General features: G+C 65.3%; 51 protein-coding genes and 1 pseudogene (2 of these 52 running past the window's edge). 29 read left to right on the forward strand and 23 right to left on the reverse strand.

The annotated features are described in order from the left end of the window. On the forward strand, positions 1 to 222 hold the 3' portion of the coding sequence (gene ddfA / locus HYG81_RS24570; RefSeq protein ID WP_180842288.1) for a DdfA family disk-determining factor. 24 nt of this gene lie to the left of the window's left edge; the window shows 222 of its 246 coding nt (coding positions 25-246); the start codon falls outside the window, past its left edge; the stop codon is at positions 220 to 222. Positions 223 to 307: 85 nt separating this feature from the next. Here the strand turns inward: ddfA and HYG81_RS24575 are convergent, their stop codons facing one another. Continuing rightward, positions 308 to 1666 carry a hypothetical protein gene (locus HYG81_RS24575; RefSeq protein WP_180842289.1) on the reverse strand — a complete coding sequence of 453 codons (1359 nt, stop codon included), beginning with the start codon at positions 1664 to 1666 and terminating at the stop codon, positions 308 to 310. Positions 1667 to 1830: 164 nt separating this feature from the next. Between HYG81_RS24575 and HYG81_RS24580 the strand changes: the two genes are divergently transcribed. The 3 genes from HYG81_RS24580 to HYG81_RS24590 all read left to right on the forward strand — a co-directional run bounded on the left by HYG81_RS24580 (position 1831) and on the right by HYG81_RS24590 (position 6252). Then, on the forward strand, positions 1831 to 4662 hold the full coding sequence (locus HYG81_RS24580; RefSeq protein ID WP_180842290.1) for an ATP-dependent helicase: 2832 nt from the start codon (positions 1831 to 1833) through the stop codon (positions 4660 to 4662). Between the two features lie 180 nt (positions 4663 to 4842). After that, positions 4843 to 5697, forward strand: a complete 855-nt coding sequence (locus HYG81_RS24585; protein ID WP_180842291.1) for an alpha/beta fold hydrolase — start codon at positions 4843 to 4845, stop codon at positions 5695 to 5697. Positions 5698 to 5727: 30 nt separating this feature from the next. Further along, positions 5728 to 6252 (forward strand): Lrp/AsnC family transcriptional regulator, encoded by a 525-nt coding sequence (locus HYG81_RS24590; protein WP_180842292.1) that lies wholly within the window; start codon positions 5728 to 5730, stop codon positions 6250 to 6252. A 36-nt stretch (positions 6253 to 6288) separates the two neighbouring features. Here the strand turns inward: HYG81_RS24590 and HYG81_RS24595 are convergent, their stop codons facing one another. From HYG81_RS24595 to HYG81_RS24615, 5 genes are all read right to left on the reverse strand, one after another. Further along, entirely contained in the window at positions 6289 to 6729 is a 441-nt protein-coding gene (locus tag HYG81_RS24595; protein WP_180842293.1) for a PaaI family thioesterase, read from the reverse strand. A 1-nt stretch (position 6730) separates the two neighbouring features. Beyond that, positions 6731 to 8683: a 3-hydroxyacyl-CoA dehydrogenase/enoyl-CoA hydratase family protein gene (locus HYG81_RS24600; RefSeq protein WP_180842294.1), complete on the reverse strand. Its 1953-nt coding sequence runs from the start codon at positions 8681 to 8683 to the stop codon at positions 6731 to 6733. A 627-nt stretch (positions 8684 to 9310) separates the two neighbouring features. Next, positions 9311 to 10420 carry a phosphotransferase family protein gene (locus tag HYG81_RS24605; RefSeq protein WP_180842295.1) on the reverse strand — a complete coding sequence of 370 codons (1110 nt, stop codon included), beginning with the start codon at positions 10418 to 10420 and terminating at the stop codon, positions 9311 to 9313. 195 nt (positions 10421 to 10615) lie between these two features. Then, the gene (locus HYG81_RS24610; RefSeq protein ID WP_180842296.1) at positions 10616 to 11347 is read right to left on the reverse strand and encodes an HAD family hydrolase; all 732 of its coding nucleotides are present in this window, start codon (positions 11345 to 11347) and stop codon (positions 10616 to 10618) included. After that, positions 11344 to 12549 (reverse strand): lactate 2-monooxygenase, encoded by a 1206-nt coding sequence (locus tag HYG81_RS24615; RefSeq protein ID WP_226376037.1) that lies wholly within the window; start codon positions 12547 to 12549, stop codon positions 11344 to 11346. The genes HYG81_RS24610 and HYG81_RS24615 overlap by 4 nt, the downstream gene beginning before the upstream one ends. Before the next feature lie 173 nt (positions 12550 to 12722). Here HYG81_RS24615 and HYG81_RS24620 point away from each other — a divergent pair, with 173 nt between their 5' ends. Further along, complete coding sequence (locus HYG81_RS24620) at positions 12723 to 13499, forward strand: SDR family NAD(P)-dependent oxidoreductase (protein WP_180842297.1); 777 nt, start codon at positions 12723 to 12725, stop codon at positions 13497 to 13499. A 106-nt stretch (positions 13500 to 13605) separates the two neighbouring features. On the opposite strand, the gene HYG81_RS24625 is transcribed toward HYG81_RS24620, so the two are convergent. Continuing rightward, complete coding sequence (locus HYG81_RS24625) at positions 13606 to 14763, reverse strand: MFS transporter (protein WP_180842298.1); 1158 nt, start codon at positions 14761 to 14763, stop codon at positions 13606 to 13608. A 177-nt stretch (positions 14764 to 14940) separates the two neighbouring features. On the opposite strand from HYG81_RS24625, the gene HYG81_RS24630 reads away from it, so the two are divergent. Then, a complete protein-coding gene (locus HYG81_RS24630; RefSeq protein WP_180842299.1) occupies positions 14941 to 15942 on the forward strand; it encodes a TIGR04024 family LLM class F420-dependent oxidoreductase in 1002 nt (333 codons plus the stop codon). Positions 15943 to 16223: 281 nt separating this feature from the next. Then, positions 16224 to 17225, forward strand: a complete 1002-nt coding sequence (locus tag HYG81_RS24635; protein ID WP_180842300.1) for an AIR synthase family protein — start codon at positions 16224 to 16226, stop codon at positions 17223 to 17225. Here HYG81_RS24635 and HYG81_RS24640 read toward each other — a convergent pair. Then, the gene (locus tag HYG81_RS24640; protein WP_180842301.1) at positions 17189 to 18355 is read right to left on the reverse strand and encodes an ion channel; all 1167 of its coding nucleotides are present in this window, start codon (positions 18353 to 18355) and stop codon (positions 17189 to 17191) included. The two genes, HYG81_RS24635 and HYG81_RS24640, sit on opposite strands and share 37 nt — an antisense overlap. Positions 18356 to 18479: 124 nt before the next feature. On the opposite strand from HYG81_RS24640, the gene HYG81_RS24645 reads away from it, so the two are divergent. Next, entirely contained in the window at positions 18480 to 18677 is a 198-nt protein-coding gene (locus HYG81_RS24645; protein WP_180842302.1) for a hypothetical protein, read from the forward strand. Between the two features lie 79 nt (positions 18678 to 18756). Here HYG81_RS24645 and HYG81_RS24650 read toward each other — a convergent pair whose 3' ends face one another. The 3 genes from HYG81_RS24650 to HYG81_RS24660 form a co-directional block, all read right to left on the reverse strand. Next, on the reverse strand, positions 18757 to 19926 hold the full coding sequence (locus tag HYG81_RS24650) for a zinc-dependent alcohol dehydrogenase (protein WP_180842303.1): 1170 nt from the start codon (positions 19924 to 19926) through the stop codon (positions 18757 to 18759). 177 nt (positions 19927 to 20103) lie between these two features. Continuing rightward, a complete protein-coding gene (locus tag HYG81_RS24655; protein ID WP_180842304.1) occupies positions 20104 to 20949 on the reverse strand; it encodes a phosphatase PAP2 family protein in 846 nt (281 codons plus the stop codon). Positions 20950 to 21076: 127 nt separating this feature from the next. Further along, on the reverse strand, positions 21077 to 23824 hold the full coding sequence (locus HYG81_RS24660; protein ID WP_180842305.1) for an AAA domain-containing protein: 2748 nt from the start codon (positions 23822 to 23824) through the stop codon (positions 21077 to 21079). Between the two features lie 219 nt (positions 23825 to 24043). On the opposite strand from HYG81_RS24660, the gene HYG81_RS24665 reads away from it, so the two are divergent. Further along, positions 24044 to 24619, forward strand: a complete 576-nt coding sequence (locus tag HYG81_RS24665) for an SPW repeat domain-containing protein (RefSeq protein ID WP_180842306.1) — start codon at positions 24044 to 24046, stop codon at positions 24617 to 24619. Here the strand turns inward: HYG81_RS24665 and HYG81_RS24670 are convergent. Further along, on the reverse strand, positions 24616 to 24870 hold the full coding sequence (locus HYG81_RS24670; RefSeq protein ID WP_180842307.1) for a hypothetical protein: 255 nt from the start codon (positions 24868 to 24870) through the stop codon (positions 24616 to 24618). The two genes, HYG81_RS24665 and HYG81_RS24670, sit on opposite strands and share 4 nt — an antisense overlap. Before the next feature lie 146 nt (positions 24871 to 25016). Between HYG81_RS24670 and HYG81_RS24675 the strand changes: the two are divergent. The 3 genes and pseudogenes from HYG81_RS24675 (at position 25017) to HYG81_RS24685 (ending at position 26288) form a co-directional block, all read left to right on the forward strand. Beyond that, positions 25017 to 25569 (forward strand): annotated as a pseudogene (locus tag HYG81_RS24675) (hypothetical protein). Positions 25570 to 25659: 90 nt separating this feature from the next. Continuing rightward, positions 25660 to 26067 (forward strand): nuclear transport factor 2 family protein, encoded by a 408-nt coding sequence (locus HYG81_RS24680; RefSeq protein ID WP_180842308.1) that lies wholly within the window; start codon positions 25660 to 25662, stop codon positions 26065 to 26067. Continuing rightward, positions 26064 to 26288, forward strand: a complete 225-nt coding sequence (locus HYG81_RS24685) for a hypothetical protein (protein ID WP_180842309.1) — start codon at positions 26064 to 26066, stop codon at positions 26286 to 26288. Before HYG81_RS24680 ends, HYG81_RS24685 begins: the two co-directional genes overlap by 4 nt. Positions 26289 to 26600: 312 nt before the next feature. On the opposite strand, the gene HYG81_RS24690 is transcribed toward HYG81_RS24685, so the two are convergent. Both HYG81_RS24690 and HYG81_RS24695 read right to left on the reverse strand, forming a co-directional pair. After that, positions 26601 to 27557, reverse strand: a complete 957-nt coding sequence (locus HYG81_RS24690) for a zinc-dependent metalloprotease (RefSeq protein WP_180842310.1) — start codon at positions 27555 to 27557, stop codon at positions 26601 to 26603. Positions 27558 to 27684: 127 nt separating this feature from the next. Next, the gene (locus tag HYG81_RS24695) at positions 27685 to 27993 is read right to left on the reverse strand and encodes a hypothetical protein (protein WP_180842311.1); all 309 of its coding nucleotides are present in this window, start codon (positions 27991 to 27993) and stop codon (positions 27685 to 27687) included. Between the two features lie 320 nt (positions 27994 to 28313). Here HYG81_RS24695 and HYG81_RS24700 point away from each other — a divergent pair, with 320 nt between their 5' ends. The 5 genes from HYG81_RS24700 to HYG81_RS24720 all read left to right on the forward strand — a co-directional run bounded on the left by HYG81_RS24700 (position 28314) and on the right by HYG81_RS24720 (position 31490). Then, positions 28314 to 28541: an LSM domain-containing protein gene (locus HYG81_RS24700; RefSeq protein WP_180842312.1), complete on the forward strand. Its 228-nt coding sequence runs from the start codon at positions 28314 to 28316 to the stop codon at positions 28539 to 28541. Then, on the forward strand, positions 28538 to 28714 hold the full coding sequence (locus HYG81_RS24705; protein WP_098725890.1) for a 50S ribosomal protein L37e: 177 nt from the start codon (positions 28538 to 28540) through the stop codon (positions 28712 to 28714). The genes HYG81_RS24700 and HYG81_RS24705 overlap by 4 nt, the downstream gene beginning before the upstream one ends. A gap of 239 nt (positions 28715 to 28953) precedes the next feature. Then, positions 28954 to 30144, forward strand: a complete 1191-nt coding sequence (locus tag HYG81_RS24710) for a threonine synthase (RefSeq protein WP_180842313.1) — start codon at positions 28954 to 28956, stop codon at positions 30142 to 30144. A gap of 221 nt (positions 30145 to 30365) precedes the next feature. Continuing rightward, positions 30366 to 30539, forward strand: coding sequence for a hypothetical protein (locus tag HYG81_RS24715; protein ID WP_180842314.1), 174 nt, complete (start codon positions 30366 to 30368; stop codon positions 30537 to 30539). A gap of 249 nt (positions 30540 to 30788) precedes the next feature. Continuing rightward, positions 30789 to 31490 (forward strand): phosphoglycerol geranylgeranyltransferase, encoded by a 702-nt coding sequence (locus tag HYG81_RS24720; protein WP_180842315.1) that lies wholly within the window; start codon positions 30789 to 30791, stop codon positions 31488 to 31490. A gap of 91 nt (positions 31491 to 31581) precedes the next feature. On the opposite strand, the gene HYG81_RS24725 is transcribed toward HYG81_RS24720, so the two are convergent. Beyond that, positions 31582 to 32358, reverse strand: coding sequence for an SIR2 family NAD-dependent protein deacylase (locus HYG81_RS24725; protein ID WP_180842316.1), 777 nt, complete (start codon positions 32356 to 32358; stop codon positions 31582 to 31584). A 183-nt stretch (positions 32359 to 32541) separates the two neighbouring features. Between HYG81_RS24725 and HYG81_RS24730 the strand changes: the two genes are divergently transcribed. The 6 genes from HYG81_RS24730 (at position 32542) to HYG81_RS24755 (ending at position 41509) form a co-directional block, all read left to right on the forward strand. Beyond that, positions 32542 to 33222, forward strand: a complete 681-nt coding sequence (locus HYG81_RS24730) for a class I SAM-dependent methyltransferase (RefSeq protein ID WP_180842317.1) — start codon at positions 32542 to 32544, stop codon at positions 33220 to 33222. A gap of 153 nt (positions 33223 to 33375) precedes the next feature. Then, positions 33376 to 34680, forward strand: a complete 1305-nt coding sequence (aspS, locus tag HYG81_RS24735) for an aspartate--tRNA(Asn) ligase (RefSeq protein ID WP_180842318.1) — start codon at positions 33376 to 33378, stop codon at positions 34678 to 34680. 396 nt (positions 34681 to 35076) lie between these two features. After that, on the forward strand, positions 35077 to 35904 hold the full coding sequence (locus HYG81_RS24740; RefSeq protein ID WP_180842319.1) for a pantoate kinase: 828 nt from the start codon (positions 35077 to 35079) through the stop codon (positions 35902 to 35904). A 406-nt stretch (positions 35905 to 36310) separates the two neighbouring features. Then, positions 36311 to 37525, forward strand: a complete 1215-nt coding sequence (locus HYG81_RS24745) for an HTTM domain-containing protein (RefSeq protein WP_340674433.1) — start codon at positions 36311 to 36313, stop codon at positions 37523 to 37525. A 258-nt stretch (positions 37526 to 37783) separates the two neighbouring features. Beyond that, positions 37784 to 40690: a DUF1508 domain-containing protein gene (locus HYG81_RS24750; protein ID WP_180842320.1), complete on the forward strand. Its 2907-nt coding sequence runs from the start codon at positions 37784 to 37786 to the stop codon at positions 40688 to 40690. Positions 40691 to 40861: 171 nt separating this feature from the next. Next, complete coding sequence (locus HYG81_RS24755; RefSeq protein WP_180842321.1) at positions 40862 to 41509, forward strand: helix-turn-helix domain-containing protein; 648 nt, start codon at positions 40862 to 40864, stop codon at positions 41507 to 41509. A gap of 23 nt (positions 41510 to 41532) precedes the next feature. On the opposite strand, the gene HYG81_RS24760 is transcribed toward HYG81_RS24755, so the two are convergent. Further along, on the reverse strand, positions 41533 to 42228 hold the full coding sequence (locus HYG81_RS24760; protein WP_180842322.1) for a class I SAM-dependent methyltransferase: 696 nt from the start codon (positions 42226 to 42228) through the stop codon (positions 41533 to 41535). 221 nt (positions 42229 to 42449) lie between these two features. Between HYG81_RS24760 and HYG81_RS24765 the strand changes: the two genes are divergently transcribed. Next, positions 42450 to 43229 carry a 4-phosphopantoate--beta-alanine ligase gene (locus HYG81_RS24765; protein ID WP_180842323.1) on the forward strand — a complete coding sequence of 260 codons (780 nt, stop codon included), beginning with the start codon at positions 42450 to 42452 and terminating at the stop codon, positions 43227 to 43229. A gap of 30 nt (positions 43230 to 43259) precedes the next feature. On the opposite strand, the gene HYG81_RS24770 is transcribed toward HYG81_RS24765, so the two are convergent. Continuing rightward, positions 43260 to 43913, reverse strand: coding sequence for a hypothetical protein (locus HYG81_RS24770; RefSeq protein ID WP_180842324.1), 654 nt, complete (start codon positions 43911 to 43913; stop codon positions 43260 to 43262). 304 nt (positions 43914 to 44217) lie between these two features. Between HYG81_RS24770 and HYG81_RS24775 the strand changes: the two genes are divergently transcribed. The 4 genes from HYG81_RS24775 (at position 44218) to HYG81_RS24790 (ending at position 47519) form a co-directional block, all read left to right on the forward strand. Next, the gene (locus HYG81_RS24775) at positions 44218 to 44505 is read left to right on the forward strand and encodes a HalOD1 output domain-containing protein (protein ID WP_180842325.1); all 288 of its coding nucleotides are present in this window, start codon (positions 44218 to 44220) and stop codon (positions 44503 to 44505) included. Between the two features lie 126 nt (positions 44506 to 44631). Continuing rightward, entirely contained in the window at positions 44632 to 45612 is a 981-nt protein-coding gene (locus tag HYG81_RS24780; protein WP_180842326.1) for a tyrosine--tRNA ligase, read from the forward strand. Positions 45613 to 45823: 211 nt separating this feature from the next. Next, positions 45824 to 46492, forward strand: coding sequence for a DUF305 domain-containing protein (locus HYG81_RS24785; RefSeq protein WP_180842327.1), 669 nt, complete (start codon positions 45824 to 45826; stop codon positions 46490 to 46492). 88 nt (positions 46493 to 46580) lie between these two features. Then, the gene (locus HYG81_RS24790; RefSeq protein ID WP_180842328.1) at positions 46581 to 47519 is read left to right on the forward strand and encodes a biotin--[acetyl-CoA-carboxylase] ligase; all 939 of its coding nucleotides are present in this window, start codon (positions 46581 to 46583) and stop codon (positions 47517 to 47519) included. 122 nt (positions 47520 to 47641) lie between these two features. Here the strand turns inward: HYG81_RS24790 and HYG81_RS24795 are convergent, their stop codons facing one another. From HYG81_RS24795 to HYG81_RS24815, 5 genes are all read right to left on the reverse strand, one after another. Further along, positions 47642 to 48022, reverse strand: coding sequence for a DUF7268 family protein (locus HYG81_RS24795; RefSeq protein WP_180842329.1), 381 nt, complete (start codon positions 48020 to 48022; stop codon positions 47642 to 47644). Beyond that, positions 48009 to 48926: an ABC transporter permease gene (locus tag HYG81_RS24800; RefSeq protein ID WP_180842330.1), complete on the reverse strand. Its 918-nt coding sequence runs from the start codon at positions 48924 to 48926 to the stop codon at positions 48009 to 48011. The genes HYG81_RS24795 and HYG81_RS24800 overlap by 14 nt, the downstream gene beginning before the upstream one ends. After that, positions 48923 to 49936, reverse strand: a complete 1014-nt coding sequence (locus HYG81_RS24805; RefSeq protein ID WP_180842331.1) for an ABC transporter permease — start codon at positions 49934 to 49936, stop codon at positions 48923 to 48925. The genes HYG81_RS24800 and HYG81_RS24805 overlap by 4 nt, the downstream gene beginning before the upstream one ends. A gap of 50 nt (positions 49937 to 49986) precedes the next feature. After that, entirely contained in the window at positions 49987 to 51627 is a 1641-nt protein-coding gene (locus HYG81_RS24810) for an ABC transporter substrate-binding protein (protein ID WP_180842332.1), read from the reverse strand. 127 nt (positions 51628 to 51754) lie between these two features. Beyond that, positions 51755 to 54745, reverse strand: a complete 2991-nt coding sequence (locus HYG81_RS24815) for a dipeptide ABC transporter ATP-binding protein (protein WP_180842333.1) — start codon at positions 54743 to 54745, stop codon at positions 51755 to 51757. Positions 54746 to 54826: 81 nt separating this feature from the next. On the opposite strand from HYG81_RS24815, the gene HYG81_RS24820 reads away from it, so the two are divergent. Then, positions 54827 to 55318, forward strand: coding sequence for a DUF7529 family protein (locus HYG81_RS24820; RefSeq protein ID WP_180842334.1), 492 nt, complete (start codon positions 54827 to 54829; stop codon positions 55316 to 55318). Positions 55319 to 55499: 181 nt separating this feature from the next. Here HYG81_RS24820 and HYG81_RS24825 read toward each other — a convergent pair whose 3' ends face one another. Further along, positions 55500 to 55953: the 3' portion of a universal stress protein gene (locus HYG81_RS24825; RefSeq protein ID WP_180842978.1), read on the reverse strand. Its footprint extends 23 nt past the window's final position; 454 of the gene's 477 nt are visible here — the last part of the coding sequence; its start codon lies off the right edge, out of view; it ends in the stop codon at positions 55500 to 55502.

Raw genomic sequence — 55953 nt, forward strand, 5'->3', positions numbered from 1 at the left:
ATCAAGGTCGTTCAGGGGGTGGCGGCACACGAGGGGATCGATCCGACGGAGCTCGAGCCGCCGCTGCACGCGGTCATCGATACGGACGCGCTCGATACACTGTTTCGCCCGGTCGAAAACGCAACCGAGGCCACCGCGGCGGTCGAGTTCTCGTACCGAGGCAATCACGTGCGCGTCGATAGCGCCGGACACGTCGATGTGACGGCGGGCGACACCGACTGAAGCGGTCCCGCCGGGGCCAGTCCGGAACGATAGTCCGCGAATTCGGAACCCAACCGGCGAAATCCGTCGAACGTCGCGTCTCGAGTCAGCCGCCCACGGTGACGGACGTCGTCGACGGCGTAAACATGTGCTCGTCGAGATAGCTCCAGTCGTCGAAGTCGTTGGGACCGGTTCCCGAGGAGAAGCCGTAATAGTCCCGCGGCGCGTTGTAGTTCATAGCGCTCCTGTAGCTCCGGAAGCTGTACGTGGCGGTGTCGATCCCCTCGAAGTCGGTGTTCGACAGCCCGAGCGAGTGGCCCAGTTCGTGCATCACGGTCGTCCCGGTGTGGTCGCGGCCCCGCTGTGATTCGACCATCATCGTTCCGAGCCCGGCCTTGCCGATAATGTTCCCCCGCGCCGTATCGCCGGCGACGTTCTCGACGATGGCCAGGTAGTGATACCCCTCGCCCGCCCGGTCGAAGTACTCCGACCGGTAGCCGGTCAGGTCACCCACGTCGGTCGACGACTCCCACGGGATCACATCGCTATCGATCACGTGCAGGGCCGCGCCGGACGATCCGTCGGGGTTCCCGAGCGGCGCGGTGTCGAACTCGTCGACGATCCGCTCGAGCTCGGCGCGCTCGAGGTCGAGTCCCTCCATCCGGTCGACTTCGACGTAAATGTCGGTTCGGAGCGGGTCGGCGTCGGGATAGCGGTCCTTCTGGTGGACCTCCGCGCCGTCCGAGAGCCCGTCGTCGTCCGTATCCGACGCGGTCGGATCGGTTTCGTGCGCGTGGACTTCCGGGCCGTCGTCGAGGCCGTCACCGTCGGTGTCCGCCTCGAGCGGGTCGGTCTCGTAGTCATCGATCTCCGGGGCGTCCGCGAGCCCGTCGTCGTCCGTGTCTGCCTCGAGCGGGTTCGTCTCGTACGTCTCGAGTTCGTCGGGATCGGACAGCCCATCGTCGTCGGAATCGGCCGCCAACGGGTTCGTCCCGTGCTGGCTGACCTCCGTTCCATCGTCGAGGCCGTCGCCGTCCGTGTCCGTCTCGAGCGGGTCGGTTCCGTGCTCGCGAATCTCCGAGCCGTCCGCAAGGCCGTCACCGTCGGTGTCCGCCTCGAGCGGGTCGGTCTCGTGGTCGCGGATCTCTGTCACATCGTCGAGTCCGTCGCCGTCCGTATCCCCCTCGAGCGGGTCTGTACCGTGGTCGTGCACCTCCGGCCCGTCCGCAATCCCATCACCGTCCGTATCGGCAGTGGTGGGATCGGTCCCGCGTTGTTTTTCCGCGCCGTCGTCGAGGCCGTCACCGTCGGTGTCGTCGTCGAACGGGCCGGTCCCGTCGCGAAATTCCACCAGAACCGGCTCCCCATCGCCGTCGGGATCGACGACCGTCGCTCCGGCGACGACCCCGGTCGTCAGCAGCCCGACGAGAAGAACGAGAACAGTGAGCAGCCGAGAAGATCGCATTTCCTGAACGTCTCGAACGGAAGAATAACTAGATTGTGGCTATCCGCGAGCGGAACCGATCCGAGTCGCTGTCGATTCGAGACCGGTGGGACGCAAACTGCCGGCCGCTTCACTTTCACCGTGCTGTCCAAACCCTCTTACACGCCGGCCCCCGAACGACGGTAATGGACGGGAACGAGCGCCTCGAGTTGCCGGTCGCCGACGACGCCCTCCCCTTCGATCCGGCCGCCGCGACGATCGAGGACGCCGACGTCTTCGACCTCCTCGAGCCGGCGGTTCAGGAGTGGTGGCTCGCTGAGTTCGGCGAGTTCGTTCCGGCGAACGAGGGCTTCTTCACGCCGCCGCAGCGGGGCGCGATCCCGAAGATCCACGAGGGGACGAACACCCTGGTCTGTGCGCCGACTGGCAGCGGCAAGACCCAGGCCAGCTTCTGTGCGATCATCAACGAACTGTTCAAACGCGACAGGGCGGACGGGCTCGAAAACTCGGTCTACTGCCTCTACGTCTCGCCGCTCAAATCCCTCGCGAACGACATTCACCGCAATCTCGAGGTCCCGCTCGAGGGCATCGAGGAAATCGTCGCCGAGCGCAACGGAGACGGAGCGATGGGCGAGATTCGCCACGCCATCCGCCACGGCGACACCTCCTCGAGCGATCGACAGAAGATGCTCGAGGAGACGCCCCACATTCTCAACACGACCCCCGAGACCCTCGCGATCCTCCTCAATTCGCCCAAGTTCCGCGAGAAACTCCGCACCGTCGAGTACGTCATCGTCGACGAGATCCACTCGCTGGCGGCGGGCAAGCGAGGGACGCACCTCTCGGTGAGCCTCGAGCGACTCGAGGCGATGGCCGGGAGCGATATCACCAGGATCGGCTGTTCGGCGACGATCGAGCCGCTGGATCGCGTGGCGGAGTTTCTGGTCGGATGCGAGCGACGAGACGTCTCGGGCGAACCGAGCGGCGATCATCGGGAGCCGCCAGCGGGCGAGGAACCCGGCTGGCAGCCCCGCGACTACGAGATCGTCGACGCTCGCTTCGCCCGCGAGTTCGATATGCAACTCGAGTGCCCGACGGACGACCTGATCAACACGCCCCGGCAGGTCGTTCAGGACCGATTCTATCGGATGCTCCACGATCACGTGCAGGACCACACGAACACGCTCATCTTCACCAACACGCGCTCGGGCGCGGAACGGGTCCTCCACAACCTCCGGGAGCGCTTCGACGCCTACGACGAGGAGAACTCGGGGTGTCACCACGGGAGCCTCTCGAAGGAGGTCCGACAAGACATCGAGGGACGACTGAAAGACGGCGACCTCGACGTGGTCACCACCTCGACGAGTCTCGAGCTGGGGATCGACATGCCCCACGTCGACCTGGTCGTCCAGGTCGGCTCGCCGAAGTCCGTCGCCGCCTTGCTCCAGCGGGTCGGGCGAGCGGGCCACCGCGTCGGTCAGACCGTTACCGGCCGGGTGATCGCCCTCGATCGGGACGAACTGATCGAGTGTGCGGTCATGCTCAAGACGGCCGCGGAGGGGTTCGTCGACTCCGTGTCGATCCCCGAGAACGCCCAGGACGTGGCCGCCCAGCACGTCTACGGGATGGCGATCGCCGAGATCAGACCCGAGTCCGAACTGAAGGCGATCCTCCGACGGGCGTACCCCTACCGCAACTACTCCGAAGCCGAGTACGAGTCGCTCATGCGCTACCTGACGGCGGAATATGCCGGCCTCGAGGACCGCAACGTCTACGCGAAGGTCTGGCGCGACGAGAACGATCCGCCCGGGGGCGAACACCACCACGAGGAGCATCCGGTCGGCGAGGTGCTGATCGGCAAGCGCGGCCGACTGGCGCGGGTCATCTACATGACCAACATCGGGACGATTCCCGACTCCTTTACCTGCGACGTCAAGACGCGCGCGAGCGACGAGTGGGTCGGCCAGCTGGACGAGTCCTATCTCGACACCCTCGAGAAGGGCGACGTCTTCGTGCTGGGCGGCGATCACTTCGAGTACAGCTATCGGCGCGGATCGAAGGTCTACGTCGACCGCACGAGCGCGCGGCCGACCGTCCCCTCGTGGTACTCCGAACGGCTGCCGCTCTCCTACGATCTGGGCTGCGAGATCCTCGACTTTCAGGGCGAACTCCTCGCACACTACGAGGACGGCGGTCCCCCGCGGGTCCGCGCGTGGCTCCGCGAGTTCCCCCTCGACGACGACAGCGTCCGCGCGGTCGCCCGCCTGTTCGAGTACCAGTGTCGCTACACCGGCGCGGCGAGCGTGAGCACGCCCGACCGGCTCGCGATCGAGGTCGTCCGGGACCGCGAGGAGTACGAACGCCACTACTACGTCCACTCGAATTACGGCCGCAAGGTCAACGACGGGCTCTCGCGCCTGTTCGCGTACCGCTGTGCGCAGGAGGCGACGGCCAACGTCCGCGTGGCGGTCGCGGACAACGGCTTCGTCCTCTCGATGCCGCTCAACCGCAAAGTCGACATCGAGGGCGTCATCGACGACCTCGAGCCAGCCGACGTCCGCGCGGATCTCCGGGCGTCCTTGGCGGGAACCGACCTGCTCCAGCGCTACTTCCGCATCAACGCGACGCGGTCGCTGATGATCCTCAAGCGCTACAAGGGCTACGAGAAGTCCGCGAGCGAGCAGCAGGTCTCCAGCGAGATGTTACTCGGGTTCGCCGAAGAATTAGAGGAGTTCGCCGTGATCGAGGAGACCTACCGCGAAATCCTCGAGGACAAGCTCAATGTCGCGGAGATCGAGGGAATCGTCGGCGCGATCGACGCGGGCGAACTCGCGGTCTCCCGGCAGCTTCTCGATTCGCCGACGCCGCGGGCGTTCGGCCTCGCGACGCTGTCGGCCAGCGACGTCGTCCTCGCCGAGGACGAGAGCGCCGCGCTCCAGTCGTTTCACGACCGCGTGCTCGAGGAGATCGGTGAGGAGTCGCTGGCGGGGCTGTCGACGGGGCCGGAGGGCGAGTAACGGAGACTGCGTTACCAACGGTAGCTCTCCCCCAAACTGACTTTATGTTGGAAAGTGAACTGGCGGTGTATCACGATGATGTGCCAGATAATCCCACGGGATGAGGGTAACAGTCAGCTCTGCATGCCCGACTGCGTGATCCGTCTTCCACCAAGTAGCCGTCCGAACGGAGGCCGATAGATGGTCGATCACGAACGCTGGAGCGACGAGCAGTCGACGACGACGGTCTCGGTCGATGGTCACGATCTCGAGGTGGCCTACCACGAGGCGGGCCCCGACGAGAGCGAGGAGCCGCCGGTCGTCTTCGTCCACGGCATCCCGACCTGGTCGTACCTCTGGCGCGATATCGTGCCCGCGGTCGCCGAGGACCGACGGACCATCGCGCTCGACATGGTCGGCTACGGCAACTCCGCGATGAGCGACGACTTCGACCGCTCGATTCGCGCCCAGGAGGAGCTGCTCGAGGTCCTCCTCGAAGATTTCGCTATCGATCGAATCGCGCTCGTCGCCCACGATATCGGCGGTGGCGTCGCCCTTCGCTTTGCCGCACACAATCCCGAGAGGGTCGACCGGCTCGTCCTCTCGAACGCCGTCTGTTACGACTCGTGGCCGGTCGAATTCGTCTCGACTCTGGGACTGCCGTCGACGGCCGAGCTCGAGCGCGAGGAACTCGAGGGACGACTCGAGTCGGCGTTCGTCGAGGGAGCCTACGGCGAGGCGGATCCCGAGTTCGTCGCGGGAATGAAAGCGCCGTGGCTGACCGACGAGGGCCACGTCTCGCTGGTTCGCGACGCCGTCGCGACGAACACGAACCACACGACGGAGATCGACTACGGCGCGATCACCGCCGAGACGCTACTGCTGTGGGGCGAAGATGACGTCATGCAGCCCTACGCTTACGCCGAACGACTGGCCGAAGAAATCGCGGAGACGGAACTCGCGCCGCTATCGGCGGCCTACCACTGGGTTCCCGAGGATCGGTCGGACGCCTACGCCGACCGCCTCCGCGAATTCCTGACAGGAGCGGAAGTGTAACAATATGCCAGCGACGACAGTCACGCACGTATGAGTGGCGACCCACCGAACTGGGAGTTCAAGGATCGCGATATCGCGATCCTCTGTGAACTCTCGAACGATCCGCAGTTGTCTTCGCGTGAACTCACGCAGGTACTCGAGGACGAGTACGATATCGACGTCTCCCACGTCACCGTCAGCGAGTCGATCCGACGGATGCGCGACGAGGGCGTCTTCCGCGAAGCGATCATTCCCAACGAGGAGTACTACATCTTCGCGCTGTTCGAGTTCAAGTTCAATCCGGAGAACTTCGCCGACAGCTGGCGCGACGCGATGGAGTACATCAAGGCGGACAAGCACACCCTGTTTTTCTTCCTCTCGGACGGGGAGTACCAGTGGAAGACGGTAATGATGTTCCGCGGCCGCGAGGAGGTCTCCCGGTGGATCCACGACTGTTACTCGGAACACGGGGACGTCATCGCGAACATTCGCAACTCGGCGGTCCACAACGTCCTCAAGTTCCAGACCGATCCGCGGATCTACGAGGACCTCCGAGACGAACAGGACGAGCAGTGATGCCGCCGCTCGGCCGCTCTTTCCGCGGGAATCCCGCTACTCCCGAAATAGCCGATAGGTCGTCCGACCGACCGCGGCCTCGCCGTCCGCGCCCTCGACGGTGACGTCGGTGACGCCGGTCGAGCCGCCGACTCGAAGGACGTCCGCTGTGGCCCGCAAGTCGCCGGTCGCCGGTCGCAGATACGAGACGTTGAGGTCGGTCGTCGTCATTCGTGCCTCGGCCGGATCCTCGAACGTGCTCCGCAGCGCGAACGCGCTCGCGGTGTCGATCAGCGTCGCGACGATGCCGCCGTGGACCGGGTCGTAGCCGTCGTTGCCGATGGGATTTTCGAAGTCTTCGTTCCGCTCGATCGCGAGGACCGCCTCTCCGTCTTCGAGGTGTTCGACCTGCAGATCGAGCCACGACAGGTAGCCGTGGCGCTGGACGAACGACTCCCACTCCGGCCAACCCGACGCGTCCGTCGGCCCACCAGTCATGTTACTTGCCCTCGAATTCGGGGTCGCGATCTTCCGCGAAGGCCGCGGTACCCTCGAGCACGTCGTCCGTACTGATCAGGAGGCCGAAGCCCTGGCTCTCCATGGCGAGCGCGGCGTCGAGGCTGGCGTCTTGGCCCTCGTTCATCACCTTCTTGGCGACCTTGAGGCCGATCGGCGGGCCGTTGCGCAGGTCGTCGACGAACTCCTCGATGGTGTCGTCGAACTCCTCGCGCTCGACCGAGCGGTTGATCAGTCCCCACTCTTCAGCGCGGTCGGCATCGATGTGGTTGCCGCGGAAGACCAGTTCCTTCGCGCGGGTCTCCCCGAGGATGCGGGTCAGCCGCTGCGTGCCGCCGCCGCCGGGGATCAGACCGAGGCCGATCTCGGGCGCCCCGAAGGAAGAGCGCTCGGTCGCGATCCGCAGATCGCAGGCCAGCGCGAGCTCGAGGCCGCCGCCGAGACAGAAGCCGTCGATTTTCGCGAGGACGGGTCGCGGGAAGTCGTTGACCGTCTCGAAGGCGGGCGTAACGTCCATCAGATCGGTCGGCTCCGCGTCGCCGAAGCCGGAGATGTCCGCGCCGGCGCTGAACGCGCGGTCGCCCGCGCCCTCGAGTGTCACACACCGGACCTCGTCGGTCTCGACCGCGGTGAGCAGGTCGTCGATTTCTGCCAGCAGGTCGTTCGAGAGCGCGTTCATCCGGGACGGTCGGTCGAGTTCGATCGCCAGGACGCCGTCCTCGAGGTCGTAGTTCAGGTCGTGGTAGGGGCCGAGTTCGTCGTCGCTGTAGTCGTAGAAGCCAGCGCCGGCCTCCTCGCCCGTTTTACCCTCCGCGACGAGTTGCTCGAGGAACGGATGGGGCTCGAAGCGGTCCTCGCCCGTCTCCGCGTAGAGGGTCTCGAGCTTCTCGAGGACGGTATCGAGCCCGATCTTGTCGGCTCGGCGGCAGATGCCCTCGGGGAAGCCCAGTCCGAGCTGGACGCCAGTGTCGACTTCCTCGGGTTTTGCGACGTCCTCGCCGACGAGGAAGGCCGCACGGTTGATCATGCGGGCCTCGACGCGGAGCCAATCGAAGTCGCCCGCGTCCTCGGGCTCGTAGTCCGCGCCATCGCCGCCCTCGTAGTCGTAGAAGCCCTTGCCGGTCTTCTGGCCGAGCTCCTCGGCCTCGACCTTCTCCTCCGTGATCGGTGGAATCGGGCTATCGCCCTCCTTGCGGACGTGGTAGCCGACGTCGATGCCGGTGAGGTCGGCGAGTTCGAACGGTCCCATCGGGTAGCCCCGCTCGTGAACCATCGTCGCGTCGGCCTCGCGGATCGTCGCCTCGTCGTTCGAGACCATGAACGCGGGTTCGCCGCCGAAGGGACCGACGATGGTGTTGACGACGAAGCCGCGGACGTCCTTGCGGACGTAAATCGGCGTCTTGCCGATCGACTCGATCCACTCGTAGCCCGCTTCGGCGGCCTCGTCGCTGGTGTCTTCGCCGTAGATGACTTCGACGAGGTCCATCTTCACCGGCGGGTTGAAGAAGTGCAGGCCGAGCACGCGCTCGGGCGTGTCGACGGCCGCCGCGATGTCCGAGATCGGCAGGCTCGAGGTGTTCGTCGCCAGCAGCGTCTCTTCGCTGGTGTACTCCTCGAGATCCGAGAAGATGTCGTGTTTCAGGTCGAGATCCTCGGGCGCGGCCTCGATGACGAGGTCGGCGTCGCTGACGGCTTCTTCGAGATCCGTCGTCGTCTCGATTCGCGAGAGGACGTCATCGGCCGATTCGTCGATCAGCTCCTTCTCCTCGAGTTTCTGGAGGCTCCACTCGATCGATTCGTAGCCGTCCTCGACGAACTCGTCTTTGATGTCGCGCATCGTGACGTCGTAGCCGGCCATGGCCGTTACTTCCGTAATGCCGTGTCCCATGTTTCCCGCGCCCAGCACGGCGACGCGGTCGATGCTGTCGAGTGACATGGCCGTGTTGTCTCTCGGAGCCGTCTTAATACCACCGAACGGAATTAGCAATGTTAAGCCAGTTGTGTATCGTTGTATAGTAGGTGAGCCGAGCCAGTTTTTCACTGAACGTCGGTAACAGTGACTCGAGTTTGGTATTGATCTGCTGGCTCATCGTCGGTACATCCGAACGACATCAACCCTGTAGTCGAATCTGTCCTGGATCTAGGAATCATCCTCGTTGTGCCTCCGGCAAACGCTTAGGACGTGTGATCGTGGTGATTTCGGACTGGCCAACCGGCATGCGGTGGCGCGCGCTGGGCCGCGGTGAACTGCGAGGCCTGAACGAAGTGAAGGTCTCGATAGTGTGAGCGGTGACCGGAGGGAGCCGCGAACCACTGTGAACCGCGGCACAACGTTGCGCGAGGGATGAGCGAGGGAAGAATGACTGAGCGTTAGCGCGGGACCTCCGGTCCCGCGAACCATCCGACCGGGCGCTGCGCGCCCGTGCGGAGAAATCGGTTGGGGAGGGCGTGGCGATTCCATGCCGCCAGTATGAGCAGGACACTCCTCCTCTACTCTTATCACTCTATAACGCCACTGGCTCAATCTGCACAGCACAACAGCGAAACTGCGCCTCGAGTCTCGCTACAACGGTTCGTCGCCCTCGATGATCCGCTTCGCCCGCGCGGCCAGCGCCGGCACGCGGTCTTCCATCTTCGGATACATCGGGTCGTCGCTGTTGCCCTCGAGGTAGCGTCGGAAGAACATCTCGCCGAGGGCGGCCAGCTTGTAGACGGCCAGCGTCCGGTAGAACCGTTCGTGCTCGAACTCGTAGCCGGTCTGATCCTCCCAGCGCTCGACCAGTTCGGGCCGGCTCGAGTAGCCCTCCCGTTCCATGAAGCGGGTCGTGAGTTCGGGGACCGACGGTTCGGGGTCTTTGGCGTCTCGCCAGTAGGAGAGCATCCAGCCCAGATCCGCCCGCGGGTCGCCCAGCGTGGCCATTTCCCAGTCGAAGACGCCGACGAGTTCCGGCGGGTGCTCGCCGACGGGGTCCGCTCGCTCACTCCGGGACGCGTCGCGTCCCGAGGCCGGCGCGAACATGACGTTATCGAGCTTGTAATCCCCGTGGACGAGCGTGTGGGGGTGGTCCTCGGGGACGTTGTCCCGGAGCCAGTCGCCGACGTCGTGGAGGACCGGCACCGCTCGCTCCTCCTCGGTGACCTCGAACGCCCACGCGAGCTGTTTCCCCCAGCGGTCGACCTGTCGCTGGGTGTACCCCTCCGGACGTCCGAACTCGCCGAGTCCGATCGCCTCGTAGTCGAGGTCGTGGATCGTCGCCAGCGTGTCGACGAGTTCCTCGCCGATCCGCGCGCGGTGGTCAGGACCGGCGAGCCACTCGGGCTCGCCCTCGCGGAGCACGTCGCCCTCGAGTCGCTCCATCACGTAGAAGTCGCTGCCGATGACGTCGTGGTCCTCGCAGGCCAGGATCGGCGTCGGAACCGGGACGTCGGTGTCGGCCACCGCGTTCGTCACGCGGTACTCGCGGAGGACGTCGTGAGCCGTGTCGGCGGTTTCGCCCGGCGGCGGCCGCCGGATGACGAGTTCGCGGTCGCCCCAGGTGACGAACAGGGTCTCGTTCGAGTGGCCCTCCTGATGGCGCTCGATGTCGTAGTCGTCGGCCTCGCCGATGTGATCCGTCAGGTACGCCGCCAGCGCGTCCTCGTCGACGAGACGCTCGTAGTAGTTCTCGCTCATGGGACTCGATCAGTTGAACCGCCCGAAGCGACGGTTGATGCGGTCGCTGCCCTTGGATCGCGGTTCGCACTCGACATGATGTACGGTACCATAACCGCACCGCCTAACGAAAATAGTTACGCTGTCTTTCTTATCTTACAATGTTCACTACTATTCGGGGTGTAATCGGCCAGTCACGGACGAATTGCTCGTCTGTCAGTCCGTCTGCCCCGGCTTCCCGTCGACGATCTCGAGCACCTCCTCCGGCGTCTCGATCCGATAGGAGACGGCAGGCCCGTTGTCGGCCCCGAAGGCGACGCCGTGCATCCCCGCATCGGCGGCCCCCTTCACGTCGTGGTCGTAGCGATCGCCGATCAGCAGAGACCGGTCGGGGTCGACGCCTGCTTTCTCGAGCGCCGTCTCGAACATCGCCGGATCGGGCTTCGTGCGCCCGACTTCCTCGGAGGTGGTGATCGAATCGAAGTGCTCGCGGACGCCGAAGCGCTCGAGCATCGCTCGCCCCTCCGCGTCGTCGACGTCGCTGATGACGCCGACGTGGAGGTCCCGCTCGGCGAGGCGTTCGATCGTCTCGACGGCTCCCGGAACCGGCTCGATCGACGATCTGACGATCTCGTCGAACCGGGGTTCCCACTCCGCTCGCGGAATCTCCTCGCCGACGATGGCCGTGACTCCTCGGTGATAGCCGTCGCGTGCCGATCGAAATTCGGTGCCGTCTCGCTCGCGGAAGTGGTCCCCGACCGCCGTTCGCCACGTGTTGATGGCTTCCTCGACCGTGGCGTCGATCGCGTGGCGCTCGCACAGGTCCGCGACGAACTCGGCGTGAGCGCCCTGAACGGAGTCGAGTTCGAGGATGACGCCGCCGATGTCCCAGAAGACGGCTTCCCACTCGTCGGTTCCGTCGTCGTCGTCGACCTCGTTCTCGCTCATCGCTCGGCCCGCCGGATCGTCGATCGTTCGATTTCGTCGAGGCTCGCACACCCCGATAGCCCGACCGTCAGGTCCAGATCGGCCAGGAGGTTCTCGAGGACGGCCCGAACGCCGTCTTCGCCGCCAATGCCCAGCCCGAGGGCGTAGGGGCGACCCAGCAGGACTGCGTCGGCACCGAGCGCGACTGCTCGGACGACGTCGCTCCCGCGCCGAATGCCGCTGTCGAAGAGGACGGGAACGTCGCGGTCGGCGTCGGTCGCGTCTTCGACCGCGTCGACGATATCCGGCAGCGCGTCCAGCGCCGGAATCGCGCCGTCGACCTGCCGGCCGCCGTGGTTCGAGACGATCATCCCGTCGACGCCGCGCTCGACCGCTTCGCGAGCGTCGTCGGGGTGGAGCACGCCCTTGATGATGACCGGGAGGTCGGTCTGTGACTCGAGCCATGCGAGGTCGTCCCAGGTCAGCGAGGCGTCGCCGAAACACTCGTGCCAGGACGCGATCGCGGCCTCCTCATTTCCCCGCGGGTAGTCCCCCTCGAGTCGATCGCGGAAGGCCGGATCCTCGAAGTAGTTCGTCAGACCCTCCCCCTCAAGGAAGGGCAGGTAGCCGAGTTCGATGTCGCGTTCTCGCCACCCCATCTTCGGGGTATCGAGCGTGACGACGACGGCCTCGTAGCCCGCGTCTTCGGCGCGCTCGAGGAAGCTGGCCGCCACGTCCCGGTCGGAACTCCAGTAGAGCTGGAACCAGCCCGGACTCTCGCCGAGTTCGTCCGCGACGTCTTCCATCGAGTACGAGGAGACGGAGCTACAGATCATCGGCACCTCCAGCGCGCTCGCCGCGCGGGCGACGGCCAGTTCGGCCTCGTCGTGGAGGATCGACTGGACGCCGATCGGTGCGAGCATGACGGGAGACGGGTACTCCCGGCCGAAGAGTTCGACCGACAGATCGCGGTCGGAAACGTCCCGCATGATCCTGGGGACGATCTGCCACGCGTCGAAGGCACGGTCGTTCGCGGCGACCGTCGACTCCGAGCCCGCACCGCCCGCGACGTAGGCGAACGCCTCCTCGCTGAGGTCCTCGCGGGCGCGTTCCTCGAGGTCCTCGTAGGAGACGGGAAACTCGGGAGACTCGTCCTCGAGCATCCCGCTGAGATAGACCTCGGCCTGTCGATCCGGTCCGTAGTCGGGGGTGTCTGGTGTCATAGTGTCTCTGTGACGACGGTTGGTCCGCCGTCGTGTGTACCCGTGCCAGTGCTTGCCATTCACTTAACGGTACGGCATCCACACCTACCTTTATTAACGCCTGCTGCAAATCTTTCGTTGTAGCTAACAATGGTAATCTACCAACAGCAGTCTGCAGTCGACGGTGATCGGCCATGAGTACCGACCAGTTCAGCGTGGACGGCGACGTCGCGATTATTACGGGGTCCTCGAGCGGGATCGGGAAGTCGATCGCGGAGCGTTTCGCCGACGACGGCGTCGACGTCGTCGTCTGCTCGCGCGAACAGGGCAACGTCGATCCGGTCGCCGAGACGATCAACGAGAGTGACAGTCCCGGGCGGGCGCTGGCGGTCGAGTGCGACGTCACTGACCGCGAGGCGGTCGACGCCCTCGTCGAGGCGACCGTCGAGGAGTTCGGCGGGCTGGACATCTTGGTCAACAACGCCGGCGCGTCCTTTATGGCCCAGTTCGACGATATCTCGCCGAACGGCTGGAAAACCATCATGGACATCAACGTCAACGGCACCTACCACTGCACGCACGCCGCCGCGGAGCACCTGAAAGACGGCGGCGGCTCGGTGATTAACCTCGCGAGCGTCGCCGGACAGCGCGGCTCACCGCTGATGAGCCCCTACGGTGCGGCCAAAGCGGCCGTCATCAATCTGACGACGACGCTCGCCTACGAGTGGGCCGACGACGACGTCCGCGTCAACGCGATCGCGCCGGGCTTCGTCGCCACGCCGGGCGTCGAGAGCCAGATGGGCGTCTCCGCGGACAACATCGACCGCGAGGAGGTCGCGCGACGAATCGGAACCGTCGAGGAGATCGCCGACGTGACGCAGTTCCTCGCCAGCCCCGCCTCGTCGTACCTGGTCGGCGAGACCATCACCGCGCAGGGCGTCCCGCAGATCGAAGAGGATCTCGACGTCTGAGTTCGCGCGTTTCCGTCCGCTCGAGTCGGTCTCCGAATCGGTAATCCGTTTCAGCGCCCTGATTTCTGCTCCCGTTCGGAGCCACTGCTTGAGGGCGAGCGACGGTTCAACTCGGGAGTCGTCCCCGTCGCTCGAAGAGAACGAGGACGACGATCGAACCGCCGAGGAGGAGGGCGGCACCGCTGAACACCGCGTCGAAGGTATAGCCCCGCTCGAGGAAGAGGCCGACGGCGGACGAACCGACCGCCTGTGTTAGCATCCAGACCGAACTGAACACGGCGTAGGCGCTCGCCCGCGTCGAATCCGGCAACGTATCCAGAAGGTACGTGTCCGTCGCCGGGAACAACGTGTGAATGACGAAGCCGACGACAGCGGTGACCGCGACCAGCGCGAACAGGTTTTCGACCGCCGTCAACACGAGGAGGCTCGCAGCGAACGTCCCGACGATTCCGAGCAGGTACGGGACCTTCGGGAACCTGTCGGCCAGATCGCCGCCGAAGTAAAACGCGGGGACGCCGGCGGCGAAGATGATCGTGAGCATCATACCCGCCACTTGATCGGAGAGCCCCTTCGACTGCATGTACAGTTCGTAGAAGTTGAACAGCCCCTGCCAGACGAAGACGGGTGCGCCGACGATCGCCAGCGCGGTGACGATGAGCCGCCACTCCGAGAGCGCACCGGCGACGAAGTCCCGATCGGCCCCGCCCGCACTCGGCATTTCGGTGTTCCTCGCAACGGCCCACGTGGAGACGGTCACGACTGCTGCACCGACGGCGATCGCCCACAGCGAGAGTCGCCAGTCGACGATGAGTGTGAGCGCAACGAACGGGGCAGCGATCACCGCAGCGATCTGGCTGGCGGCCCCGTGGATCCCCATGACGCGACCGACGCGCGACGGGAACAGTTCACTCAACAGCGGATTCGCCGAGACGAAGTAGACCCCGGAGGCGATGCCCATGAGGAACGCTCCACCCATGAGATGTGGGACCGTCGTCGCGGTCGCAGCGAGTGCCGAGGACGCGGCGAGAATCAGTCCGGACACGACCACGACGCGGTGTCTCGGGACTTTCGTGAGGAGCCAGCCGGTCGGCAGGCGAAGGGACGCGCTCCCGATCCACGCGAGCGTCACGATGAGTCCGGCGGTCGCCTCGCCGATCGCGAATTCGGTGATAAACACGTCCAGCAGCGGTGCGAAGATGACTCTGGCGAGGTTGAGGAAAAAGACGAGGCCACAGAGAGAGGCGAAAAGTCGTGTGCGGGTCACAGTTCATAGTTCCAACAGCGGGCCTCAAGCGTTCCGAAATCGGGATGTTCCTGACAACCTGGTGGCTACTCTGGGCCGGACTGACGCGCGTCCAGTACAAGCCTAGACCGTAAACGATACTCCTCGGGCTATCAGTTCCCATACACCCAAAAGGACGTCTGTCGTCTGTGATTGACGATGACTGACAGAGATGTCCACCTGCCAGTGGCCGCACAGCCGACGATCGATTCGATCGTCGACTACGCTCAGACCGCCGAAGCGGGCGGGTACGACTGCGCGTGGCTTCCCGAGACGTGGGGCCGCGACGGCGTCACCGTCCTGACGGCGATGGCCGAGCGCACCGAGTCGATCGACGTGGGCTCGAGCATTCTCAACACCTACTCTCGATCGCCGGCCCTGCTGGGACAGACGGCGGCGACGCTGCAGGAACTCTCCGAGGGCCGGTTCCGGCTGGGGCTCGGCCCGAGCGGCCCCGTCGTGATAGAGAACTGGCACGGCGTCGAGTACGGGAACCCGCTCAGGCGAACCCGCGAGACAGTCGAAATCGTCCGACAGGTGCTCTCGGGGGAAACGGTCGACTACGACGGCGACGACTTCGACCTCTCCGGATTCCGACTGCGCTGTGAGCCGCCGGAGACGCCGCCGCCGATCGAGGTCACCGGCATGGGCCCCAAGGCGGTCGAACTCGCAGGCCGGTTCGCCGACGGCTGGCACGGCATCATGCTCACGCCCGAGGGAACGAGAGACCGGCTCGAGGACATCGAACGCGGTGCCGAACTCGGCGACCGCGACCCGAGCGACGTGCAGGTCACCGCCGGCGTCACCTGCTGTGCGCTGGACGACCCCGCAGAATCCCGCGCGCTCGCCCGCCAGCACATCGGTTTCTACGTCGGCGGGATGGGCACGTTCTACCGTGACGCGCTCGAGCGCCAGGACTACGACGAAGCCACCGAAATCCACGACGCGTGGCAAGCGGGCGACCGCGAGCGCGCGCTCGAGCTGGTCGACGAAGCTATCCTCGACGACCTCTGTGCCGCCGGCGATCCGGAGACGGCCCGCGAGAAACTCGAGGAGTACGAGGCTGTCGACGGCCTCGACGCGATCGCGGTCAGCTTCCCGCGTGGCGCGAGTGAGGACCAGGTTCGGCAGACGATGGAGGCGGTCGCGCCCGACAACTGAGCGGTTTTCGAGATCGACGTTGTTTCTCCGCCCCTGTAATCGCTCCTGCGATAGCAGCCCCGCCAAACAACGTACGGGCGGGAATGAAAGGGGCGGCGGCGCTCACGGTGCGAGCCGACGCAAGCACCGCAGGCGAGCGAAGCGAGCCGAGGCGCACAGCGAGGCGTAGCCCGTGAGCGGCGTCGGGGCTTTCAGGGTGTTGCTGTCCGTCGTGCCACCGTTTTCTGCTGAGAAACGAATTCTTCGACAGCTACAAACGGCGCATCGTCCCAGTTCGTGGTATGCCCGGCAAGGTGAGCCCGGACGACCTGCTCGCGCACGTCTTCGAGCGGACGGGGGCGGCCGAGACGGACGAGACGATAGTACAGGGTCCCGCGGATGGCGAGGACGCCGCCGCGATCGACTGGCCCGACGGCGAGGGGACGCTCGTCGTCAGCTCCGATCCGATTTCCCTGGCCGCCGCCGAGGTGGGTACCCTCGGCGTTTACGTCGCTACCAACGACGTCGCGGTCTCGGGGGCCGACCCGCGCTGGCTGACGGCCGTCGTGTTACTCCCCAATGGGGCCGATGAGCGCGTTCTCGAGGAAATCTCCCACGATCTGGACGCCGCCGCACGAGAGGTCGGCGCGTCGATCGTCGGCGGCCACTCGGAGTACGTCGACCAGCTCGAGCGGCCGCTGCTCTCCCTGACGGCGATGGGAACGACCGAGCGGTTCGTCCCGACCGGTGGCGCGGAGCCCGGCGACGCCGTCGTACTCACCAAAGCGGCGGGGATCGAGGGAACGGCTATCCTCGCGGCCGACTTCGGCGATGAACTCGGCGTCGGTTCCGAAACCCGCGAGCGCGCCGAGGGGTTCCTCGGAGAGATTAGCGTCGTTCCCGAGGCCCGGATCGTCCGCGAGTACGCGACAGCGATGCACGATCCCACCGAGGGCGGGGTCGCGGCCGGCCTGCTCGAGGTGGCCCGCGCCTCGAACGTCCGACTCGAGGTCAAGCGCGACGCCGTCCCGATCCGCGAGGAGACCGCGGCGCTGTGCGAGGCTGCCGGCGTCGACCCGCTGCGGATCTTCGGCTCCGGCGCGCTGGTCGCGACCGTCCCCGCGGACGCACTGGACGACTGTCTCGAGGATCTCGCGGATGCAGGGGTCGAGGCCGCCGAGATCGGGACCGTTCAGGGCCTCGAGGGCGGCGAACCGGAACTCGTTCTCGACGGCGAGTCGATCACCGAGCCGATCGAGGACGATCTCTATCCGCTGTGGGAGGCCGCCGACGCGGACGACTGACCCGCGACCCCGTCGGTCCCGAGCAGCGCGTCGACGGTCGCCTCGATCAGCACGGTTTCGGGGTCGACCACGACGTCCGCTTCGGTTCGTTCGGTGGACTCGTTTTCCCCACCACCCGTGAGGGCCACGATTCTGGCGTTCGTACGCGACCGAGCTGAGGCGATCACCGCGTCCGCGTCTCGCAGGGCGCCGGTACCGACGAGTACCGCATCGCACGTTTCGAGGCCGGCCCGCTCGAGCGTGCCGTCGGCCGTCGGGTCACCGGTGATCACGTCGACGCCGTCCGAACGCCGTGCGCGCTCTTCGCTCGTCACGACCGCGACCGACGCGCGGGACGCGAGGGCGTCGACGATCGGTGCGGTCGTCTCGTCGTCCCCGAGAATGACGATTTCCGTGCCGGTCTCCGGGTTGCCTCCGGCCACGGCAGCGTCGGAACCGAGATGCGCTGTTGCCTCGCGATCGGTTCGGGGGAGGTGCGTCTCGAACGCGGGCCCGAACAGGCTGCCGGCCGTGGCGGCCAGGGTCGCCGGTCCGAGGACGACCAACGAGATAGCGAACAGACGCGCCGCTTCGGTGCTCGCGTGGACGTCGCCGTAGCCGACCGTGCTCGCGGTCACGGCGGTGAAGTAGACCGCGTCGACGACGGTCGTGACCCCGTCGAACCCGGTTCTGAGCGCGTACGCTCCGGCGGTTCCGTAACAGAGCACGCCGACGATAGACAGGAGCGCACCGATCTGCGTCGCGTCGGGGGTACTCGAGCGCGTGAACCGCCCGCTCGTGGCGACGAGGACGACGAGTCCGCCGACCGAGAGGACGACGAGCGGGACGGACACCGCTCGAAACTGGACGATACCGTGTGCACCGGACAGGACGATGAGGAGGACAGCGGTGACGTACGCCAGCCGATAGCCCCGACGCATTCCCCAGGCGGTGACGAGCAGGGCGAAGCCGACGATGGTCCCGCTGAACTCCGCGACGGCCTGGAGATCGCCGAGCGTGCCGCCGGTCTCGAGGGCCGGCCGAGTGAGAATCGCGCCGACGCCGGTCGCGATCGACGTGAGCGCGATTGCGGCGACGATCCAGACAGCGACGCGACCGCCGGGTCGACGCGAGTGAAACGCCTCGAACATAGCGATTCCACACCGACGGCGGCGGTAAACCCCCGGTCGAGTCCGCCGCCTGACGGGACGCGCGAATTTCGGACTGTGAGGGTTCTTGGCACGGACTTATTGACGGGGATCTCCTCCTAGAGTCATGGCGAAGATCACATACGAGGGTCCCGACGGAACGGCCTCGGAGGAGGTAGACGCCGATCACATCACCGACTCGGGAAAGGTCCAGGGCGTTCGCGTTCGACTCGAGGACGAGAGCTTCATTCACGTGCCCTATACCCGACTGTACTGGATCCGGATGAGCGAGGACGAGGGGCGAGTGGACTACTCGCCGGCGTAGACGGCGGTGCCTGTCCGCCGACCGGCCGAACCCGGCGGCCGGCGTAGCGACGCGACGAGGCCGCACTCATGATCCCGTCTCAGGGCGTCATCACGACTTTGATGCAGTCGTCTTCTTTGTTGTTGAACGTCTCGTACATCTCCGGGCCGTCCTCGAGGCCGACCTGATGACTGATGACGAACGAGGGATCGATCTCGCCGTCCTCGATCTTCTCGAGTAGCGGATTCAGATAGCGCTGGACGTGGGTCTGCCCCGTCTTGATCGTCAGCGCCTTGTTCATCACCGAGCCGAAGGGGAGGTTGTCCGAGCGGCCGATGTAGACGCCGGGAACCGAGAGCGTGCCACCCTTCCGGCAGCACTTGATCGCCTGCCGGAGGACGTGGGGCCGGTCGTCCTCGAGTCGCGCCTCCTGTTTGACCTGATCGGCGAGACCCATGACGCCCGTGCCGTGGGCTTCCGTCCCGACCGCGTCGATGCAGCGATCCGGTCCGCGGTTGCCGGTCATCGACATCAGACGGTCGTAGACGTCGTCCTCCTCGAAGTGGATGATCTCCGCGTCGCCGTGGTCTCTGGCCATCTCGAGTCGTTCCGGGATTCGGTCGATGGCGATCACGCGGTCGGCGCCGAGCATCCACGCGCTCTGGATGGCGAACTGGCCGACCGGCCCGCAGCCCCAGACCGCGACCGTGTCGTTTTCCTCGATCTCGGCGTTTTCGGCCGCCATGAACCCCGTCGGGAAGATGTCGGAGAGGAAGAGCACCTGCTCGTCTGGCAGGTCGGACTCGATTTTGATCGGGCCGACGTCTGCGTAGGGGACCCGCAGGTACTCCGCCTGTCCGCCGGCGTAGCCGCCCAGCATGTGTGAGAAGCCGAGCAGGCCGGCCGGCGAGTGGCCCATCACCTCGCTCGCCATCTCGGCGTTCGGGTTCGAGTTGTCACAGAGGGAGTAGAGGTCGTGGCCGCAGAACCAACACGAGCCACAGCTGATCGTGAAGGGAACGACGACGCGGTCGCCGACCTCGAGGGTCTCGACCTCGCTGCCGACCTCGACTACCTCGCCCATCGGCTCGTGGCCGAGCACATCGCCCTCTCGCATGCCGGGCATGTAGCCGTTGTAGAGGTGGAGGTCGGAGCCACAGATGGCGGTCGCCGTAATCTCGATTATCGCGTCTGTCGGGTTGACGATCTCCGGCTCGGGAACCTCGTCGATACGGACGTCCTGTTCGCCGTGCCAGGTGAGCGCCCTCATCGATTCGTCCTCCGTTCCTCGAGTCGATTCGACTCGGCCGACGCGCGCTCGCTGCTGCCACTCATTATCAAATCCGGTCGTAATGTCACTCAAGGCGGCACTAAACGTGGGCCCTGCGTCTGCAACGGTCGCTGTGAGCGGTCGGCGGTCGGACGATTGTCGTTGCTGGTATCGGGGTCACGTCCGCTGTGACTCGAGCGCAGCAACCTCGAGTCGGCCGACTGCGACCGGTGCGAGAAAGATTCCACCCAGGAGCATCGCGTAGAGGACGGCGAGCAGGGGCTCGACCGTCGCGACGACGGGTTCGACAGTCTTGATGAGGACGACGAACCCGCTCCCGAGGCCGGCGAGGACGGCGCCCTCGAGTCGGGATCGCAGCGCCGGCAGGGCCGGGAGCCGCTGCGAACCGAGCAGTCCACCGATCGAGCCGCCGAGTCCGAGCAGCACGTCGCTCGTCCCATTGACGAGTACGACCGCGGGAATCGAGAGGCCGAGCGCGATCGCGAAGCCGATCGTCGGCTCGCCGCGGGTGAGCCGATTCATCGCGAGGAGAAAGCCGATTCCGAGAGCCACGCCGACGATCACGTCCCCCAGATAGTGAACGCCGAGGGCGACTCGCGAGAGCGAGACGAGGACGACGAGCGCGCCGGCCGCGGCCAGCGCTCGCCCGTCTCGCGCTCGGTCGAACGCCGAGACGAGGCCGCCGTAGACGACGGTCGCCGCGAAGGCGTGTCCGCTCGGGAAGCCGTACCCCTCGTGTTCGCCCTCGAGCGGGAGCAGCATGGCGTCCGCTGACGGTCGCGGGAGGCCGAAGACGGCCTTGAGCGAGAGCAAAAGCGCCAGCCCGGCGACCGCGTAACTGATCACGAGCGCGCTTCGGCGGCGATCCACACACCAGAACAGCACAGCAAGCAAGAGCATGAGGAACGTCGTCCCGCCGAGTTCGGTGACGGACGCGACGAACTCCGCGTACTCGGCGGGGACGGCATCTCGGACGACCGCGCTTTGCTCCTCGAGTCGCATTTCATCGGTCGTTACTCTCACCGGGAGATAAATGTAGGGAGTCGCAGTTCGGGCCGGGTCAGTGACTGCTCCGTGTCGCGTCGCGACGTCTCATCGCCGTCTCACTGCTCGACGGCTTCCCGTCATCTCACCGCCGTGCCCACTCGAGCATCCGCTCGTAAACGGGATCGGACGCGAGCGCGCTCGAGTCGCCGACCAGCACCAGTGCGCGCTTGGGACGAGTCAGGGCGACGTTGATCCGCCGGTAGTCCTCGAAGATCGGTCCCTCGAGCGAGCCGGTCGCGGTAAAGGAGACGATGATGACCTCCTGGCTCGAGCCCTGGAAGCGGTCGACGGTGTCGACCGCCACGTCATCTGGGACGTGCTTGGAGATCTCCGAGACCTGCGCGCGGAAGGGCGCGATGACGCCGATCTCAGTGCGCTCGAGGCCAGCGGCCTCGTACGTCTCGATCAGGGCCGCGATCCGCGCGGCCTCCTCGCTGTCGGTGTACTGACTCCGGTCGCCTTCGACGTCGACGAACGAGACGGGATCCCGCAGACTCTCGGGAAGCGCGTCGCGCGAGACGCCCTCGAGGTCGTCTAGGTTCCGTCCCGCTACCTCGGGCGTCGCTGGTCGAAGCTGGCCGTCGTAGAACTCGTTCGAAGCGAAGACCTGAATGCGCTGGTTCATCCGGTACTGGTGGGTCAACATGACGCCGGCCTCGGGATGGAGGTCGACGAGCCGCTCGAACAGCGACTCGGTGAGGTCGTTTTCGGCCCGAACGACGGGTGGGAGCTGCTCGTGGTCGCCGACCAGCACGAACCGCTCAGCCAAGTTGATCGCCGCGCAGGTTCCGGGTTCGGTGAGCTGTGCGGCCTCGTCGACCAGCGCGACATCGAAGGCCTGCTCTTTCATGATCCGCGAGCCGCAGGTCGACGTCGTCGCCGCTACCACCTGCGCGTTCTGGAGTTTCGCGACGCGGTCCTCGGGCTCCCCCGAACGCTCGAGGCGGTAGGGCTCCATGTCGTCGCGGATCCCGCTCTCGGAGCCGACCCGAACCACGCGATCTTCGTCGATCACGTCGTCCAACTGTTCGAGCAGGGCCTCGAGCGCGTTGTCAACCGCCCGATTCGTAAAGGCCGACAGCAGGACGCGCTCGCCGCGTTCGACCATTGTTCGGATGGCTCGGGCGATGGTGTAGGTCTTCCCGGTGCCCGGCGGGCCGTGGATCAGCGCGCAGTCCTTCGCACCGACCGCCTTCGTCACGGCCTCGTTCTGGCGTTCGTTGTTGTCGATGAACGTTTCATCGATGGCTTCGAAATCGGGGTCTGCACGCCCGAACAGGATGTCCTTTCGCCGCTCGTCGCCTTTGAGGAGCGCGTCATGCATCGCGACGAGCAGCCGGTCGGTCGTCAGTTCGGAGGGGTAGACGTCGAGCCGCGTCACCTCGACCGGCTCGTCCGCCGTGAGCACGACCTCGTCGTCCAGTCGTTTGACCCACGCTAGCTCCGAATCGCCGCGAACCGGATGGCCGTCGCTCGCGAGCACCAGGTCGCCCTCGCGGAGCTTCGAGGTCGCGCCGCCGGTCCGCTCGGCCCGCAGTTCCCAGCGCCCCTCCTCGAGCGGTCGCTTTTCGACGAACTCGAGATTAATCAGTGCGCGGTCGTCGTCGGCCCGCTCCTCGGCCGTCTGTTCCCAGAGCTTGGCGTACTCGCGGTGGACCTCCCGGCGCTCCTCCTCGATCGCGTGGTAGAATCGGTCGAAGTACTCGAGTTCTTCCTCGGGCAGCGACTGACCGATCTGGCCGGCCTTGGACTCCTGATCGAGCCGACCCGAGACGACCATGCAGGTGTCCTGCTCGAAGCAGTACTCGCACTTCGCGTCGGCCTCGTAGCCGGTCGGGATATCGCCGGACGTCTCTTTCGCCGCGATCTCGTTGCGCAGGCGAACGACGTACTTCAGGAGGCCGTCGCCCATCGTGAACTCCTTCGCGGGCGTGAGGTCGCCGGTCTCTTCGTTGCGATCCAGCGCCGAGTTCTTCGTGTAGAGGAGCGTTCCGATGTCGACGTCGCCGCCGTGTTCCTCGAGCAAGAGCGCGTAGCAGGCGGCCTGGACCTTGTCCTTGAACCGCGGCTCCTTCTTGAGGTTCTTGCCCGTCTTGAGTTCGACCGGCGCCCCGCGGCGGACGGCGTCGGCCCGGCCCCGAATCCCGAACGTCTCGCTGATGAGCAGTTGCTCGGAGCGCCAGCTATCTTCGTCTGTCAGCCGGCCCTGTTCGAGCCAGCCCTCGATCGCTTTCGCATTCTCTCGGATCTCCTCGGTGACGGCCTCTGGCGTTTCACCGAGCAGGCCGAGCTGGAGTCCCCGTTCCTCGACGCGGGCGTCGATCGACTCCTCGAGGTCGCGCCCGCGGAGCAGGTCGCCGAAGACCTCGTGGACGAGCGTCCCCTTCACGACGGGGTAGTTTAGCGGCACCCCGGAGAGCTTGTTCAGGTAATAGAGACGGGGGCACTGGACCCAGTTGCGGATCGACGTCACACTGACGAGGAAGGATGGCTCGACGACGACGTAGGAGTCGCCCGTCGTCGCGTACTGCGTCTCGCCGTCGTACTCCTCTTCTTTCGCGTTCGTGACGAGCAGTTCCATCCCCGGCTCGAGCAACTCCGCCGACTCGGTCCACTTGTTCCAGAGGGTGACCGTCGTGGTTTCGCGGCCGTCCGGAACTGTCACCGACCCGCCGTCGCCTCGAGCGACGGGCGTGTCGTCGTCGACCGAGTCGCCGTCGGTCGCGTCCTCGGCCGGCCGGAGCGGCACCTCCGCGAGTTCGCTCTCGCCGTAGCTCGTGGACACCGACCGCACGTCGACCTCGCCCGCGACGGTTCCGCGTACGTGCACAGCTATCGTCAGGAGCGAGCGATCAAAAACGCTATCGGTCGCGGGACCGGGATCGGGACGACACCCCGTCCGCGTTCGTTCGTCGACGCGAAACGAGCCGTGCGATCGGTGTTCAGTGCCGGTAAAATCTTCTTACCGACGGTCGCAGTTCTCACTCGGGCAGTGGCCTGTCGGAACAGGCACGCCGCTTTTGGGAGCGCAAGTCGTACGCTCGGTGCCATGAGTGACCCGAACCGCGACGATCGTCGGACGAGCGACGAGTCCGGGACCGGGATCGATACCGGGGCCGGAGCCGACGGGCCGACCAACCCGCAAGAAGAAGCGTCCGCGGACATCGACTCCGGCACCGGCGTCGGCGACGGGGAACCATCCGGCGGCCGCGATCCGCGCGACGAGTCGACTCAGGTCGCGAACGAGGAACGCCGGCGCAAGACGTCGGTTCGCAGCCTGCTCATCGCCGTCTTCGGCGCGTGGGTCGCCCTATCGGTACTCGTTTTCGAAACCGCACCAGCCCCGCTGTGGAACGACGTGCTGGTCGGACTCGTCGTCTCCCTCGCCGCCGGCTACAACTACTACCGACTGACGAACGACATCCCGCTCAGTACGGGCATCACGTCCCTGACCGCCGTCCTCGGCATCTGGCTGATCGTCTCGGCCGCGCTGCTCGAGATGACCGGCGGGCTGTTCTGGAGTACGCTCGCGACCGGGTTCCTGATCGCCGGACTGGCGGGGTACAACGCCTACGAGGCTCGCGAAGCGCGATCGGTCGCGACCGATCCCGGGACGGGTGCCTAGACTCGCTCGGGACCGTACTCGGCCTCGAGTCGGTGGATACGATGCTCGGCCGCGTGGTGACCCATCGCGACGACCGAAAAGCCGACCATGACGACGGCGAAGGTAATCGAGACGACGGGCGAGACGCCGTTAACGTAACTATTCCATAACTGACCCAGCGCCAGCGCGAGCGGTGCGAGCGTCAGCAACGCGCTCTTCGCCGGCGTGGCACGAAACAGTTCGACGAACGAGAGTGAGTGGCGACCGGACATGGGGAAATCGTCGGTTACGGTTTCTGCCGGGGGAGTCATCGTATTCTTTTTGGTTCGAACTAACCGTTAGCGGGTCCAACAGTCCCCTCGCGGCGTCTTTCGGCGGAACCGATACGTTCTTTCTGCCGGCGACCGTCCCGTCGAGTATGCGGATTCGCGAGTGGCAGGACGTACTCGAGGACGTCACCGAACGGAACGTCGATCCGGAGGACTGGCGCGCGGTCGCCGGTGACCGCGCCGGCGGCGTCGGCGAAGACATGTACCTCGCGCATCCCCGGGCCGGCGTCTTCTTCCTGAAAACGTACGCGAAGAATCCCTTCGAGGTCCGCGGCGTCGGGACCCGAGTCGCTCGCAACCTCGACGACGAGATCGGCTCGTTCCTGCCTGAACGGGACTCGGGCGGGCGGTTCGCGGTCCAGGTCACCGCCCGAAGACGAGGAGCAAGCCGAAACCGTCGGGAAGCGCCTCGAGACCGTCCTCGAGACGCACGCGGACGCACCGACCAGTCCGCAGGACCTCTTCGACGACGTGATGGATGCCCTCGAGAGCCCCGCGTTCGGGCCGATGGCGTACGATCAGTACGATCGGCCCGACGAACTCGAGGACCTCGCCGATCGGTTCGACGAGGCCGACGAACTGCTAAATTCGGAACTCGAGGAGCTGATCGAGACCGACGAGGTCGACCGGGGCTTCATGTGAGCGGGCGGTCCGCGGTACTCGCGGCTACACTCGTCGCCGCCTGCGTCTGCGTCCGGTGATTCTTTGGGATCGGGCTTCGACGGTAGAGCCATGTCACCGAGTGCGACCCCCGAGGCTGTCGTCCGCGAGTACTACGAGGCACTCCGCGACGGCGACCCCCTCGAGCCCTATTTCTGCGACGACGAGTCCACCGTGAAGTTCGGTATCAGCGAGTCCCTGTTCGGCGGGAGCGAGATCGCTGCGGCCCTCGAGGAACAGACCGAGACGACGGCGGAGTGGACGGTCGAGAGCGCGAACCTCGTCGTCGATGAACGCGACGGATTCGCGACGGTCGCGGACGAGGTGACGATGGCCTGGACGGACGCGACGACCGGCGAGCGCTACCGGTTCGAGAGCCGCTGGAGCGGGACGTTGGTCGAATGTGACCCCGACGACGGCTCGAGTGCGAGCGAGTGGCGGTTCGCGGTGTTGCACGTCAGCGCTCCGCACCAGCTATGAGCCGCGGTCGCGGTCCGGGTCGTGGTCCCTCGCGCTCGAACGATCTGCCGGACGGGGGTGATCAGCTCAAAGTCGTCTTCGTTCTCTTGGTCGGGCTCTCCGGCGGCCTGATCGCCCTCCAGAGCAACGCGCCGTTGCTGGTGATCGGCGCGGCGATACTCGGCGGTATCGTCGCCGGCGGCGCGTTGCTCTGGTACTTGATTTGGATTACGACCGATTGAACCACGATGCCGAGTCCACGTGCGGTGGCGCGCGCTGTGCCGCGGCGAACTGCGAGGCCTGAACGAAGTGAAGGCCTCGATGTCGTGAGCGGTGACCGCAGGGAACCGCGAACAGACTGTGAGCCGCGGCCCGAAACTGCGCGAGGGATGAGCGAGGGAAGAATGACCGAGCGAATCGGCTGGGGAGGGCGTGGCGATTCCCTGCTGCCACGATAGCAGGGCGCTTGACGTTGGCACCGCTCTTGTCGAATCCACAACAGACTGGATCAACTCATCGGACCAAGGGACAGCGCCCTGAAAAACAACTCCGAATTAGCGATCGACGCGCTGGATCCACGTCCCCGGCGCGTCGAGTTCGTCGTGGCTGGGGAGGTTCTCGGGTTGCTCCCAGACGAGACTCGCCGTCTCGAGGTCGCGGACGGCGACGACGTGTTCGAAGAAGTTCTTGCCGCGCTCGTACTGGCGTTCCTTCAGCCCGAGTCCGAGTAGGCGACGGAAGAGCTTCTGGAGCGGCCCCCGCCCCTGTCGGCGCTCGTCGAGTTTGCGGCGCAGGTCCTCGTACTCCTCGTCGAAGGCGTGATCCATCAGGAGTTCTGCGTAGCCCTCGACGACGGTCATCGCGGCGTCGAGGTCGCGGAAGGCCGCCCGATCGAACGAGCCCTGCGAGAGCGTCGCGATCCCGTCTTCCATGCGGGCCTCGAGGTGGTCGGAGAGCCACGGCGCGGCCCCGAACTCGGCGGCGTGGGTCACCTCGTGGAAGGCGATCCAGCGGCGGAACCGATCGGCGTCGACGTTGAGCGTCTCGGCGGCGTTGAGAATGTTCGGCCGGACGAAGTACAGCGCGTGGTCGTTCGCGGGCGCGTCGGCCAGGAGGAGCGGGTCGTACTGCCCGAGGACGTTCCGTCCGAGGAAGGAAAGTAGGACGGTCATCGTTCCCGTGTTGATCGTTCGGGCGACGCCGGGGAACGCGCCGGTGTGGGTCTCGAGGGTTCCCATGACCCGCTCGAAGGTGGCGACGTTGGCGTCGATCCAGTGGTGGCGGTTCTGGATCTCGACGGTCTCGGGGACGTCGAAGTCGGCACCGGAAACCGTCCGCACGGCGGCCCGCGCATCCCGAACATCGCGAGCGTAGGCCTCGCGTTCGCCGGGCTCGAGCTCGAGCGAGCCGGGATCGGTCGCCGCCTTGGCGGCATCGGCGGCCGACCGCCAGTCGATCGCATCGTCACCGGACGCCCCGGCAACGGCCCGGGCGCTACGATAGAGGTTCACGAGTATCGGTATGGGAAGGACGCGCAAAAGCGTTCGGCTCGGTTCGAGTCGGTGCGACGACTCCACGCCGTCTGCCAGCTACCGACCGATCGCGGACCCGTCAACGGCGGGCCGCGAACGCCGGCGGTCAGTTGACGATGACGTCCGGTTCTTCTTCGGCCTCGAGCTCTGGTTCCTCGTCACCGCCGCGGAACTTCTTGGCGGCGACGGCGATCCCGACGAGGACGACCAGTGCGACCAGCGCGCCGACGGCGCTTTTGCCCTTGCCGCCGGACTCGTCGTCCGCGCTCTCGTCGGTTTCGGCTTCCGTCTCGAGGTCTGTCCCTGCCGCCGATTCGGTACTACTGATCGGCAACGCGTCGCCGATCGATCCGAGTCCGAACTGTGCTTCGCCGTCGAAGTGCAACTCTACGAGGGTGAATTTTCTGTCTCCCATGAGCGGACGCTCAACGAGGGCACACTTAGCCGTTGGGTTCGCTCTATAGGGGCCACTGAAACGATGTAGACACCGATCGCAAACTATCGGTCGGTCGGGTGTACAGTGGCTCTCAGTGACTACGATACGCTGTTAGGGTGTGTAAGGAGCGGTTACGGTCTTCGTCACCGCGTCTGTTCGCCCGATTCGGCCTCGAAATCGCCGGAGGGAACCGTCGTACTATGTCGTCAGTTCCCGCGGCAGACGGTAGCGTCGCTCGCCCAACCGGAATCGGGCTCCGGACCGGTACGATTAAGTGTCCGTCACCTGCGGTGTTGCGTATGAGTGGACGACCGCTGGACGTCCTCGAGGCGTCGCTCGGCGAACGCGTGACGGTGCGACTCAAGAGTGGCGACGAACACGTCGGCGACCTCGCCGGCTACGATCAGCACATGAACCTGGTGCTCGAGGATGTGACGGTTCCCGTCGAGGGCGAAGTCGACGACGAAGCGCCAGTCGAAGACACAACCATTATACGCGGCGACAACGTCGTTTCGATAACTCCATGACTGGTGCAGGAACCCCGAGCCAAGGAAAGAAGAACAAGACGACTCACACCAAATGTCGTCGCTGCGGAGAGAAGTCTTACCACACCAAAAAGAAGAAGTGCTCGTCGTGTGGCTTCGGCACGTCCGCCAAACGCCGCAGCTACGAGTGGCAGTCGAAGACCGGCGACAACTGAGCGCTCCGTTCTCCCCTTCGATTCTGCCGTTTTCTCGAATCACACCGTAGTCACTGCTATTCTCAATCTCGGCTCTCTCCGTTGATTCTGTACTCAGTTTCGTCTCTCGGGGCCAGACCCCAGTTTCGTCTCCCAGAGCCAGACCCCCGTTCCGGCTCTCGGCCCCGTCCCTCGAGCCGTCTCGCTGGGGCCGAATCGCCGATGAACAGCCCTTAGTTCGACGCCGCGAAGGGTCGCGTATGGAGACGACAGACGCCTTTACCGGCCTCGAGTGCGTCGACTGCGGGGCCGCCGTCGACGCTTCCGAGTCCCACCGCTGCCCGGACTGTGGCGGCGCGCTCGATCCGAGCTACGACTACGACGCGATCGAACTGGATCGCGAAACGCTCGCCACCCGACCGTTCGACTCGCAGTGGCGCTACGTGGAACTGCTCCCGTTCACTCGCGAGTCGGCAGTGACGACCGGGGAGGGAGCGACGGCGCTCGTCGACTGCCCCGAGCTGGCCGACGAACTCGGCGTCGGACGCGTGCTGATCAAGGACGAGGGCCGGAATCCGACCGGCTCGAGCACGGATCGCGGCGCGTCGGTGGCCGTCACCGCGGCCGCTCACCACGGCGCGACCGACGTCGCGCTCCCCTCGACGGGCAACGGCGGACAGGCCGTCGCGGCCTACGCGGGCCGAGCGGGGCTCGACTCGCATGCGTATCTGCCCTCCCGATCCGGCTTTACGAACAAGGCGATGGTCAACGTCCACGGTGGCGACATGAACATCGTCGGCGGCCGGTTCGGCGACGCCGCCGGCGCGTTCGAGGAGGGGCTGGCCGAACACGACGACTGGTACTCCCTCCGATCGTTCGACACTCCCTACCGCCACGAAGGCGCGAAGACGCTGTTCTACGAGACCGCCGAACAACTCGAGTGGGACGTTCCCGACGCGATCTGTTACCCAACGGGAGCCGGCACCGGGCTCGTCGGACTCGCCAAGGCCGCACGCGAGTTTCGGGAACTGGGTCTGACGGACGACCTGCCGGCTCTCTACGCCGCCCAGGCGTCGGGCTGTGCACCGATCGTCGATGCGTTCGATGACGACCGCGACGAGCACGAGCCGGTCGAACATCCCGATACGATCTGTGGCGAACTCGAGATCCCCGACCCCGCGGCGAGCCCGCGAGTCCTCGAGGCGATTCGCGACACCGACGGCGGCGCGGTCGCGACCGAGGACGCGGACATCCTCGAGGCCGCCGTCCGGGTGGCCCAGACGACGGGACTCGAACTCATCCCGAGCGCGGCGGCGGCCGCGAGCGGGGCGTGGGAGCTCGCGGAACGCGGCGCGTTCGACGGCGACGAAACGGTCGTCATCGTCAACACGGGATCCGGAAACAAGGAGGCCGACGTGTTGCGAAGCCATCTGATGAGTCAGGGCGTCTAGCGTCGATCCCGTTCTGTACTGCGCTCGAGAACTGAAGCGATTCTCCGTTTTCGGCATCGTTTCTCGAGAGGGACGGCTCTCACCCATCCCGCGCAGTAGCGGGTAATATCACGCCGTACAGCCGTCAGAACCGGCAGCGGGGGCGAGGGGCGACTAAAAAAGACCGAACGGTTCCACCGACAACGTCTTGCCTGCGAGGGGAGTAAACGAACCGAGTACCAATGTGTGAACATTCACCAGAGTGTTCGAACGGGGACATGTGCCAGCTCGTCCTCGAGAACGGGCAGACTGGTCTCGAGACTGCCGAATACTACTGCAAGGCACACCTCGTGCTACGTATCTGGGAAGTCGAGAACGACAGCTCGATGCGAGCTGTCAGCGCCGAGCAACTGTGATCGGGCCGAGTGCGCCGGTCAGTTGCAGCCGCCTGTAGCGTACCGACTCGCCGTCGCACAACGCGATCTGCCGCCCGCGACTGGAGACTGAGATCAAACGCGGTCGACCGTGCCGTGTGGCGCTCGAGCGGACCAGCAGGTCGAATCTGAATCCGACCTCGATCCTGATCCGCTCCCGGGTTCGATGCGTGATTCTCGAGACGGGGTCGTTCCGTAGCGCTTTTGCTGGTTGTCGGGAAACGACGCGGTATGACTACCCCCTGGGACGATTGGAACCATATTCTCAAGCTCGATCCGGACAAGGAGCTTCCGGACGGCGTGACCTACGGCGATCTCTGTGCGACCGGAACCGACGCGATCGAGGTCGGCGGCACCATGGGAATCACCGAGGAGAACATGGGTGCAGTCATCGAGGCCTGCGCCGAACACGACGTCGCGCTCTATCAGGAGCCCTCCAACCCCGAGGTCGTCCTCGAGGACGACGCGCTGGACGGCTACCTCATTCCGACCGTCTTCAACGCCGGCTCGCCGTTCTGGATCACCGAGGCCCACAAGGAGTGGGTCCGACTCGAGGGCGAACTCGACTGGGAGCGAACGACGACGGAGGCCTACATCGTGATGAACCCCGAGGCCGACGTCGCGGAGCTGACGGAGGCCAACTGCGATCTCGGTGCCGACGACGTCGCCGCCTACGCGACCGTCGCCGAGCACATGTTCGGTCAGGAAATCGTCTACGTGGAGTACTCCGGCATGCTCGGCGACGAGGGCGTCATCGAGGCCGCCGCCGAGGCCACCGACGAGTCGACGCTGTTCTACGGCGGCGGCATTCACGACTACGATTCCGCGTACTCGATGGCCCAGTACGCCGACGTCATCGTCGTCGGCGACCTCGCACACGACGAGGGAATCGAGGCGGTTCGGGAAACCGTCGCCGCGGCGAACGACGCGTAGATTGCGATCGACCCGTCTCGAGTCTCCGATCTGCGAGTAGTCTCCCTGATTTTGTTCCGTTGTAACGACCGCGTCCAGCATCGCGAAGCAGTCACTCGTCGGTCAGTTCCCGAAGCCGGGGAAGCGCGTCTGTCACGTCCTCGCGATAGACCACGTCGGCGATATCGTCACACGGCGTCGGCTCGAGATTGACGATCCCCACGGTCCCGCCGGTCGACGCGGCGAGTCGCGGGAGCGAGGCGGCGGGCTCGACGACGAGCGAGGAGCCGATCGCGAGGAAGACGTCGCTCTCGCGGGCGAACGAGCGGGCGCGCTGGATGACCGCACCGGGGAGCTGTTCGCCGAAGAGGACGACATCGGGTTTGAAGACGCCGCCGCAGTCACAGGTCGGCGGCAGTTCGCCGTCGGCCGCGCGTTCGAAAATCGGATCGCCGTCCCGGCGCTTCCCGCAGTCGGTACAGCGAACCCGCCGAGCGTTGCCGTGGAGTTCGAGGATGGGCGGGTCGCTGTTTCCCCCGCTGCCGTCGACCGCCGCGGCCGCGTCGCCGTGGAGGCCGTCCGTATTCTGGGTGAGAATCGCCTCGAGGTCGCCGTCCTTCCCCATCTCGGCCAGCGCATCGTGGGCCGCGTTGGGTTCGTAGTCGCCGCCGAACAGCTCCCGCTGGAGTTCGACGCGGTCCTCCCAGAAGCCCTCGGGATCGCGCTGGAACCGACCGTAGGCGAACTGTCCCTCGTCGAATTGTTCCCAGACGCCGTCGTCGCCCCGAAACGTCGGGACGCCGGAGGGCGCCGAGATGCCTGCGCCCGTAAACGCGACGACTGCGTCTGCGCTCCGGACGTCGGCGGCGAGTCGCTCGAGGTCGTCCATACAGTCGGAATCGTACTGGCACGGCAAAACGGTTCGTCTGGCACTGTTGAATGCCGCTCTTCAGACGTACCTTCGTGTCAAATATTCGTATTGAATAGCTGCGTGCGACGGAGACGACCGTAACGACCCCCATGCTTTTATCGGATCTAGAGGAAGGTCGGTACAGATGAGGCAGATTCCTGCATGACGCGACCGGATCAGGACGGGGATGCCGTCAAGGAACTCGTCCGACAGCACTGGAACGGGCGCGCGACGACGTTCGATGACGCGAGCCAGCACGGCATCCACAGCGAGGAACAGCGCGACCAGTGGCTGGCAGTCCTCCGCGAGTGGACCGGTGACGACCCGCTGCAGGTGCTCGATATCGGGTGTGGGACGGGGGTTGTTTCGCTGCTACTGGCGGAACTGGGCCACGACGTCACGGGCGTCGACTTCGCGCCGGAGATGCTCGAGCGCGCCCGGAAGAAAGCCGAACAGGCGGGCCGGTCGGCCGATTTCTACCGCGGAGACGCGGAGGCCCTCGCGGTTCCCGACGACACCGTTGATCTGGTCACGGCTCGCCACCTCCTCTGGACGCTCCCGAACCCCGAGGCGGCGATCGAGGAGTGGCAGCGGGTCGTCGAACCGGGCGGTCGGATTCTCGTGATCGAGGGCTACTGGGACCACGCCGAACCGTGGGACGAGTACGAACGAATCCACGATGACCTGCCGATGTACGACGGACGACCGCCCGAAGAACTGCGTGCGGTCCTCGAACGATACGGCCTCCGAGACATCGAGTACGAACCGCTCGTCGATTCGGTGTTGTGGGGGCGGGAGCCACACCACGAGTATTACGTTCTGGCCGGCACGGTTTCCCAGTGAGTCGGGTGAGTCGGAGCCTCGCTGGTCGAACCGTGTTCCGTTTCGCACGGACCGTCGCGATGCCGAACGGATTACCGACTGTGGGTTACGACGGGCCCGCGCATCTCGGTGCGAACGACTGTGCTTAAGTTCCGCCTACGTGAATCGGGTGGTATGCAGGACAGAACCTACACTGCCGACGCCGAGCCGGGCGACGACGCGACGGTCGCCGGCTGGGTCCACGAGATCCGCGATCTCGGGGGCATCGCCTTTCTGATTCTCCGAGATACGACCGGCAAGATCCAGATCAAGTTCGAGAAAGACGAGATGGACGACGACCTCGTCGAGACGGGGCTGGGTGTCTCCCGCGAGAGCGTCGTCAAGGTTTCGGGCGCAGTCGAGGAAGAGCCCCGCGCGCCGACGGGCGTCGAGGTCACGCCCGAGTCCGTGGAGGTCGTCGCCCCCGCCGACCCCGAACTGCCGCTGGATCCCTCGGGGAAGGTCGACGCCGACCTCTCGACGCGACTCGACAACCGTACCCTCGACCTCCGCAAGGACGAGGTCCAGGCGATCTTCGAGATCCGCTCGGAGATCCTGCGCGCCGTGCGCGAGCAGTTCCGCGAGTTCCGCTGTACGGAGATCAACACGCCGAAGATCGTCGCCACCGGCACCGAGGGCGGCACCGAGCTCTTCCCGATCACCTACTTCGGCGAGGAAGCGTTCATGAACCAGTCGCCGCAGCTGTTCAAACAGCTCATCGCCGGCTCGAACGTCGAGCGCGTCTTCGAGATCGGTCCGATCTTCCGCGCCGAGGAACACAACACGCCGCGACACCTCAACGAGGCCACCTCGATCGACTTCGAGGGCGCGTTCTGTGATCAGAACGACGCGATGGACGTCGTCGAGGGCGTCGTTCGCGCCGCCTACGAGGCCATCGAAGCGAACTGCGGCGACGAACTCGAGGCGCTCGGTCTCGAGGACGAGTTCGGCGTGCCCGAGGAGGCCTTCCCCCGCATCAGCTACGAGGACGCCATCGAGCGCATCAACGCGACGGGCGAACTCGACGAACAGCTCGTCTGGGGCGACGACCTCTCGACGGAAGCCGAGAAGGCCCTCGGTCAGGACGTCGGCGGCCACTACTTCATCACGGACTGGCCCAGCGAGATCAAGCCGTTCTACATCAAGGATCACGACGACGATCCGCAGCTGTCGACCGGCTTCGACCTGATGCACCCGCGCATGGAACTGGTCTCGGGCGGCCAGCGCGAACACCGCCACGAGAAGCTCATCGAGGGCTTCGAACAGCAGGGGCTCGACCCCGACCAGTTCGAGTACTACACCAAGATGTTCAAGTACGGGATGCCGCCCCACGCCGGCTTCGGTCTCGGCGGCGAGCGACTCGTTATGACGATTCTCGGACTGGATAACATCCGAGAAGCGGTTCTCTTCCCGCGAGATCGCCAGCGTTTGTCGCCGTAGGCGACAAACCTGGGAGCCAGCGAGACGACCGCAGGGAGTCTCGCCGGACCGGCAGCGACTCTCGCCGTAGGCGAGGTCGCTGTTCGTCGATCGGGGGCTCGTTGGACGACCGGAGGGAGTCCAACGGTGTTCCCGCGAGATCGCCAGAGATTGAGCCCGTAGGGCGAAATCTCTGGGAGCAAGCGAAACGAGTTTTGCGTGAGCGCCAGCGTCTGTCGCCCTAGGCGGCAGCCTGGGAGCCAGCGAGACGAACGCAGTGAGTCTCGCCAGACCGGCAGCGGCTGTCACCGTCGACGACGAATTTTCGAGCGTGTTCGAGACCGTCGTCAGATCGGACAGACGAGCCGAGCGCCGAATCTTCAACGTTATACCGTTCCGGCCGAAAGCGAGGGCGTAATGCGCGAGGAGGCGACGGCGTTCGTTCCCGGTCACGTGACGGGATTTTTCAGCGCCCATCCGGCCGATGACCCGACAAAGGCCGGCTCACGGGGTGCGGGACTGACGCTGACAGACGGTGTCGACGTAACGGTCGAACCCGCGACGGAGACGACCGTCGTACTCGACGGGACGGAAATTGACGTCGAACCAGTAGCGACCGTTCTCGAGACGCTCGACGTCACCGCTCGAGTCGAGGCGGACTCCGAACTCCCGCTCGGAGCCGGGTTCGGCGTTTCCGGAGCGATGGCCCTCGGGACGGCACTCGCGGCGAACCGCGTGTTCGAACGAAAGCTCTCGCTCAACGAACTCGTGACGATCGCCCACGGTGCCGAGGTGCAGGCCGGAACGGGGCTCGGCGACGTGGTCGCGCAGGCCCACGGCGGCGTTCCGATCCGCCTCGAGCCCGGCGGGCCACAGGACAACAAACTCGACGCGATTCCGTCGCGGGCGCGCGTCGAGTACCTCTCGTTCGGCGAACTCTCGACAGCCGAGGTGCTCTCGGGTGACACAGAGGCGTTGACGGCTGCAGGGAAGGAGGCCCTCTCTCGAGTCGTCGAGGAGCCGACGCTGTCGTCCTTCATGTACGCCTCGCGGCTGTTCGCACGCGACGCCGGCCTGCTGACCGAGCAGGTCATGGAAACGATCGCCGACGTCTCCGCGGTCGAGGGACAGGCGTCGATGGCCATGCTCGGCGAAACCGTCTTCGCGCTCGGGTCGGGGCTCTCCGACGCGGGCTACGAGCCGTCGGTCTGTGCGACGCATCCGGCCGGTGCCATGCTCCGTTGAGACTCGAACGACGGTGAACCCATGCAGTCGTGGTTCGGCTGTACCTGGTCAGCCTGTCGAGACCGGACAGAGAGAAAATACTCATACATCGGTTGACAACCCAGCGGTCACCTCCCTTCGGCCGCTATGACTGTCTCCCGATCCGAACCGACGGCTCCGAGCGATGACGTATCGACAGCGACGTGGCTTCGAGCGCGCATCCGCTCGCGTCTCGGGATCGATACTCGAGCACTGGGGGCGTTCCGGATCGGACTGGGGCTCGTCATCCTCCTCGACCTCCTCGTTCTACGGGTCCCGGGGCTAGCGACGTTCTACACGGACGCGGGGATTCTCCTTCGGTCGACCCTCGCCGAAACGGCACCGTCGCTCGCGCGGTGGTCCTCCGTACGCAATTTCGGGGTCCGTGGTGGGACAGGTGCTGTTAGTCGGAATTACCGCCATCGTCGCCGCGTGCCTGCTCGTCGGCTACCGGTCCCGACTTGCAACGGTCGGCTCGGCACTGCTGCTCGCGTCACTGTACGCTCGCAATCCGTACCTGGTCAACGGCGGCGATACCATTCTCGTCTCGCTGCTGTTCCTGGCAGCGTTTCTCCCGCTCGACGCGCGGTGGTCGCTTCGCGGTCGACGTCGGCAGGGCGACGATCGGATCGTCTCGATGGCGACCGCCGCGATTCTCCTGCACATCGTCGTCATCTACGTGATCAATGCAGTCCTCAAGTTCCAGAGCGACGCCTGGACGAGCGGCATCGCTGTCCGGCGTATCTTCCAACTGGAGGATTTCGTTTACGTGCTCGGTCCGACCGTCGCGGAGTATCCTGCGGTCCTCACAGCGGTCAACTGGCTCTGGATCGCTGTGCTCTCCGTCTCGGTGCTGCTCGTATTCGCGACCGGTTGGCTCCGGATCACGGTCGTGGCCGTATTCATCGGCGCACACCTCGGGATGGCAGCGACGATGCGGCTGGGTGCCTTTCCGTTCGTCATGTGCACTGGCTTGCTGTTGTTCCTCCCGCCGCGAATGTGGGATCGCATGGACCGGTTCATCGTCGAGTACGGGGTCACGGATCGCCTCGAGTCGCTCGCGAGGGAGAACAGCGACAGTTCCGGTGGACAGTCGTCCGAGTCCACCTTCTCACCGCGTATCCGACGCGGCGTACATATCCTTACGACTGGAATCCTCGTCTGTTTTCTCGTAACCGTAGGGGGCTGGCAGGTCGTCGCAGCGGGTCTCGTCGATTCCCCGGCCGCGGGAGGAGATGACGTACTCTCGAGTGCGAGCTGGGCGTTTTTCGCGCCGGACCCGCCGAATTCGTATAGCTGGTACGTCATCGAAGCCGACCGCGAGTCCGGGGAATCGACGGATCTCGTCGACGGCAGTGAGGCGGATTTCGACCGTCCGCCCGATGCGATGGATCGGTATCCAACGACGCTCTGGAAACGATACGGAACGAAGATACAGGGCGCGAGTAGCACTCACTTCGAGTCGGCAGCAGCGTATTTCTGTGATCGCGCACCAGCGGACGTCGAGTCGGTAACGATCTATCGCGTCGAACAGCCCGTCGACGCGGACGGACCGGTCGGAGAGCCGATTCCGCAGACGCGAGCCACTGCCGTCTGTGGCTGACGAGGGTAACATACTGAACGCGATACTGGATTTATCAGCCCCTGATCGATCACTGATACCGATACATCGTCAGCGGATCGTCTTGGATACCCGTCAAACCGACGTTCTCGGTCGCTCGAGTATCACTTTCAACGGCTCCGAACCGGCCGTGTCGACCGTTCGAGCCCGCCGGATAGCGTCCTGTTCCATATATCAGAACTAATACTGGTAGCCAGAAGTTTATTATGGTCCGTTCTAGTTATCCGGTCAAGTTTGACAATGGCTTCGAAAACTGACATTCACCAAAGCTTATTTCAGCTGTACGAACATTACGTCGGTGAACCCGACTCGAGTAAGGACGTCTACGGCTACTGGTTGTTCATCGTCGGGTATATTATCGGTGCCGCTGGCGTGGCAACCTTCGTGGTCGGCTACGCGGGCGAGGGGAACCCCTACACGCTCATCCGTCTCTCCGGAGTGACGGCGGCGACGGGGCTCGCGTTCTGCCTGCTCGGAATCGTCCTGATGTTGCCGGTCCGCCGACGGGGCATTCAGGTCAGTTTCGTCGGGCTGTTGATTTCACTGGGGGGCGTCGGCTTTTTCGCGTGGGCGTATCCGTACAACTGGCGACAACTCGGGACCGACTACAGCGTCGAGGTCATTTCGGTCTACACGCTCGGTATCGGAATCATCGCGGGCGTGACCGCGCTCGTGCCGGTCCTGACGGGCCAGAAGGGAATGTTTGTCGAGGAAGAGGGCAAGACAGAAGATCCGCCGATTCTCACCGGCGACGCGACGGAAGGCGCGCAGTTCGCCGTCTTCCGTGACGAAAACGGCGACTGGAAGTGGCACGTCCTCCACCTTGAGGCGCTGGCCCAGAGCAACGAGAGCGCCGTGACGCGGCCGGACGCCACAGCGGGTATCGAGCGCGTCAAGTCCCAGATCAGCTCCGCGGGGCTGATGGAGCTGACGACCTCGGCGTTCCGACTCTACGAGGACCGCGACGGCACGTGGCAGTGGACGCTCGCACGCGACGACGGCTCCATCGTCGGCTCCTGTGCCGGCGAGTTCGACCAGCGCGACGGCGCCGAGGAGTCGGTGAGCTTCCTGAAGGATCGGGGTCCGGACGCCGACGTGATCGAAATCGAGGGCGCCGCCTTCACCTACGAGGAGCGACGTGACCAGTGGTACTGGCAACTGGTCGACGACGAACGCACCCCGCTGGCCTCGAGCGAGACGGGCCACTCTACGCAGGAACGCGCCGAAGAAGCCGCTCGGACGTTCGCCGAACGGTTCGATCAGGCGCGGGTGCTCGATGTCGAACACGTCGGCGTGGAACTCTGCGAGCGGGCCGACGGCTGGACCTGGCGGTTCGTCGACGCCGACGACGCGGTCGTCGCCAACAGCACTGATACGTTCGGCTCCCGGCGTGACGCCGAAAAGGCCGCCGACGCGTTGCTCCCGGCGCTCGAGTCGGCGTCGGTCACCGTGGCCGGCGAGCCGACCTACGAGCTCTACGAGTCCGGCGAGGAGTGGCGCTACCGGCTGGTCGACGAGAACGAGCACGTCGTCGCGCGCGGGCCCGAGGGAACCCCCGAACGCGACGGCTCGGAACGGTGGACCGACCAGTTCGGCGAGAACGCCCGCGAGGCCGTCGTCGTCGAGATAGAGGACGCGGAGTACGAGGTTTACCCGGCGAACGATGCGAGTTCGGGTGGAAGCCCGGCTTCCACGCCCGACGACGACCTCCCCGCGACGGTCGACGAGCCCGAACCGGCGGCCGACGGCGGAACGACCGTCGATGCGGCCGAGGCGGCGGACACGAGTCCGTGGCACTGGCGACTCGTCACCGACGACCGCGACGTCGTCGCCGCGAGCACGGAGCCACACGGTGACGCCGAGGCGGCGACGACGGCGATCGAGCGCGTTCGCCAGCAGGCCAGCGAGGCGGAGCTCATCGAGTTCGAGAACGCCGCCTTCCAGGTCTACGAGGCCGACTCCGGCGAGTGGCGCTGGCGGCTCATCGACGAGGACGGCAACGTCCTCGCCGACAGCGGCGAAGAGCACACCTCGCGCGGCGACGCCGCCGAGGCGATGATGACGCTGAAAGAGCAGGCGCCCAACGCGGAACTGCTCGAAATCGACACCGCGGCGTTCGAACTGTTCGTTAACGAGGACGACGAGTGGGGCTGGCGGCTCATCGACGAAGCCGGCAAGCTCGTCGCCGAAGACCCGGCGACTCACCCGACCCGCGGGGCGGCTCGACAGGCGATGAACCGCTTGCTCGAGCATCTCGACTCCGACGTGCGGACGATGGACCGGTCGATCTTCCAGACGTACGCGACCGATGACTGGCACTGGCGGTTCGTCATGCCATCCGGTGAAACGGTCGCTGTCGCCGGCGAGGATCATTCGACTCGTGACGAACTGGTCGACAGCCTCGACAACGTCCGCGAGGCCGCCGCATCGGCTCGCCGCTCCACGATCGGTGACGTTTCGGTTCAGCTGTACGGCACCGACGAGTGGCACTTCCGACTGCTCGACCGTGACCGCGAGGAAATCGCCGACTCGGCCGTTTCCACCGCCGACCGCCAGGAAGCGATGGCCGGCGTCGAGACGCTCAAGAGCCACGCGCTGGACGCGCCGATCTTCTCGATCGAAGACGCCGTGATCCGGCTCGACGGCAACGACGGTTGGTCGTGGGAACTCGTCGATCGCGATCGCGACGTCCTCGCGGCGGCCGTCGGCACCGCCGAGAGCAAGGACGACCTGCTCGAGACGGTCGAAGTGGTTCGTCAGCTCGCGCCGATGGCCGGACGGGTCGACTTCGACATCGCCTCGTTCGAACTCGTCGCCGACGAGGACCAGCGCTGGCGCTGGCGGCTCATCGACGAGGACGGCCGCACCGTCGCGTCCGGCTCCGAAACGCACGAGACGGTCGACGCCGCACGCAAGGCCCTCGAGGACGTCCGCGAACTGATCGAATTGGCGAGCATCCTCGAGATCGACAGCGTCTCCTTCGAGTTGCACACCGCCGAGGACGGCTGGGTCTGGCAGCTCATCGACGAGTACGGGACGACGATGGCGGAGAGCACGCAGACCTACGAGAACCGCACGGACGCCCGCGAGGCGATGAACGACGTGAAGGCGCAGGCACCCGACGGCTGGATCACCTTCACCGAGTAAGTCCCGCACCGATTCGAATCGGTCGCGCACCGGCATCTCTTTTTCACCGTTTTCGTTCGAGAGACGCCACAGTCTGACGAGAACGGGATGGGCCGGCTGCGTGTACGAGGAGCGTCACATCTGTTCCGTTGCGATCGAGCAGTTATATGCGTCGAGAGACATGCTCGAGGCATGAAATCGATGGGGATCCGACTCGAGTACGCACCGGCGGCGATTCCACCGATTCACGAGGGGATCTGCGAGTCGCCCGACATCGACCGAGAGGTCATCGTGGGCGGACAGTCGGTCGACGGCGTCGAGACGATCACGTCGTTCGTCTACGGTGACCCCGCAGCCTACGAGTCGCTGTTGTGCGACCTTGAGGGCGTCCGCGAGTACGATCTCACGCCGTCCGACGACGGGTTCTTTTGTTATCTCCGTCGTGACCTCGGTCCGGAGGGGCTGTCGTTGCTGAACGCGCTCGCACAGCGGACGGCCGTGATCGTGCCGCCGATCGAGGTCAGATCCGATCGAACGATTCGACTGACCGTCGTTGGACATTCGTCCGCCCTCACCGCCGTGATGGAGGACGTTCCCGACGGACTGCAACTGGATGTCCGCTGGGTGAGCGACGAGGTGACGGTCAGCGGTGCGCCCGTTTCCGACCGCCAGCTGGCCGCGCTTCGGGCGGCCCGAAACGTCGGCTTCTACGAGATTCCGCGAGACGCCGGCATCGAGGCGGTGGCCGCCAAACTCGAGTGTGCCGTCTCGACGGCCTCGGAACTCGTTCGCCGCGGCGAAGCGAACGCGGTCGAACGCGTCCTCGAGAGCGGACCGTAATATGGTTCGGTCAGCCGCTCGTCTCAGGCACTCTTGCGTTTCTCGCAAACGACGGTGTACGTCGTGTCAGCCATATAGGTATCGACGATAGTGCAGTTATCGAAGACGGCCTCGAGCGACGCCACGACGTCACCGTCGGGATTCCAGTTGGCGTACCAGCGCAAGAAGCGCCGGATGAGTGGGTTCAGGACCCGAGCGGGACCGTCGGGGATCGTCCCGATATCGAAGACGACGAACGTGCCGTCGGGGACCAACGACTGGGAGACGGTCTGGGTCGCGCGGCGGATGTCAGGCATGACGCTCAGTGAGAGCGTCGCCAGCGCCCCGTCGAACGGTTCGTCGAACTCGGCCGTCGTGGCGTCGGCGCGACGAACCTCGACGTTCTCCCAGCCGTGCGTCTCGACCCGCTCGCGTGCCTTTTCGACCATTTCCGGGCTGTAGTCGACTGCGACAAGTTCGCCCGCCGGACCGATCTCGTGTCGAATCCGCTCGAAGTTGACGCCCGGGCCGCAGCCGATTTCCAGCACTCGGTCACCCGGCCGGAGGTCGAGCCGATCGATCGCCGCCTCGCGCATCGGTTCGAGATCCCGCTCGCTCATCTCGTACCAGTCACTCCAGCGATCCCAGACCGTCCGACTCCGCTCGAGGTGGGCGATATGGTCATCGTCCGTGCTCGAACCACTGGGTGGCGAGTTGCCGTCTCGTCGGTCCGTGACCATACGTGACGATGACTCCGCTCGAGTGAGTAGTTTCACGCGAAATATATCGCGACTTTATATAATTAGCTCACGAAGCGGTCGAGTCGATCCGTCGGAGAAAGTCCTCTCGAATCCAGTCGGGGTGGCGTCTTCTCGAGACCGATCGGATCGAGATTTTCGACCTGACCGCGAGTATCCGTCGGATCGGTCTGTTTTTTATCGACCGAACCCAGTGATCGGTCGTGAGCGACTACGACAGCGTCTCCGCCGACGTCGAGCACGAGGAGGAGATTCCGGAGGACCACCCCAGATATCAGGACCTGCTCACCCGCCACCGGATCGAGCGGGGCGTCGAGAAGGGAATCACGCACCTCCAGGGGATGCACGCCGAAGGGCGGGGCAGCGCGTTCGACTACCTGCTCGGCGAGGAGACGATTCCCAGCGCCGACGACGCGGAACGGGCCGCCGCCGCACACCTCCTGCTCGCTGAACATCCCGTGCTCTCGATCAACGGCAACGTCGCGGCGCTGGTGCCTGGCGAAATGGCCGAACTGGCCGATGTCGTCAACGCCGACCTCGAGGTCAACCTCTTCAATCGAACGCCCGAGCGAATCGAAGCCATTGCCGACCACCTGCGAGAACACGGCGCGGACGACGTGAAGGGGCTGACGGCCGACGCGCACATTCCGAACCTAGAGCACGAGCGCTCGAAGGTCGACGCCGATGGCATCTACGAGGCCGACGTCGTGCTCGTCCCCCTCGAGGACGGGGACCGCGCCGAGGCGCTCGACGAGATGGGGAAGATCGAAATCGTGATCGACCTCAACCCGCTGTCGCGCTCGCCGCAGGTCGCCGACGTGCCGGTCGTCGATAACATCATTCGCGCGATCCCGAATATCACCGAGCACGCGCGGCGGCTGGCGGACGCCGACGAGGCCGAACTCCGGGAGATTATCGAGGCGTTCGATCGCGAGGGGGCGCTCGAGGACGCCGAGGAACGGATCCGATCGGGCGACCTCTGATACCTCTCTCGATCTCCGTCTCGGTCCCGCTCAGAGCTTCCCCGTGATCGACGGTGAAACGGAGTTCCGAGCGCCGTCGCGTTCGATGAGCTGTGGCCTGTCGGCCGGATCGACGAACGGGAGTTTCGATTTGATCGCCGCCACCGTCTCCTCGACGCGGTAGTACGACAGCGAGAAGACCTCGCTCGCACGACGAGCGAGGGAGTGATCGATCTCGTAGGGAACGGCCGGGCCGCTCGCGAGTTCGTCCCCGTCGATCAGCCAGTCTCGGGCCAGTGCGACACCCTTCTCCGCGTCGTAGCCGCGGGCGAGGTAGTGTCTGTAGGGATGCCGGATCCACGAACACTCCCAGTGGGCGTAGACGTCGACGCCCGACTCGTTCTCGAGGTCGTGAAGGACGATATGTAACTGCTCGTCGGCGAACAGCGACGGTCGCCACACCCACGAGCCCTCGGAGGTGTTGCCGTCCGTTCGAACCTTGAGCGCGGCGATCGGATTGCGCGAGAAGCCCACCTGCTCGAGGACGTCCTCGATCGTCTCCTCCGAGCAGTGGGCCGTGAGCACGTACTCGTCGGCGGTCGTGTGGCTGATCGCGTATCCGCCGAAGGTCCCACGCAGGAGGAAGTGTATCTGCGGGTAGATGGTTCGACGGAAGGCGTTAATGGCGTCTTCGCTGTCGAGCATCGGTCGGCGGGGGTTATGACGACTGTCCAGAAGAGTATTCCGACAGCGTTTCGCGGGTCGATCCTGTCGTCCACCGGTTTACAGCGCTGTCCCGCTCGAGTTGACCACGACGGTGCTGTCTCGCTCGAGTTAACTACGACAACGCTGGCCCGTGACGGGCTCGTGCTGCGACGGGACGCCGTTTCGCAACGGATCGAAAACCAGTGAAACGCGATCCGCTCCAGCCTACTGCGGTCTCTGTAGCGGGGCAGGCAGTAGCCGGTGCAATAGTTACCAGTCGGGGACGCTGACAGTCATGATATCGATGACCGAACTGACCAACGGTACTGCCGACGACGGCGTGACCCGACGACGGCTCGATACTGATAAGGAGGACCCGGAAGCCCAACTCGTCGAAGTCATCGCTGACATCGACGGCGTGGAGTCGACGGACCTCGCTCCGATATACCGCCGTATCGATGGCCTCATCGACAGCCTCTTCTCGTCACCGTCACCCGTCGAGGCAAACGCGCACGTCACGTTTTCGTACGAGGGTTACCGTATCCGCGTCCACCAGAACGGCACGGCAACGGTTCGCGAACTATCGGCCTGACGCGTCTCGGGACCGCACGCGACCGCGTCGAGTCGGTCCCGACGTCGTTCTCCGCCCACCCGCCCTGATGGCTGCTCGAGTCGGGATTCAGGAGGTATAAATTCCTCCTCCGGTTTCAGTCCACACATGGACGCCTACGAATTGCTGACGCGAAACGTCGAGGAGGTCGTCACCGACGAGGAGGTCCGCGACCTCGCGGCGGACCCCGAGGGCAAGCGGGCCTACGTCGGCTACGAGCCCTCCGGCGTGCTCCACCTCGGCCATCTCCTGACCGCGAACAAGCTCATCGACCTCCAGGAGGCGGGCATGGAGGTCGTCGTCCTGCTGGCGGACGTTCACGCCTACCTCAACGAGAAGGGGAGCTTCGAGGAGATCCGAGCCACCGCCGAGCAGATGAAAGCTCAGTTCCTCGCCTACGGCCTCGAGGAGGCCCAGACCGAGTTCGTCTACGGCTCCGAGTTCCAGCTCGAGGAGGAGTACACCCTCGACTTGCACCACCTCGAGCGCGAGACGACGATGAACCGCGCTCAGCGCGCGATGGCCGAAATCCAGGGCGACGAGACGGCCAAGGTGAGCCATCTCGTCTACCCGCTGATGCAGACCCTGGATATCGAATATCTCGATCTCGACCTCGCGGTCGGCGGGCTCGACCAGCGCAAGGTCCACATGCTCGCCCGCGAGAAACTGCCCGAACTCGAGTACGATGTCCGTCCCGCGATCCACACGCCCATCGTCGCCGACCTCACCAGCGGCGAGGGGAAGATGTCCTCGAGCGAGGGGATCAGCATCTCGATGGAGGACTCGACCGCGGACCTCGAGGAGAAGATCAACTCGGCCTTCTGTCCGCCGACCCGGGATCCCGAGGGCGACCTCGAGAACCCCGTCCTCGAACTGTTCGAGTACCACGTCTTCCCGCGCTTCGACGAGGTCGTCGTGGAGCGACCCGAGAAGTACGGCGGCGATCTCACCTACGAGGCGTACGAGGACCTCGCTGCGGACCTCGAGTCGGGCGAACTCCACCCCGCCGACGCGAAGGGAACGCTCGCGGCCTCCCTCGACGAACTGATCGCGCCCGGCCGCGAGAAGCTGCGCGAACTGCGCGACTGACGACGCGACGATCGCGGTTCGCCGTCGGGAGGTCGACGAGGGTCGGTCTCACCGACACGGCGGCCGCCCGCTCGGGGACGGGGCAGCCCTGTAGCGATCGGCTATCAACGTAAACGAGACGCATCAGCTACGGAGACGCCGTAAACGGCTGATTTTCCGCGTTTACGACGGTCAGGCTTATCACTCCCTTCGGTGGAGGTCCGATCGATCCATGGGACACGACACGGAGTCCGACGGTTCGTCCGCGAACGCATCGCGCCGCTCGTTTCTACAGACCGGGACGCTCGCCTCAGCGGGCCTCGCTCTGGGGCTGTCGGGCGCGGCCCCAGCAGCCGCGGCCGGCGACGGATCGACCGAGACCGACGGGATGGCGGCGACCGACGGCTCGAGCGACGGCGAGCTCAACCTGGCGGACGTCGGCTTCCTCCAGTTGATGGCGTATCACCACCGCGCGGGCATCGAAGCCGCTTCGCTGGTCCCCGAGCGGACGAACCACGAGGCGCTGGCTCGGTTCGCCGAGCGGGTGATCGAGGGCCAGCGCGAGGGAATCGCACGCATCGAATCGATCCTGGCCGACGCCGGCATCGAGCCGGCGCACCTGCTCGAGGTCGATCTCGACGCCGTCAGGGATATGGTGACGTCGATCCCCGGCAACCTCCGGCCGAACGAGCTCGCGTACCTGTCACGGCTTGAGGCGACCACGTTCGATCTGCGATTTATCGAGACGTTCGCGAACCACCACCGCGGCGCGATCCAGTTGTCGCACCTCGTCCTGCGGGAAGGGCAGTCGCCCGCGGTCGAGCGGATGGCCACCGACATCGTCGAGACGCAGCAGTCGCAGATCGTCCAGCTGTACGCGTGGTACCTCGACTGGGTGTAGCCCATCGCCTCGAGCGAGTCGAGTCGTCCGCGGCGACCGCGACGGGCGATCCCGCCGATTGAAGTGCCAGCGGCCCCCTTGCGAGGCTATGAACGAGACGCGACAGGCGGTTCTCGAGGCGCTCGCGGACGGACCGGCATCGGGACCGGACCTGGCGGAATCACTCGATATCTCGCGGGCGGCCGTCTGGAAGCATATCGAGGCGTTGCGCGAGGCGGAGTTCGCGATCGAGAGCGGGCCGAACGGCTACGAACTCGCAGCCGTCGAGGCGTACAACGGCCCGTCGGTCGAGTTCGGACTCGAAGCCCCGTTCTCGATCGAGTACCACGACGCCGTGGGCAGTACGAACGATCGGGCGCGCGAACTGGCGGCCGACGGCGCGGCGGACGTGGCGGTCCTCGCGGACGAACAGACCGGCGGCCGCGGCCGCCTCGAGCGCGAGTGGGCCGCGCCGTCGGGTGGCGTCTGGGTGAGCGTCGTGACGCGGCCCGCGATCACGCCCGCGCAGGCCCCGCTGTTGACGCTCGCGGCGTCAGTCGCTACGGCGACGGCGGCTCGAGAGGCGGGCGTCGACGCTCGGATCAAGTGGCCCAACGACGTGGTCGTCCCGGTCGGCGACGACGGCGACTACCGAAAGCTCGCGGGGATTCTCACCGAGATGGAGGGGCAGACGGATCGGGTCGACTGGCTCGTCGTCGGGATCGGGCTCAACGCGAACCTCGATGCCGACGCGCTCCCCGAGGGTGCGACCAGCGTGCGTGACGAAGCCGGCGACGTCGACCGCCGACGCTTCGTCCAGCGCTTGCTCGAGGAGTTCGAGCGGTATCGGACCGACCTCGATGCCGTGGTTCCCGCGTGGCGCGAACTGGCGCTGACGATCGGCCAGCGCGTGCGGGTCGATCGGCCGTCGGGCGAGGTCGTCGGTGAGGCGGTCGACGTGACCGAATCGGGTGCGCTCGTGATCGAGACCGACGACGGTCGAGTGACGGTCGCTGCGGGTGATTGTGAACATCTGCGCCCCGTCTGAGTGCTGGCGAATACAACGGGCTCGGGGATTGAGCACTGAACTCGCGGGTCACTCGCGGCAGCGACAGCCGCTCAAGGATCGGATGAACAGTTGTTTTCCGGAGGTTCGACGGCGTTGCGGTCTCAGACGCCCAGCAGGATCGAGCTGGCAGCCGCGGCGACGACCCACCCTGTACCCGTCCACGACAGCACGAAAAACGCCTCTCGAGCGCTGGCTTCCGTCCACCCGGAACTCACGTCGAGGTGGTCTTGCATCCCCTCGATGGTTCGTCCGAGACCGACCGCCGTCGACCAGGCGGTGACGCCGAACCCGAGGACGAGCGCGCCGAGCGCGAACGCCGTGTCGGTCGCGGTTCGCGACGTCCAGACCGTCAGCAACGCGAGCGAGACGACCGCCCCGAGCACGGCACCGACGGCCACCCAGCGAGCGGCGGCGACCACGAGTCGGCGGGCACGCTCGAGGCGGGCCGGCGAGACAGGGAGGCTGGAATCAGTCGACGGCATCTCGCATGCGGGGGTCGAGGGCGTCTCGCATCCCGTCGCCGAGGAGGTTGAACCCGAGCACGGTCAGCGCGAGGAAGAGGCCGGGGAAGAACGACCACCACCATGCGTCCGAGAACAGCCCCTTCTCGACGCCCTCGGAGAGCATCATCCCCCACGATGGATCGCCGACAGCCGCGCCGAATCCGAGGAACGACAGCGCCGCGATGTCGATGATCGCCAGTCCGTAGTTCAGCGTGGACTGGACGGTGATCGGTGCCAGGCAGTTCGGCAGCACGTGGCGAATCAACAGCCGTGGATCGTTCGCACCGAGAGCGCGCGTTGCCTCGATATACTCGTCCTCGAGAACTTTCAGCGCGGCGCCGCGGACGACCCGGGCGAATCGCGGCGTGTACACGAGCGTGAGCGCGATGACCGCGCGCCACAGCCCCATCGACTCGGGGAAGATGCTGACGAGCGCGAGCGCCAGCAGTAGCGACGGGAACGAGAGGAGCACGTCCATCGTCCGCATGATGACGTTGTCCGTGAGGTCGCCGTAGTACGCCGCGACGATGCCGGCGGTGATGCCGAGGAACGTGGACGCGAGGACGGTCGCGGTCCCGAACTTCAGCGCGTACCACGCACCGTACAGTACACGCGGGAAGATGTCGCGGGCCTGTCCGTCGGTCCCGAACCAGAACTCGATGCTCGGTCCCGTCTTCGTCGGGTTCGTTCCGAAGGTCGTGGCGACGATGGCGTCGTGGTCGTAGGCGAACCGAGCGTAGATGGCGACGACGAACATCCCGATGATGAGGCCGAGGCCGAGAAGGGCGATGCGATTCGATAGCAGTTCCGTGAGGAACGGATTCGAGCGGATGCGCTCGACGGTGCTGCGTTCGATGTCCGCTGATTTGGTTTCCGTGCTCATTGGTCAATCCGTGGGTCGAGGATGGAGTAAGTGATGTCGACAAAGAGGTTCACTATCGTGTACATGAACGCGAAGATGAGAACGGTCGCTTGAACCACTGGGTAGTCGCTGCTGTTGATTGCCCTCACGAGCAGCGTCCCGATACCGTTGATCTCGAAGACGGTCTCGGTCAGCACGGAGCCGCCGAGCATCGAACCGAACTGGATACCGATGATGGTGATAACGGGAATAAAGGCGTTCCGGAGCCCGTGTTTCATGATCGTGGTCTTCGCGCCCTGGCCTTTCGCGCGGGCCGTCCGCATGTAGTCCTGTCGGACGACCTCGAGCATCGACGACCGCATCATCCGGGAGATGAACGCCATCGAGTAGATGCCGAGTACAAGAACGGGCATGAAGAGGTGGCGAGCTGCGGACTGAAACGCCGCCATGTCTCCCGCCAGAAGAGTATCGACGAGGATGAACCCGGTCTTCGAATCGATGAAGTGCGTCGACCCGATGCGACCGCTCGTCGGGAGGACGCCCAGAATCTGTGCGAACAGCAGGATCAGGAGCGGCCCGCTCCAGTAGATCGGGATGCTGATGCCCGCGAGCGCCCCAATTCGGGAGAAGTGATCGGTCAACGTGTCCTTCTTGACGGCACTCAGGATTCCGAGCGGGAGACCGAACAGCAGGCCTGCGATCTGGCCGAGGATGGCGAGCTCGATGGTGATGGGAAGCCGATCGGCGAGGATTTCACTGACGTCGGTGCCGCGCCGGATCTGGTAGGACTGTCCGAAGTCGAGCGTCGCAGTGTCCTGCAGGAATCGGACGTACTGCTGCCATAGCGGATCGTTGAGTCCGAGATCCGTCCGGATCTGCTCGACGAACTCCTGGCTCGGGTTTTTGCCCGCGATGGCTACCGCAGGATCACCCGGTGAGAGATGGAGGATGGCGAAGACTACTGTCGCCACTCCGAACAGCACCGGACCGAGCAACAGCAGTCGTTTGGCAATGAACCGCTTTGATACCATTATTCGGAGGTAAGTTTGATACCTTAAAAACTTCCCGTCAGCCGGACGCCTTACTCGAGTTCAACCAGATGGAGGTGCGGGCCACCGATGGCCGATATGTCGTAATTACTTACATTCTCCCGGACACCGCGGATTTCGTCGGCATAGTCGATGTAGACCCACGGAGCCTCGTCGTGAGCGATCTGGGCTGCCTCGTGGTAGAGGTCGGTACGTTCCTCCTGGTCTTCCGTCCGCTGGGCTTCCTCGACGAGGTCCATGAACTCTTGATTCGCCCACGCGCTCCGGTTGGACGAGTTGTAGCCCTCCGTCCCCCAGTCAACCCAGTCCTGCCCGTCGGGAGAGTCGACCTGCGGGTGAAGGAGGACGTAGTAGAAGTTGTCCGGGTCGGCGTTGTCCGTATACCAGCCGGCCAGAGATGCGTCGTGCTTCCCTTCGGCGGTGTACGTGAGGTAGTCCGAGAACTGCCGCTCGTCGATCGTAACGTCGATGCCGATCTCGCCGAGATCGGTCCGGATGGTCTCCGCCGTCGAAAGCGGCGCCGGATTGTAGCCCCGGGCGTTCTGGAAGGTCGTCAGATCGAAGGAGAACCCGTCACTGTAGCCGGCCTCATCTAGCAGGGATTGTGCCTCGTCAGTGTCGTAGGCGTACGGACTGAGGTCATCGTTGTGTCCGAAGAGGGCCGGCGGGCACGGCTGGTCGGCTTGCTCGGCGATACCTGAGTAGACTTCGTTGACGATGGATTCGGTGTCGATAGCGTAACTGATCGCCTGCCGGACCCGGGGATCACGGAACTCCTCCACGCGGGACTGATTGAACGACATGTAGCCGATGTTGATGCCCTGTCCGGACTGGACTTCGACGCCGTCGGCGTCCTCGACCGATCCGATGTTGTTGGGCCCGAGGTTGTCGATGATCTCGAGTTCCCCTTCGATGAGGGCCTGCGTGCGCGTGGAATTCTGTCCTTTCTCGATGAACAGGAGCTCCTCCACGTTCGGGCCGTCGCCCCAGTAGTTGTCGTTGGGTGTGAGCAGGATGCGGCCGTTCGAGTTGTCGAGTTCCTCGAGCTGGAACGGGCCGGTACCGTTGGCATCTGCATTGAAGTCAAAGCCGTCCTCGATGCCGTCTTGCGGAAGAACGACGGCAGCGAACATCGCGAGGTTGCGCAGGAACGGCGCGTACGACTGGGTGAGCGTGATGTTCAGCGTGTAATCGCCGTCGGACTCGACTGAGTCGATCCAGCTTCCGAGCGTGAACGGCCCGTACGAGGACGCGTCATCGAAGTAGTGCTCGTAGTCCTCGTCGACGAACCGTCGGTAGGTCGCGATGAAGTCCTCTGCGGTGAAGTCGGTGCCATCGTCGAACTGCGCGTCCTCGCGCAGCTCGAGCGTGACCTCTTCGCCGTCCATTGACCAGTCGGTTGCAAGGCTTTCCGTAATGGCCGCCTCGCCGGGCTCGAAATCGATGAGACCGTCGTAAATCTGATTGGTGACCTTCGAAACCTCGCCGCTGGTCGTGGCCTGCGGGTCGAGGGTGCCCGAGTGCGAGCTGCGACCGTACCGGAGCGTGCCGCTGCTATCACCACTACCGCCGAGACAACCGGAAATGGAGCTCGCCGCGGTTGCAACGACCGTCGCACTGCCGGCAGACTTCAAGAAACTACGCCTGGATACCTGACTGCCATTACCTGACATAACACTATCCCTTGCGTCAACAAGGATAATACTTTCGGCTGAGCTGATTAACAGACTATGTGAGATATACTATATTCTCATCTTATGGTTAATTTAACGGAGAAGGCAGCAATGGATGCTCCGTCGGTTACTCGTCGGTAAAGAGGTGGCAGGCCGCCGGATGCTCGCTGTCGTCGAGGGCGGGGCTTTTGCGCTCACAGACGCTCTCGAACGCATCCACGAGGACGGCCTCGGCGGCCGCCCAGTCGCCATCGTCGAGGTGGCGGTAGGATGTTTCGACTGCCTCGCGAGCGCGTCCCGACAGCGGCCCGCTGAAGAACTGCGCATTGAGCGCGGCGGCGAAGTCGCTGCCCCCATCCGCGACCGCGCGGGCCGGTGGCTCCTCGCTGATCGCTGCCTCTCGGGCCGCCTCGAGGTCGATGTCGCGAGACTCTACGCGCTGCCGATAAAACATGATCTCGCGGTACCGCTCCTGGTCGATGTCGAGGTCATCGGGCGGGATGATCGACGGACACCGCGTCCGGAAGTGACAGCCCGACGGTGGATCGATCGGGGACGGCACGTCCCCTTTCAGGATGGTACGGTCGGTGGTGTCTGCCCGGGGATCGGGTTCGGGGATCGCCGAGAGCAGTGCGTTCGTGTACGGGTGTTTCGGGTCCACAAACAGATCGTCGGTCGCCGCGATTTCGACGATCTCGCCGAGATACATCACTGCGACGCGGTCCGAAATGTGGCGGACGACCGAGAGGTCGTGAGCGATGAACAGATACGTCAATCCGAACTCCTCTTGCAGATCCTCAAGGAGATTGATGATCTGTGCCTGCACGGACACGTCCAGTGCCGACACCGGTTCGTCGGCGACGATGAAGTCCGGGTCCACCGCGAGGGCGCGAGCGATACCGACGCGCTGGCGTTGCCCGCCGGAGAGTTCGTGGGGGTAGCGGTCGTACTGGCTCTCGTCGAGTCCGACCTCCTCGAGGAGGGTGCGGACGCGGCGGCGGCGGAGCACGCGCTTCGAACCGCTCGTGGAGACGTCCACGTGAACGCTCGTGACGCGGCCGTCGTCTTCTCGCACGACATCCGTCGTTACGTCGAGCACGCCATCGACATCCACGGTAACGTCGCCGTCCGCCACGGTGACGTCCACGGAGACGACGGTCTCCCCGTCGCTATTCCCGAGTAACGCGTCCACGTCGTCCGCGACGTCGACGGACACCGCGTCCGCGGAGATACCGGTCGTCGAGACATCTGCGCGGGGCACAACGTCGGGATCGGACTCCGGGAGCCCGTGAATCTTCAGCGGCTCCATGATCGTCTGTCCGACGGTCATCCGCGGATCGAGACTCGACATCGGATCCTGGAACACCATCTGCATGTCCTTGCGCTTCTCCCGAAGCTCCGATTTCGAGAGATCGCCGAGGGTTTCACCGGCGTACACCACCGTGCCGTCCGTCGGCGGGGAGAGGTGAAGGATTGCGCGACCCGCGGTCGACTTTCCACAGCCGGACTCACCGACCAATCCGAGCGTCTCGCCCTCGTACACGTCGAAGCTCACGCCGTCGACGGCCTTCACGCTCGGTTGCTCGCCGACGAATCGGTCGAGGAACCCCTCCTTTTGCCCGTAGTACTTCCGCATCTCGCGGAGTTCGACGATCGGTTCTCCGATGTCGTGTTCGGCCGCGGACGGGATGCCCGCCGACCCGTACTCGCTCTCGTCGAAGGTCTCGAGGATACACTTCGACCGATGGTCGACGTCTTCCGGCCCGTGCTGGAGGAACGGAATCTCGCCGGTGCGACACTCGGGTTGGGCCCACGGGCAACGGTCCGCGAAGTGGCAGCCGTCGGGCATGTCGATCAGGTCCGGGACGTTGCCCTCGATGGGTGTCAGGCGGTCTTTCTCCTCCGTCGGGAGGGACTCGAGGAGCGTGTACGTGTACGGATGGCTCGGGTTGTAGAAAATTTCCTCGACGGGACCCTCCTCGACAATTTCACCGGCGTACATTACCGCGACGCGGTCGCAGGTCTCCGCGACCACGCCGAGGTCGTGGGTGATCATTAGTACCGACATCCCGAACTCGTCCTGAAGGTCGTCGATGAGGTCCAGGATCTGGGCCTGGATGGTCACGTCGAGGGCCGTCGTCGGTTCGTCGGCGATGAGGAGACTGGGCCGGCACGCGAGCGCGATGGCGATGAGGACGCGCTGGCGCATGCCGCCGGAGAACTCGTGGGGATACTCCTCGAGGCGCGTGGTCGCCTCCGGGATGCCGACCTCCGTGAGAATCTCGACGACGTCCGCCATGACCTCCTCGTCGTGCTCGCGGCCGCCGATTTTCGGGAGCATCTCCCGAACGGCGTTCAGCCACGTGTCCCGTTTCCGTTCGCCGTACTGGTGAAGCCGCAGGGACTCCGCGACCTGCTCACCGACGGTCACCGCGGGGTTCAGGGACGTCATCGGGTCCTGAAAGATCATCCCCATCTCGCTGCCACGGACCTTCCGCATCGCCTCCTCGGGCGCGTCCGTCAGGTCGACGACGCCGTCCTCGACGGCGATTGATTCTGCGTCCGTCCCGCTTTCGAATCGTTCGCGCGCTGCTGCATCCAGGTAAACGAATCCGTCGTCGGCGTCCTCGACGGCGTTCTCTAGCGCGTCCGCGACCACGGACTCGGTCACGCCGCTGTCGAGTCGATCAGCAGCGTCCCGGAGGGCTGGCGCGAGCCCCGCTGGGTCATCGTGGCCGACGAGGTCAGCGGCCATGCCGCGCAGCTCCGATCCGGCCGAGTCACCCCCGTCGCCGACGCGGAGGTCCGCGACGATCTCCCGGACCGCGTCCACGAGTTCGAAGGGGTACGGGACGACCGCACCGTCGAACTCGGCTGCGAGGTCCGCGGCGAGTTCCGCGCGCCGCAAGGTTACCCGTCCGTCCACGACATCGCCCGGATCGTCCACGAGGTCCATCGCTGAGAGTGCGGTCACGCTCTTGCCGGAGCCGGACTCGCCCACGAGGCCGACGGTCTCGCCTTCCTCGATAGTGAGGTCGATACCGTCGACTGCTTTCACCGCACCGCGTTTGGTGTCGAACTGTGTTCGAAGTCCGGAGAGGGATAAAAGATCAGTCATGGCACCAGTTCTCGAGGCAGCGAAGAAATAGCTTATGGGACTTGGGCAACGTTTATCTCCGATGGTGCACGCGGTGGGGACATGAACGAGGACCAGGCAGGCGACGCCCCCAGCAACGTGCAGGCCCAGTCCGGCTGGCAAGCAGTCATCGACGACATGGCGGTGACCGCCGACGAGTACCGCGACCGCGGCTGGACGGCCCTCGAACTCCACCCTGGCGACTCCGTGCTCGTGGACTCCGAGATGCGAACGGGGCTCGACGTGGTCCTCCCGGGACCCGAGTACGAGGACCTCGAGTCACTGATCGAGGACTGCACGTTCGCGGACGTGGACGTGTTCCGCGCGCCGGGCGACAGTATGATCTACCTGCTCGTCGTCGAGAAGGACCTGGACAGCAAGACGGCCGTGCTCGTCCCCGCCTACTACGACGCCGGGTCCGGACAGGAGACACTCGAGACCATTCGGTCGAACGGTGAACTTCGGCTGTTCTGCAGGCGACTGAACGACGATTACGTCGAGTTCGTCCACGGCGACGTGGAACCGTTCCTCCCCAGCCCGTTGCAGGGCGAGTAGGCGATAGCGATCTGGTTTCCGTACCGTGATCGGGCCCGCGCTCCGATCGGTCTCGTCCCCGTATCCCGATTCGTCAATCCTCACTGCGGTGGCTTCCGACATTGATCGCGCAGAAAGCCGACTGACGGATCGTTGCAACCGTCTCTGAACACTGTTCGTTCGTCGATCCGGACGGATCCCGTTACTCGACGGCGAGCCGCGGCTCCTCCGACCGGTCGTCGATCTCGTCTGGATCGACCTGCACCGTCAGCACGGGGACTGAGGCGCGCCGGACGACCCGTTCCGTGACGCTGCCGAGCAGGAGGCGATCGATCCCGCCGCGACCGTGCGTTCCCATCACCACCAGATCACACTCCGCGGGATCTGCCTCGTCGACGATGACCCGACTCGGTGACCCCTCGAGCACCTCGGTCTCGACGGTGACGTCGTCCGGTGCGAGCGCTTCGGCTCGCTCGACCGCCGCCTGCCCCTCGCCGCGGAGTGCCTCGCTGACGCCGTCGAGGGCGGTTTCCATCGGTAGCCCGGCGTAGCCGGCCGCGTTGACGACGTACAGCGCGCGGATCGCCGCGTCGTGTGCACGAGCGAGGTCGAATGCGTACTCGAGTGCGCGTTCGACCTCTCGAGAGCCGTCGGTC

The organism is Natrinema zhouii (assembly GCF_013456555.2).
Lineage (GTDB): Archaea > Halobacteriota > Halobacteria > Halobacteriales > Natrialbaceae > Natrinema > Natrinema zhouii.

What these genes read in the sequence shown, in the direction of transcription:
- HYG81_RS24685 (WP_180842309.1), top strand. Translation starts at nt 26,064, where the DNA reads ATGAGCCGCGGTCGCGGTCCGGGTCGTGGTCCCTCGCGCTCGAACGAT.
- HYG81_RS24760 (WP_180842322.1), bottom strand. Translation starts at nt 42,228, where the DNA reads ATGGTCACGGACCGACGAGACGGCAACTCGCCACCCAGTGGTTCGAGC.
- HYG81_RS24775 (WP_180842325.1), top strand. Translation starts at nt 44,218, where the DNA reads ATGACCGAACTGACCAACGGTACTGCCGACGACGGCGTGACCCGACGA.
- HYG81_RS24750 (WP_180842320.1), top strand. Translation starts at nt 37,784, where the DNA reads ATGGCTTCGAAAACTGACATTCACCAAAGCTTATTTCAGCTGTACGAA.
- HYG81_RS24585 (WP_180842291.1), top strand. Translation starts at nt 4,843, where the DNA reads ATGGTCGATCACGAACGCTGGAGCGACGAGCAGTCGACGACGACGGTC.
- HYG81_RS24780 (WP_180842326.1), top strand. Translation starts at nt 44,632, where the DNA reads ATGGACGCCTACGAATTGCTGACGCGAAACGTCGAGGAGGTCGTCACC.
- HYG81_RS24635 (WP_180842300.1), top strand. Translation starts at nt 16,224, where the DNA reads ATGCCCGGCAAGGTGAGCCCGGACGACCTGCTCGCGCACGTCTTCGAG.
- HYG81_RS24810 (WP_180842332.1), bottom strand. Translation starts at nt 51,627, where the DNA reads ATGTCAGGTAATGGCAGTCAGGTATCCAGGCGTAGTTTCTTGAAGTCT.
- HYG81_RS24590 (WP_180842292.1), top strand. Translation starts at nt 5,728, where the DNA reads ATGAGTGGCGACCCACCGAACTGGGAGTTCAAGGATCGCGATATCGCG.
- HYG81_RS24630 (WP_180842299.1), top strand. Translation starts at nt 14,941, where the DNA reads ATGACTGACAGAGATGTCCACCTGCCAGTGGCCGCACAGCCGACGATC.
- HYG81_RS24615 (WP_226376037.1), bottom strand. Translation starts at nt 12,549, where the DNA reads ATGACACCAGACACCCCCGACTACGGACCGGATCGACAGGCCGAGGTC.
- HYG81_RS24620 (WP_180842297.1), top strand. Translation starts at nt 12,723, where the DNA reads ATGAGTACCGACCAGTTCAGCGTGGACGGCGACGTCGCGATTATTACG.
- HYG81_RS24680 (WP_180842308.1), top strand. Translation starts at nt 25,660, where the DNA reads ATGTCACCGAGTGCGACCCCCGAGGCTGTCGTCCGCGAGTACTACGAG.
- HYG81_RS24725 (WP_180842316.1), bottom strand. Translation starts at nt 32,358, where the DNA reads ATGGACGACCTCGAGCGACTCGCCGCCGACGTCCGGAGCGCAGACGCA.
- HYG81_RS24575 (WP_180842289.1), bottom strand. Translation starts at nt 1,666, where the DNA reads ATGCGATCTTCTCGGCTGCTCACTGTTCTCGTTCTTCTCGTCGGGCTG.
- HYG81_RS24795 (WP_180842329.1), bottom strand. Translation starts at nt 48,022, where the DNA reads ATGCCGTCGACTGATTCCAGCCTCCCTGTCTCGCCGGCCCGCCTCGAG.
- HYG81_RS24820 (WP_180842334.1), top strand. Translation starts at nt 54,827, where the DNA reads ATGAACGAGGACCAGGCAGGCGACGCCCCCAGCAACGTGCAGGCCCAG.
- HYG81_RS24710 (WP_180842313.1), top strand. Translation starts at nt 28,954, where the DNA reads ATGGAGACGACAGACGCCTTTACCGGCCTCGAGTGCGTCGACTGCGGG.
- HYG81_RS24645 (WP_180842302.1), top strand. Translation starts at nt 18,480, where the DNA reads ATGGCGAAGATCACATACGAGGGTCCCGACGGAACGGCCTCGGAGGAG.
- HYG81_RS24730 (WP_180842317.1), top strand. Translation starts at nt 32,542, where the DNA reads ATGACGCGACCGGATCAGGACGGGGATGCCGTCAAGGAACTCGTCCGA.
- HYG81_RS24695 (WP_180842311.1), bottom strand. Translation starts at nt 27,993, where the DNA reads ATGGGAGACAGAAAATTCACCCTCGTAGAGTTGCACTTCGACGGCGAA.
- HYG81_RS24610 (WP_180842296.1), bottom strand. Translation starts at nt 11,347, where the DNA reads ATGAGCGAGAACGAGGTCGACGACGACGACGGAACCGACGAGTGGGAA.
- HYG81_RS24785 (WP_180842327.1), top strand. Translation starts at nt 45,824, where the DNA reads ATGGGACACGACACGGAGTCCGACGGTTCGTCCGCGAACGCATCGCGC.
- aspS (WP_180842318.1), top strand. Translation starts at nt 33,376, where the DNA reads ATGCAGGACAGAACCTACACTGCCGACGCCGAGCCGGGCGACGACGCG.
- HYG81_RS24580 (WP_180842290.1), top strand. Translation starts at nt 1,831, where the DNA reads ATGGACGGGAACGAGCGCCTCGAGTTGCCGGTCGCCGACGACGCCCTC.
- HYG81_RS24605 (WP_180842295.1), bottom strand. Translation starts at nt 10,420, where the DNA reads ATGAGCGAGAACTACTACGAGCGTCTCGTCGACGAGGACGCGCTGGCG.
- HYG81_RS24650 (WP_180842303.1), bottom strand. Translation starts at nt 19,926, where the DNA reads ATGAGGGCGCTCACCTGGCACGGCGAACAGGACGTCCGTATCGACGAG.
- HYG81_RS24665 (WP_180842306.1), top strand. Translation starts at nt 24,044, where the DNA reads ATGAGTGACCCGAACCGCGACGATCGTCGGACGAGCGACGAGTCCGGG.
- HYG81_RS24805 (WP_180842331.1), bottom strand. Translation starts at nt 49,936, where the DNA reads ATGGTATCAAAGCGGTTCATTGCCAAACGACTGCTGTTGCTCGGTCCG.
- HYG81_RS24815 (WP_180842333.1), bottom strand. Translation starts at nt 54,745, where the DNA reads ATGACTGATCTTTTATCCCTCTCCGGACTTCGAACACAGTTCGACACC.
- HYG81_RS24720 (WP_180842315.1), top strand. Translation starts at nt 30,789, where the DNA reads ATGACTACCCCCTGGGACGATTGGAACCATATTCTCAAGCTCGATCCG.
- HYG81_RS24640 (WP_180842301.1), bottom strand. Translation starts at nt 18,355, where the DNA reads ATGTTCGAGGCGTTTCACTCGCGTCGACCCGGCGGTCGCGTCGCTGTC.
- HYG81_RS24740 (WP_180842319.1), top strand. Translation starts at nt 35,077, where the DNA reads ATGCGCGAGGAGGCGACGGCGTTCGTTCCCGGTCACGTGACGGGATTT.
- HYG81_RS24800 (WP_180842330.1), bottom strand. Translation starts at nt 48,926, where the DNA reads ATGAGCACGGAAACCAAATCAGCGGACATCGAACGCAGCACCGTCGAG.
- HYG81_RS24705 (WP_098725890.1), top strand. Translation starts at nt 28,538, where the DNA reads ATGACTGGTGCAGGAACCCCGAGCCAAGGAAAGAAGAACAAGACGACT.
- HYG81_RS24670 (WP_180842307.1), bottom strand. Translation starts at nt 24,870, where the DNA reads ATGTCCGGTCGCCACTCACTCTCGTTCGTCGAACTGTTTCGTGCCACG.
- HYG81_RS24715 (WP_180842314.1), top strand. Translation starts at nt 30,366, where the DNA reads ATGTGTGAACATTCACCAGAGTGTTCGAACGGGGACATGTGCCAGCTC.
- HYG81_RS24790 (WP_180842328.1), top strand. Translation starts at nt 46,581, where the DNA reads ATGAACGAGACGCGACAGGCGGTTCTCGAGGCGCTCGCGGACGGACCG.
- HYG81_RS24655 (WP_180842304.1), bottom strand. Translation starts at nt 20,949, where the DNA reads ATGCGACTCGAGGAGCAAAGCGCGGTCGTCCGAGATGCCGTCCCCGCC.
- HYG81_RS24600 (WP_180842294.1), bottom strand. Translation starts at nt 8,683, where the DNA reads ATGTCACTCGACAGCATCGACCGCGTCGCCGTGCTGGGCGCGGGAAAC.
- HYG81_RS24700 (WP_180842312.1), top strand. Translation starts at nt 28,314, where the DNA reads ATGAGTGGACGACCGCTGGACGTCCTCGAGGCGTCGCTCGGCGAACGC.
- HYG81_RS24595 (WP_180842293.1), bottom strand. Translation starts at nt 6,729, where the DNA reads ATGACTGGTGGGCCGACGGACGCGTCGGGTTGGCCGGAGTGGGAGTCG.
- HYG81_RS24770 (WP_180842324.1), bottom strand. Translation starts at nt 43,913, where the DNA reads ATGCTCGACAGCGAAGACGCCATTAACGCCTTCCGTCGAACCATCTAC.
- HYG81_RS24755 (WP_180842321.1), top strand. Translation starts at nt 40,862, where the DNA reads ATGAAATCGATGGGGATCCGACTCGAGTACGCACCGGCGGCGATTCCA.